Origin of the sequence: Enterococcus raffinosus (genome assembly GCF_018917525.1) — a bacterium.
GTDB lineage: Bacteria > Bacillota > Bacilli > Lactobacillales > Enterococcaceae > Enterococcus_A > Enterococcus_A raffinosus_A.
On the sequence record NZ_JAHLOS010000006.1, the window covers coordinates 115,344 to 156,382 of the forward strand.

Sequence of the window (41,039 nt, forward strand, 5' to 3'; positions counted from 1 at the left end):
TACAGCTTGGTGGACTGAAGATCACTCACCACGACTTCACTGGTTAGGTGTAGTGCCAGAAGAACAGCGAAAAGGCTTGGCTAAGGCGTTAACGATTCGTGTCACTCAGCTTCTTCATGACTATTATCCAGGACAGGATCTTTACTTGAATACTCAAACCTGGAGTCATCATGCAGTTAAACTATACAAAAAATTGAACTATGAAATATTTCAAAATCAAAACTACCAGAAAATATTGGATATCTTGAAAAAAGCAGATTAGTTTAAATACAAAAAGGGATTTGTTGCACAAGCACAACAAATCCCTTTATTTTATTCATCTTCTGCATCCGATTCTTGATTGAGCAAATACGTATTAACATAAAGCATTTGTTCTCGTCCCTCAGAGAGAGCCTTTTCTAAAAAGTTGGCATCAATGTATTCATCAGATAATCCTAATAAAACAGTCATAATCACTGGCAAATTCATCCCGGTAATCAGGTGGATATGCGGATGTGCCAGATAAGGAACAAATGCTTGATTTACCGATCCGCCGAGCAAATCAGTAAAGATGAGTGCTTCATCCTCAGCCGCCAAGTCATTTAGCACGGCGCCAATTTCTTCCTCAACTGGAACATTCTGCGTATAGGCATTAATGACAATAATCTCGGCTGTGTTTGGCATGATGAACCTTACCGTTTCCTCTAGTCCTTTTGCAAAATTTAAATGACTGGCAAAAATGATTTTTCTCATGACTCCTCCTTTTCTTCGCTAGTATTAGTAATATCTTTAACAGATTCGCGTTCGATCAATTCTCCATCAACACTGGTATACTGCCCGGCAAAAGTCTCAGAAATATTAGCGATCAACTTATTGATTGCGATCGAACCTTTTTCGATATGATCAATCCGAACAGTGGTCAGCGGCGGCTCAACTAATGAAGCAAAGATGATATCATCCATACCGACTACGGATAAATCGATTGCTTGTTCTTTTAAAAATTTGATCAGCTCGATTGCTAATAAGTCTTCTGAAACAACGACAGCTGTCAACGCTTTGAGTTCATTTAGATAATCCGTAAATTCCACATTTTGAGATCGCTCGATTTTACACAGCTCAGAAAGATTGTTTTCCAGCATTGCTTTTTTATAACCACCATACCGCTGCTCGTTAACACTAGGTTCATTTTCATCAAATCCTCGAGAAACAAAACCGATTTTTTTGTGTCCTTTTTCAATTAAGTACCTTGTTGCTGCTGCTTCTAATTCCGTATCTTCAGTATTTACAAACATAGTATTGGGATTTGATAAAGCCTTTCGCAAATCAGGCCCATCCAAGACTGTATCAATATAAACAACGGGAACCTCTAGCAATTCATCAATTTCTTTAAACATTCCAGAAGGTACCCCTACAATAACGAAACCAGCAAATTTCCAATTCGTTTGGATTTTGATTAAGTCTTCAGCAGTTTGAACATTATGAAACAGCACAAAGTAATCCTGACCTTTTGCCTCATATTCAACTCCAGCCAAAACTTCAGAAACGAAAGGATTCATAATGCTTTTACTATGGCGTTTAGAATAATAGATCAAGCCAATCAGCTTACTTGGGGCTTTAACTAATGAACGAGCATTTAAATTCGGTGTGTAGTTGTACTTTTTTATGATTGAATTTATCATAGAAAGCTTCTCTTTACTCACTCGGTGAGAACGGTTATTGATTACATTTGAAACAGTTGTAACCGAAACCCCTGCTTCTTCTGCGATTTGTTTTATTGTTACTTTCATCCCTTTTACCTTCCTAGTTTGCATCATTCGATCAAATAACACATTTCCGTTAACATCGCCCGAATAGCTGGATTTTCAAGCGTTTCTATATAACTTGAGAATTTTCTTGAATCAGAAAAAGCAGTTGGTAAGAAACGGAAAATTTCTTTTTTCGTATCATAACTCATCCTTGTATTTTGCAATCGCTTTATAATTTCAGCTTCTACCAAAACATTTTGGTTAGCTTCAGCGTTATGAATGATTATCTCGATTTCTCTATCTAACGGAACGATCTTTTTTGGATCATTTACAGTATAAGTCAACTGTCTGTTTTTTTCATCATATTCAAAAATTGTTTCTGCAATATCCTCGCCTACGTGTTCAAACATGGAATAGCGATTATTTTCACCAGGAAAAACATGAACAACCATTTTATTAGGTAAAGTCTCAGGATCTTCCATGTAATCTCCGCTTAAAGGAACGATTCCGCCTGCTTTAACAAAAACTGGAATGGAATTTATATCACGGCAAACTTTGATCTTTGTTCCACCTTGATATCTTAAGTCACTGAAGAAATCATACCATACCCCTTCAGGAAGCCAAACATCCTCTGTACTCATGTCAATATCAGCAATAGTCGGCGTAGTTATTGGTGCAACGAACATTTCACTGCCGAAAAGATATTGGTTTGGAAAATTATAAGCTTCTCTTTCATCTGGATATTGATAATACATGGGCTCGATCAAGGCCCGACCTGAAACACTGGTGTGATAATTTGCCGTATCAAGATAAGGGATTAACTTTCCACGCAACCGCATGAAATCGCTCATTGATCGCTCGATTTGTACCGGGAAATTCCAAGGCTCTTTGCCAACAAAAGGATTGTCATAGCTATGCAAACGATTGATGGGGCTAAACACTCCGAACTGAAGCCATCTTAGTGACAACTCTGCATCATAGGAACCTTTATAATGCCCTCCAATATCGTGGCTCCACCAAGTATAACCAATATTCGTAGCTGTTGCAGTAAAATACGGTTGGAAAGCTAAGGAATCCCAAGTAATTATCGAATCTCCTGAAAAGCCAAGGGGATAACGATGGGAACCTGGCCCGGCGTATCGTGAAAGCAGCAAACCATCATTATGATTTCTTTTACCATTATCTAGAAAATGATAATGATTCAACGCCCATAAGGGTTCGATTTTTGATTTATCACGACTAGCCCCCTGTTGCCAATCCACCCACCAGAAATCGACTCCCTGATCTTCGATTGGGTGATGGACATCTTTGAAATAGCTTTCTCTGAAGACTGGATTATCAAAATCAAAAATAGCTGGTTCTTCTGCATCTTGATCCAGCTTCATCCTTTCGGCTACAGCTGGATAGCTGTCCTCGAAAGCACGAATCCCTGCGGCTGGATGAACATTCAAGGTAACGTGTTTGCCTCTCTCATGAAGTTCTTTCAATAATTTTTCTGGGTCTGGAAACAAGTCTTTATTCCATGAATAACCAGTCCAGGCCGAACCAAAACGTACAGGGATATCAGTTTTGTGCCAGTCCATATCAATTACTGAAACACTGATTGGAATATCCTCCTTCTCAAAACGATCCATCAGTTGAAAATAACTTTCTTGGGTATATTTATAGTATCGGCTCCACCAGTTTCCTAACGCATATCTCGGAATCAAAGGAGTTTTTCCAGACAATCGATAGTAATCTTTTAACGCCTGACGATAATCACGCCCATAAGCAAAGTAATAGCTATCAACTGCCTGCTGATTACGAGGAATAAATTCATCCTCAAAGAGAACAAAAGAATCCGTATCATCAATATAACTGAATCCATCCTTGCTTTGAATCCCTGTTTCTAATGGAACAGCACCATCAATACCGTCTAATGTTTCAGTTGTTCCCAGTAAATTATTTTTATCTTTTTCACCAAAGTGCCATCTCGAAAAATAGGTGCCGTAATTATATTTTGCATCAATATACAAATTTGATGCCGTAAACTTTCCACCATCATAATAAAGATGAAAAGAATCCGTTTCGATTTCTATTAGATGGCCACCATTGTTTTCTTTAACTGTGTAGTCTACTTCACCAAGATCTCGATTTTGAACAAATTGAGTTGGACGATCTTCAAACTTTCCTGTTTTTGAATATTCTAGACGGCATAGTTTATTAGTAATTATCGTAAAACGATAGTCTGCCCCTTGAACAACGTTCATGCTTCATCCTCCTTAAGCACCAAATCCTTAATGATTTGTGTTACTCCATTATGATCATTTAATTTGTAAGATAGTTAGTCGCTTACTTAACAGACGACATTGAATTTTCTAATACTGCGATATGCCAGACGTTTTGCTTCATTTTAAAATCGTTTACTTGATCCCCAACTGCTAGTAAATTCCCCGTGAGAACACTTAATATTTTGCGATCTGCTTGATTGCTTCATAATTATAGATGCCTTGATTGGCACCTTCAAAAAGTATTTATTTGTTTGAACATCGAAAATTTTTCTAATCCCATAGCATTTAAAGTAAAGACGGTCTGAGCAATTGCTCCCTTAACTCCCTTGGTGGAAGCCTTTAGAATGGCACGGATATTTTATGGAGAAACCCAATCTTTTAAATTTGATAGCGCACCCTTTAGATCAATCCCGATTAATTCAATTACATTCATTTTTACGCTGGTTTCAAAATTCCGAAAAACGCTCCCAGCATTGAAACTGCAATCAGCAACACGATGATTTTTGTAGTTGTCCATTTTTTATTGCCAATCAATTTATAAACCATGATTGTTAACAAAACCGGCAGCAGTGCGGGCATAATCTTATCTAACACATCTGTCTGAAGTGGGAGTTTTACCGCACCTGTCTTAAAGGTCAAGCCTGTTTGAACTTTGACCGCTGTTGAGATTAAAGCACCTACGACAGTTAAGCCCATTACCGAAGCCGCTTCAGTAAAAATCGTCAGTTTTTCACCCAAGGTAGTCACCAGTTTTACTCCAGATGAGTATCCTAGATCCCAAAGTTTTAATTTTACAAAAGCAAAAATCAGATTGAATACTAACCAAATAACTGCACCGATAGGGTTGCCTTCCAGTGCCATATAGCCAGAGATCGACCCTAAAATAGTTGGAATCAAGATCCAGATCAAGGTATCTCCAATACCGGCAAAGGGACCCATTAAGGAAGTTTTTAATGATTGAACTGAATCAATGGATTTTCCGCCATCTCGTTCCTCGATGGCTAAGCTGGCACCTAAAATAATATTAGCCATCGCCGTTGTAGTATTAAAATATTTAAAATGATTATTTAAAGATTCGATGTATTCGAGATCATTTGGATAAATCTTTCGTAAAGCTTTGTTGAGTGAAAAAACGACAGCCGGTCCTTGCTGTGTTTCGTAATTGAAGTTGTTAACCCCCATAAACATATAACGCAGCGCGGCCTTGTGACGGTCTCTTTTTGTCAGAATCGATTCATTCGATTGGTTTCCTTTAATATTATTCATCATAGTCATCGCCTTCCATCTGGGTATTAAGCATTCCATTGGATACAGTTGTCGCTTTATTCAGTTCTATATTAAAAATGAAATATGCTGCACTAAAACCCAATAGACCGATTGCTAGAACAGGCAAATTCAAATACGCTGAAAAGACAAAACCTACAACTAAAAAGGTCAGATATTTTTTTGCCGGCATGTAATGAAGTAACAAAGCGACTCCGACCACAGGGAGCATCCCGCCGGCGATATTTAGTCCCTCCGTCATCCATTTTGGAATAACCTCTAAAATAAGTTCAACAGCATCTGTCCCGAAAAATACCATGAGTGTAGTTGGTATAATTTGTTTTAAAGCAAAACAGATAGGGCCAACACACAACCATAAGTTCATTTTTCTGAATTGTCCTGCGTTCGCAGCTTCTTTTGCTTTCATCGCAAAGACCGTGTTAACCATTTTCACTAACACATCCAATTGGATCGCCAGCATTCCTACTGGGAGGCCAACCGCTAATGCGGCACCTGTTCCAACACCAGCTCGCACTGCTACGAAAGTTCCGATAATTGTAGCTAATCCATAATCTGGAACCGATGATCCACCTAGTCCGGCGACTCCAAGATTCATCAATTGAAATGTCCCTGCTATGATCATCGCTGTTTGCATATCACCCATAATCAAACCTGCAAACAAACCAACAATCGCAGGAAAACCAGTCATCACAGCGATTCCTTGAACATCTAACGTCATAACAACCGCCAATAGTATAATCAAAATATTTTGTAATAAATCCGGCATTTTTAACTTCCTCTCTTTTCGTTTATATCCTTATAAAGAAGCGTTTTCAATTTCTTAATTAGAATTATATGGTTCATCTTGATCATCAGGTACGTATTTAATAAATACAGGAACTCCTAGACTTTTGAGTTTTTCAATATCTGTCTTTTCTTGGTCCGTTAATGAAATGAATTTTGAAATTTTTTCTTTTCCTTCAGCATCAAACATGATTCCTAAATCGACTCGCGGAATCTCAATTCCGGCTTCAATAAATTTAATTAAAATATCTGGTTCTCTAACAATCAGAAAAACTTTTTGGTTATCGTAATTTCCATTTTTAAAATTATGAATCGCCTTTTCTGTATCAATGATACTCATTCCAGTTCCAGTCGGTTTAGATAAGCGCATCGCAGCTTTTTGTACCTCGTCTTGGCTGACTAAATCATCAACAACCATATATCGCTTAGGTTGGATGTGTGCAAACCATTGATTAACAACAATTCCGTGAATCATCCTCTGATCAATTCGAGCAACAGCAATCGGCATAACAATTCCTCCTTAATTTTTAAGTTTAACGTTAAACTTGAATATGAACTTATTATAGAATATGAAAGCCCTTTTATCAAGAGGTTTTTTTATTTTTCTAAAATAAGCTTAAATCCGCTGATATATCAGTATTTACATCAAGAGGATTTAATGTTTTAAGCGAAAATATTCTTAAACAAATGGATTTATTCAAATTGTAAAATTCAAAATCTAAGTTTAACGTAAAACTTGGATTATTAGGAATTCTGAGCAAAAAAAATAATATCCATCAATCTTAATGACTGATGGATACTATTTTTATTCTGCGCTTAATGCGGCCATTGTGATGTAATTGTATGGCTGATTAAAGTGTGGCAAGAAGAAAATATCTAATAGTTTCAGCTTATCGATGGTTACTTGCTCTTCAATAGCAAGTGAGAACATATGGATCACACCTGAGATATCTTCTGTTGATGATAATTGTGCACCAACTACACGACGAGAGCTTTCTTCATAGACAATCCGTATTTTAACTTTTGCATTTTGTTTCATAAAACCTGGCCGCTGCAGATCTTCAAAGTCTGTATACTTCACAGCAATGCCATTTTTAGCCGCTGCTTCTACTGACAAGCCCGTTGAAACCATATGCAAGCCGAAAATCGAGATTCCATTTGAGCCCTGTACACCAGTCGATTCTAGCGCCACACCTCCAACATTGTACCCCGCCACAATACCTGAACGTACAGCGTTGGTTGCTAGTGCGATATAGGTCGTATCTTGTAGGGCATTGGAATAAATCGTTGCGCAATCACCTACAGCATAGACATTCGGATCGCTAGTTTGCTGGTGAAGGTCAACCAAATAAGCACCGTTTTTAAATAGTTCTAAATGGTCTTTACCCAGTTCGTTATTTGGTAAGAAGCCGATCGCATTGATCACTAGGTCAACACTATATTCACCTTTATCTGTTACGATTGATTCAACTTTTACTTCGCCTTTATATTCTTTAGCTAATTCCCCAAAGTGCAGGTCAATTCCGTGCTCGCTTAAAATCGTATCCATATCATCAGTAAACCATTTATCATAATAACTCGGTAATGAGCGCTCCATCGCATCAAAAAGTAATACATTTTTACCGCGACGCTTAGCTGCCTCAGCTATTTCTACACCGATATAGCCTGCCCCGATTACTGCAACATTTTGAATATTATCTGCGCTTAAAATTTCATCAACAGCTTTTCCGTCTTGGAAACGTTTTAAGAAATGTATATTTTCTAAATCACGTCCAGGAACTTTGGGAGAAATTGGTACGGAGCCGGTTGCCAAAATCAATTTATCGTAGTCTTCAACAAAGGTTTCACCAGATTTTGCTACGCAATGCACCTCTTTTTTATCATAGTCAATTCGATCGACAGTTGTTTCTATTGAGATTCGAGCGCCTTTACTTTCGAAATCTTCACGTTTTGTATAAAATAAGCCCTCATAAGAATCAATTTGACGTCCTACCCACAGTGCTGTTCCACAACCTAAATAGCTAAGATTGTTGTTTCGGTCAATCATTACTACTTCTTGATCTGGAAAATTATCCAAAAGTGTGTTTGCTGCTGCAATTCCAGCATGATTTGTACCTACAATTACTGTTTTTGTCATTCATTCTACCTCCTAATTTTTGAAAGCATTTACATTACAATTATGATTGTAACATACTTCACGAATGGCATTTAAAAAAATGCAAATAATTTAAAATAATTTTCAAAAAGGTATTAATATTGATTTGAACAGCTAAATCGTCTTTTTAACAACAGAAATACTTTCTTAGAGGAAATACGTTTTTACTCTTTCTATACTCTAAAGTAAGAAACAGGTACATCTATTAGATTTTTGGAATTGCGTTTTCTCTTTTAAAGCTTTAAACCAAGATTCATAGTAAAATGAGAGTGAAATCTTTTTATCTGAAAGAAATGAGGCGAAATAGATGGAGACTGGCTTGGAAAAGCACCACCTTGATTTACTGGACAGGTATGGTTTATTAGATCACCAATCTGTTTGTAGAGTTCAACAATTCGATTCAGGAGAAACCATTTTTGCTCAAGGTGTGGAGTATAAATATATTATGATCGTTGTTTCTGGAAAAGCAAAGGTGTGTACTAGTGCTCCTAGTGGAAAGGATTTGGTCTTAGCCTATTATCTTTCTAGCGGATTGATTGGTGATGTTGAACTGATGTCCGATACCACTTACGCGACCGCATCGGTTATCACTCTTTCAGCCTTTGAGTGTATTATTGTTCCCTTTCAAGACAATCAAGATTCGATGTTTAAAAATCTGACTTTTATGACTACACTAGCAAAAGGACTGTCAGAAAACCTGATCAGCAGTTCTTACAACTACACTTCGAATGCTCTTTATTCTGGAGAGCAGCGTCTTTGTACTTATATTTTACAAGGGGCCTATAAAAATTACTTCTTTGATAATTTGACTGATGTGGCCGCCACGATTGGGATTAGCTATCGTCATTTGCTTCGTCTGTTGAATAAACTATGTGATGACGCTATTTTAAAACGGGAAAAACGCAGATTTCAAATACTCGATAAAGAACAGCTTGTTCAGCGCTCATCAGAAGCGGAATATTTTACAAAGAATCACTGATAAAAAAAATAAGCCATTCGTCTCTCCTGTTATGAGTCGAATGGCTTATTCACTACTGTCTTTCAGTAATTTATTGCGAGCTATTCTTCAAAAAACATTGCTTATTCTTTATTTGCTAAATAATTAGTCAAATCATCTACATATCGTTTCTGTTGCTTAGTTAAATAGCTTTTCACAAAAGGCTTCATATAAATTTTTTTTGGAGAGACATCCTCAAGGAAATGAATTTTAGTCTTTGTCTTTGACAATGATTGAAACTCTCCAATCCATTTTCCGCTAATATTCTCATTATCCATTGTAAAAGCGTACAGTTTTAGTGGTTCATAGGCTGTTATCACAAATTTCGTTGGAAAGCCTTGATTCGTATATTCAATAAACACCTTTTTATCTTCTAAAACCTCAATTTTGCTAAGATCACTACGCCATTCTGCGTTCCTCAAGTCTGTTACAATATGCCAAATGGTTTCAATCGGTTCATTAAAGACAGCCTCAATTGTTGTTTTCACCATGATTATCCACCCCTCTCAGTTCATTTTAACTTTTTTGAAAGAAAAGAACCTCTCAATCTGTGTCCAAAATGACGAGCTTTTCTAAAAAGGAGTGGAAAAAAATTTTACCAGAACTCTTTAATGAACTGTTCTCTTCGCTCAGCATTTTTATGATAGTTCTCTGGATTTCTTTGATAGTAATCCTGATGTTCTGCTTCTGCCGGATAAAAGGTTGAGGCTTCCTCAATTTGAGTCACGATTGGTTGGTCAAAATGTCCGCTATTTTGAAGAGCAGTGCGACTCGCTTCAGCGACTTTCTTTTGCTGCTCATTAAAATAATAAATCACTGGGCGATAGCTACTTCCGCGATCTTCAAACTGACCAAAGGCATCGGTTGGATCGGTTTGCTGCCAATAGATCTCTACTAATTCTTCATAGGATATCAATTCAGGATCAAAAATAATTTCAACTGCCTCTGTATGTCCAGTTTTTCCGCTTTTTACTTCCAAATAGCTAGGATTTTCTGTTTCTCCGCCGGTATAACCTGAAATAACTGACTCAATACCTGGCAGACTATCAAAAGGTTTGACCATACACCAGAAACATCCACCTGCAAAAATTGCTCTTTCCATCTACATCACCTATTCTTTCTTATTCGTTGACGGGGACAACTGAGCCGCCCCATTTTTTCTCGATCCATTTTTGGACTTTGGGTTCATGTAATGCTTCTACGATTTTTTTGATTTCTTTTTTATTCTTATCATTGGTTCTCGTAGCTACAATATTGACATAGGGTGAGTCGTTTTGTTCGATCATTAATGAATCTTTGACTGGGTTCAAACCTTTTTCATAGGCGAAATTGGAGTTGATCGCTACTAGATCACCTTCGTTATTTTCATATGCTGACGTTAAAAGTGTTGGATCAACAGTATGTTCAAAGACCAAATTTTTGGGATTTTCAATAATATCATCGAAAGAAGCTTGATCAATCGCCACACCTGATTTAAGTTTTATCAACTTGTTTTTCGCAAAGATAGTTAAAATCCGCCCCCATTCAGAAGGCACATTCGAAACAATCACCTTTGCACCGTTCGGTATCTCACTGACCTTTTTTATATTATGTGAGTAAATCCCCATCGGCTCCAAGTGAATTCCGCCAATGTTCGAAAATTTATAGCCATTTTCTTTTTTCTGTAGATTAAAATACGGAACAGTTGAAAAATAATTAGCATCAATGTCGCCGTTTTCTAATGCTTTATTGGGTAGGACATAGTCATCGAACTTGACTATTTCTAAATCAATCCCCTCTTTTTTTAATTCTGGTTTGATATGTTCCAGAATTTCCGCATGGGGTGTTGGCGAAGCGCCAATCTTGATTTTATTTGTTGTTTTTGCTGAGCTTGAACCGCAAGCCGTTAAAAATATGATGCTTCCTAAAATCATTAAAACCAAACTAAACTTTTTCATATCGACACACTCCTATTAATTTTTGACAAATAAAAAAATATCCATCCCTTTATTTACCAGATTACTGATAAATAAAGGGACGAATATTTTCGCGTTACCACCCTTATTCGTATTATCCTCGCAGATAATACCTCAACGGTACAGACATACCCGGCGATATAACGGTCGCTTCCCGTACAGCTTGCGTGAACAAACTGAATGCTCAGAGCTCATCTTCATTGATTTTCCACGATCCCTCTTTTCACCAGCCGAGGGTCTCTTTTAAACGTTTCGCGATCAACTACTCTTCTCTTCAATGCGTGATTATTGATTGAAGTTATTCTAATATAAAAAATTTAGATTTGCAACAAAATAAGAAATTCTCCAGCATTTTTTGTTGGAGAATTTCTTTATGGTTACTTGATTAGTTGTGGTAAGCTTAAAAGTTCTTCTAGCTCATTGATTACTACATCTGCCTCTCGTTGATCCATTAAGAAAGCTTGTTTTAGAGCTACAGTATAAATACCTGCGGCTTTAGCTGAAGCAATTCCTAAAGTAGAATCCTCCACCGCCAAACAGTCGTGACAATTGAGCATTTTACGACTAATCGTATAGATTTCTGGATTTGGCTTACTCTCTTTCACTTCTTCACCACTGATCGTAAATGAAAAGTATTTCTCAAGCTGGCAATCGGATAACATTTGATTAATCTCTTTACGTGGCGAAGAAGAGGCTAAACCGATTGAGAACCCCTTCTCTGATAATTTTGCTAGCACTTGCGGTACTGAACTTCTCAAAGCTTTTTTGAAATCAATACCGTGATGCTTTTTATACTCAAGATATTCTTGATGAAGTTTTTCTCGTTTTGTCTCATTTTCAGAAACCAGTAACTCCCAGGTTTGTTTTTCAGAATTGCCAACATAGTCTTCAAATCTATTGGAACCTGGTTGAATTCCTTTCGCTTTAAAAAAGTCCATTCGTCGCTCAAAATAGTAAGGCTCACTATCGATCAATACTCCATCCATATCAAAAATAACTGCTTTATCCATACCTTCACCTTAATCCTTTACAATGTCATTTAATAAACGAAGCTCTAATAATGGCAATTCAATTGTGTATTCCTTTTCGACCTCTTGGAATGCTTGATGAATCAACTCCATATTGTGTCCTTCCTTTTGCACATACTCCTCTATATCCGCCTGCTCATCGACGCTTTCTTTGCGTAAAATTCGTTCGATCATGGAACAGCAATGCATATAAAGTAAAAATAGCTGATTGTTTGAAAACTCGATAGCCATCAACCGTTCTAATTCCTGTACAGCTTTTTGGACCAAACGCAGGACTTTAGTGGCGTCTAGGATCGTTAAGTTTTCGACGATTTTATTGATTGAGAAGTTGAAGATCAGCTGACTCTTGAAGGCTTCGCTGTCAATGTCTACCTGTTCGTGCAATAGTTCGGCGAATTCACCAACAGCCTCACCATTTATCAGCTGGTCCAGACCGATGTATGGTACCTGATTAATTTTAGGATTTTCCGTACCGACAATCATTAATACATCATACAACTGGAAAGGTGTTTCATACATTTTATTCTCTGATAATTTATGATAGTCATAGGGAAGAATGGTTAACTCCTTCGCAGAATCCCCTAAACATTTTAGTAGGATTTCTTGGATTTGTGTCGCGCTTCCGATACCAGTATAGCAGCAGGTGATAATCGCCTTTTTCTTATTTAGTTCAGGAATAATCAGCTGCTTCTGGATTCGATTCTCTACATTAATCGCTTCATAAACCTCAGTCACACTGTCGCCACTAATGATATGTTGTCCCACCTCCAGAACAAGTGGCGTACTGACGTTATCAATAATTACCAACGGGCTTTTGATATGGTTAGACAACCGTTCTCCTAGTTGATTAAAGGAGCCCATATCTACCAACAGAATCAGTCCCGAATCGGTCCGATAATCGTTGATATAACGGATAATCTGCGCCTCTACCTTATCAAGGGTGATATTAATCGGCATATCATAGGCTTGAAAGACATTTTTTCCCAGCATTCGATTAACCACGTTTGCTAAACTGCTAGCTGTTGAATAGCCATGAGCTAAGACAATACATTTCACATCATTTGGCAGGTCGCTGATCTGCAAACTATAAAAATAGAAGGTGACAAATACAATATCTTCTTCCAATATTTGCTGGTCCAATTGCTGCGACAAGTATGTTAGCAACTTCTTAGCATACCAAAAAGGGGTTTCCAAGAATGAATCCAAAAATTCCAGCAATTCATTTTTTTGCTCCTGCCATTCATAATGACTGCTTAAAATATCTGTATTATCTTTTAAATAAAGGTAACTGGCTAAGGAAACCACGCGATTGCCATCCTGCTCGAAGCCATAATTTTCATACATCATGTCCAGTGTTTGGCGAATATGGTAGGTCAGGACGGAATACAACGATTCTTCCTTCTCATAAGTACCTTGAAAAATGAATTCATCCATCATTTGAGTAACTCGTGCCACATTATTATCAATGAACTCTTGCGTCAGGCTCTCTTTTTGCTGGACTCTTTTAAAGTCACTTAATACCTCGTCAAAGAAATTCCGTAAAAGCTGTGTTTCCTTACTTTCTAAGTATGTTTGCTGTGCTGTATTCGGCAGGTACGTACGATCGGACATTTTCTTTTTTGGTTTGCTGAACTGTTCTTTAAATTTCAGATTATATTCTAATGGCAGATCCTTTAAGCGCACGGTGATTGTCTGATTTTTCTTCTGATGAACATAGGCGTTGCCACAAGCATATTTAATGATATTCTTGATTTTCCCAACATTTCCCTCCAGATCGCTATTCAATAAAAAGTCGATCATTTGATAGGATACCTGCAGCTCTTTTTCTAAAATGCTGCTCTCTGCGATGAAAAAGGAATCAATTAAACGCAGGCGTTCTGATTGTGGTCGATTTTGAAATTTAGGCAATGTCACAATTACCGGCAAACGTCTCAAAAAAGTAGGCAAAAAGGTTGAATAGACATTTTCAGTAGTAGCGAAGACTAAACGGACATTCGCCTTTCGCCGAATACTTGTATCACCCATCGGAGAAAACTCGCCAGTATCCATGAAGGTAAATAATTTTTCTTGCCCTTCTTCTGATAGACGATGGACCTCATCTAAGAAAAGAATTCCCCCATCGGCCTTTTCGATCAATCCGCTGTGCTCATGATCTGCACCTGTAAAAGCACCTTTGGTATGTCCAAACAAAGCCGAGGATAATAACTCAGGATTGTTATAATACTGCGCGCAGTTATAGGCGATAAATGGTGCTTTCGCATCAATTACCTGTTGTTCTTTGGCATATTCATAAATTTTTTCCGCTAAAAAAGTCTTTCCAGATCCGCTCACACCCATCAGTAAGATTGGTAAACCATGATGGGGATACAAAACGGCCGTTTTTATTTGGTCGATTGCTTCCTTCAAGCTTCCATTCGCACCAATAATTTTTTCTAGCGCGCTTCCTTTGTCCTGGGAAAATAGTTCCTCTAGTGAATCATATTCGACTTTAGAAATTTGGACAGACGCATCCTCTAAGGCTTTTCTATGTAAAAATAAAACTGGATAACTTTTGATTTTTACTAGTTCCCCGTCACGAAATGCTTGATTCAAATAGCTGCTAATGGTACTTCGATTTAATTGCAGAGACTCAGCGATTTGATAAGCCGAAAAACGTTCATCGGAGCCAGCCTTTAGATTCATGGTAAGTTCATATAAGTAATCGTCTAATTCCTTTTTCATTTTCATCACCTGCTTTAATCGATTTCTTGTACCTTTGCTTCTATTGTAAAGCATTTCTTTGATCATAAGGATTACTTTTTTTAATGCGAAAAAACCGAGACAAATATCTCAGTTTTTCCGCCAATTAGTTTGCGACTAATAAGAGAGCTTCCACATATAGCGACGTTTAGTAAGCGGATGTTCTCTGGCATAAGACAATTCTTCTGCATACACTCTGAATACCGCAGTAATCACGAATGGGTTGAAATAATCTAACACTTCTTTTTCAATGAAAGCGGACAAGCCATAATCTAACGCATCTACAACTTCTGTTTTCGCATCAAAACGATCTAAGAAAGCCAATGCACGAGAGTCAATCGCACGAGTCTTGCCATCGTTCATCAATAGGATGAATGGGACATCCTTGTCGACGATTTCAAACGGACCATGGAAAAATTCACCCGCATGGAAGGTTCCTGAATTGATCCATTGCATTTCCATCATCAAGCAAACAGAAGATGAGTAAGCAACTTCATGAGTGGCACCACTGCTCATGATATAAATGACTTTTTCGTCTTTGAAGCGTTGTGCGAATTGTTTTGCTGCCTTACGAGCAGATTCCGCACTTTCTTGTGCCAAATCATAGATTTTAGCAAAGCCGTCAATCATTTTGTCATAGTGTTCATAGCCTTCGACTTGGTTTAGAAGCTCTACTGCTAATAATAAGCAATAACCCGTTTTTTCAAGCTTTGTCGCATAGTTTTCAGCAAATCCATGATAAATGACGTAATCTGCATCTTTTGTTAACGGCGCGTCAATTATTCGTGTTAAACTAATAACTGTAGCACCTTTATCTTTGGCAATCGCATTGGCTTCTACTGTTTCTGGAGTTGCCCCTCCAAGTGAAGCCGAGATCACAACTGTGGTCTCATCGATCGAAGTAGGTGTCGCGTAGTTGAATTCGTTGGCTGTGTAGTGACTAATGCGTAATTGTTTCGCATTTTGGTCTAAAAAGTATTTTGCTGGATACAAATCTGCTTTTGATGCGCCACAGCCGACGAAAACAACGTGTTTTACCTCATGCTTGCCTACAATCTCTTTGATAATTTCTTTTGCTTCCATCGTTGAATTCATTTTCTGAATTCCTCCTCAGTTTTTTCTTTTTTTATTTAGAGAAACAAACGATTCGGTATTTCTACCTTCATCATTCAGTTCCAACTACCAGATTAAACAAAAATCCCTAAAGCGCTTAAAATTAAACCGCCGACAATACAGATCAAAAGCATGATACTTGTATTTACTTTCTTTTGCAGCAGCCAATACATGAACATCGTTAATGCAAACGGCAGCATTTGCGGCATGATACTATCTAAAACATCTTGCAGCACAAAGGTTTTACCAAATTTGATTGGTGTGGTGATCCCGATCATACTGGCAATCATCGCGCCAATAACCATTAGACCAATGATCGAGCAGACATACATCACACGATCCATCAATCCGCCTTCATATAACTTAGTCAAATACTTATTCCCCATATTATAGCCAAATTTCCCGCCATAATAAGTCACTAGAAAAGAAGGAACAAAGGAGATGACCATTGCTAAAATCGGACCTAAAATACTGCCCTGTTGCGCTAAATTAATTCCTAAACCAAAAGCTAAAACTCGAACGGTCCCTTGGAAAAAGGAGTCGCCGATTCCAGATAACGGCCCCATTAGTGACGTTTTTACTGAATTGATCGTATCTGGATTAAAGCCTTCTTGATCTTCATAGTATTGTTCTTCCATTGACGCTGTTAGCCCTAAAACAAATGCACTGGTTTGCGGTGTACAATTGTAATACAGCATATGCCGTTGATAGGCTTCCTTTTTCAACGCATCATCTTTTGGATCTTTATAGATCCGGTCTAAGGTTGGAGCTATTCCATAAAGAAATCCCATATTCATCGCACGCTCATAATTCCAAGAATCCTGAATTGCCCATGAGCGCCAGAAAAATTGCCAATATTTACGACGGTTTTGATCTTTTTCTTGTGCCATTTTTTTACCCTCCTTTTATAGATCATCCAATGCATCAGGCTCTTGATCCGGTCCGCTGCTGCCGCCTCCACCAGATTTGTTTGCCTCAATTTGATACATGACAAAGGCCACGATTCCAGCAAATAAAGCAACGCCAGTAATTCCTAAGCCTGAATAGGCAGTGATCAAAAAGCCTAAGACTAAGAATGGCATCATTTTTTTAGACAGCATCGTTTGCAGCAATAAAGCAAACCCGTAAGCTGGCAGTAACTTACTTGCTAAGTTCAATCCATCAGTGATCCATTCTGGAATCGCGTCAACGATTGATTTTACTAGGTCTGTTCCAAAGTAAATCGCTAGGAAGATCGGAACAAAATACATTAGTGAGTAAAGAATGGTTCCCCAGACAATGTGAATATGCTGGACTCGCTTAAACTTGCCTTCTTCAATTAGTGCATCGGCTCGGTGAGTCAAACTTGCTAAAACTGTTCGCATCAAAATCCCTAATAGTTGTCCTAAAATAGCGATTGGAATGGCAATTGTCAAAGCTGTCTCTGCATTTGAACCAGATAAAATTGCAAAAGCTGTTGCGATAACTGCACCTAATGTCATATCTGCAGGGACGGCTGCTCCGACCTGAACAACCCCTAAAGAGATCAATTCGATTGATGCCCCAACCAGTAATCCTTTCTCCAAATCCCCTAATGCTAAACCCACCAAAGTCCCAACAATCAAGGGACGTTCGAAGTTCAGTCGGCCCAGCAATCGGGAATCCAACATGACAAACACACCAATCAATCCTAAAACTATTGATTGAACCAACATTTAAAGCCCTCCTTTTAAATTAATTTATTTAAATCCTCTGATTTAGAGGTTGGTATCTGCTGCATATACTGCTTGACTCCCATCTCCTTCAACTTTTTCGCTTCCATCTGCTCTTCCTCATTCAAGAATATCGCACTACCAAATTGCTTGCCGTCATTGGTCTTTGGTATCCCGCCATAATTGATTTCTTTGATTTTCGGGTAAGCTTCGCAAAAAGCGAGTGTTTCTTTCGTGTTGCCAAAAATCAACATAATATTTTCCTTCAATGTTTCCACCTTCGCCATTTTAGAGAGAGCTTCCTCAACTGTGAAAATGTTTAACTTCACACCTGTGGGTTTCGCCAAGTTCAATGACATTTTTTTGAACTCGTCTGTCGCTGCTTCGTTATTGATCACGATGATGCGATTGATTCCTTGCGATTTGGTCCAAGAAAAAACCACCTGTCCGTGTAGCAGCCGATAATCAATTCGTACTAGCTTAATCATAAATCGTCACCTCCAGTATTTATTTTTGCTGTTAATAATTGTTTGCAGTCGATCATTCCTTGACGACTTTCCTCAAGAATCATGTTCATTTGTTCTGAAGTGATTTTCCCAGATTGTGTGGCAATTGAAATTACCAGTGGTAAATTCATCCCTGCAAACAAATGAACTTCTGGATGTTCTTGTTGGATCGCTAACAAATCATTATTCACACTCCCTCCAAAAATGTCCGTTAAAATATAAACATCCTCATACCCGATTTTTTCAAGTAGATGTTCTACCTGACGTTTAATTGGCTCATCTTCATCACGAAATGCGGACAAAGCAAAGATGTTGCCTTCATCTCCGATGATCATCGATGATGTTTGTTTTAATCCCTGTGAAAAATCTCCATGACTGGCTAAAATAATCTTGTTCATTCCCTATCCTCCTACTTATTCGTTCGTTGCGAATGTCGTTTCTTGTTGATGAATACTCAACCTTTTTACCAAATGGTCTTCTTCACGAACTGCGAGAAGTTGAACTGACATTCTTATAACTGTTCTCACTTTTATATAAGCAACTGGCGTGCCAATTTTTGTTACAGCCTATAAATGCTTCTATCACAAGGATCTCCAGCCTCTCCCAACACTTACGGAGGACTTTTAGAGATTGTGTGGAGAGAGTGTTGATGAACCTTCTTATGGAGAAATGATAAAGTAGTCTTCGAGAGAATTGTTTTTGAAGTTTCCCAACAATGCGAGAGGAGATGCCTTTCTACTATTATAATTGTTCCAAAAAGAAGACGATGAAATAAAAAAGCTCAGCGATTTATGATTCGCTGAGCTCCTCTTTTCTAGTTGTATGAGGCTTTCCACATATAGGTACGTTGGGTGTAATCTTTTTTTATTTGGTAAGCGAGTTCTCGCATGAAGACATTATTTAAAATCGGAGAAAAGATCAGGTGATTGAAATACTCTGAAACCTTTGAATCAATGTGACTTAATCCCAGCTCCTGTGAGTCTAATACGAAGACTTTCTTTCCGCCAAACTCTTGTAAAAAGCGAGCCGCCCGTTCATCGTTTGGTCGACTACCGCCTTCTCCTTTTAGAAGGAAAACAGAGGTTTCTTCATCAATCACTTCAAAAGGTCCATGGAAGAAATCACAGCTATTGACGGTTGGTGAATCAATTTGCAGCATTTCCATAATATTGCAAATCGAGAAAATGTAGGCTGCTCCATATGCGGCACCACTACCCATGACATGAATGGATTTAGAGTCGCGATTTTGAAGCGCCCATTTGATTGCTTTTGTCCGAATATCCTTGACCGCTTGTTTGTAAAGCGCGTCGATTTCTTCAAAACTCTTCATGGCAGTAGTCATGTGCTCGTAGCCCTCCACAACGTCCATCACTGTCATAGCTAGCTTCAACCCATAAGCAGCATTTGTCTTAGAAAAATCACTCTCATCCACCGCAACAGAATCATAATGAATCTTATAGTCACAAACCTCGGTTAATTCAGATTCATCAATATACAACGCAATTGTTGCTGCACCGAGCTTTTTCGCCACCTTGGCTGCTTCAATCGTTTCTGGAGTTCCCCGCATAGAGCAAACAACTGCCAAAGTTGTTTCATTAACAAAGGCTGGCGGTGCTTTGACAAATTCATTGCTGGTGACATTTTTCGAACGCAATTTCGTAGATTCCTGATCTAAGAAATAATGCCCTGGATAAAAACCGCCATAGCTTCCTCCTGCCGCTACCCAAATCACCTGCTGGATGCCTCCGATTGACTGCTTCCCTTCATGAATTGTTTGGATCATTTCTTTGATTTCCATACTACTTCTTCCTTTCATTATCAAAATACTTATCTGCCTATCGATAGAATGAGTTTAATACAAGTGAAGATACATGTCAATACGTGTATAGAACTAATTATAAAACTTGTCCTATAGTTGAACTATTATGATTTTTTGCTTATAATTGAGAAAAAGGCGGTGTAATAATGGTTCGAAAGATAATTGATGAACATAAACCACTCTACTTACAGATTAAAGAAGCGATCCTTCAACAGATTAAGGAAAAGGAGTTGGTCGCAGGAGATAAGCTCCTTTCTGAAGCACAATTCCAAAAGAGCTTTCATGTCAGTCGAATTACAGTACGAAAAGCGATTGATGAGTTGGTGGAGGAAGGTTATTTAACCCGCCTTCAAGGAAAAGGAACCTTTGTAAAAAATCAGAATCAGGAAATGCAGAAAAGCTTATCCTTGACTCAAGTTTGTCTTGATCAGGGAAAAAAGCTTACTTCAGAAGTACTTGCAGTGAAAGAAACGCTTGTCCCAGCGGATTTTACTACTCTTTTTAGCTCAGATAAAAGTATTATGGTTGAGCGTCTTCGTAAGGTCGATGGTGTGGCAATCATGCTGGAAAAAAATTATTTACCTACAGATTTTACATTTTTACATGAATGTGACCTTTCCGGATCGCTTTATGAAGCACTGGCAAAGCATGAAATAGAGCCAAAAGTTAAAGGAATGAACCAAGTGGGTATCAAACAATTAACGGATCAGCAAGCAGCGTTATTCAATGTTCAAAGCGGCCTATCAGTGATTCAGCATAAAGGAACCGTCTACGATACGAAAAATCAACTGGTGCTAGCTTCCGAGGAACTTGTTCGTGTGGATCTACCAGACCTGTTTAAGTATTATTTGTAACGCACATGATTCTTTGTCCAACAAAAATAGCGTGTCTGTTTCTGATCAGCAGAAGCAGACACGCTATTTTTGTTAAATTAGTTTTCGTTGCTGCCACTTTCTACTGAAGAAGTAGAGCATTCCGATACAAGCCGGAATAATCGGTGACAGTGCTTGTGCCTAGTAAATCCCTCTAACACCAAACTCCAGCAGTGTTCCTAAAAACCAACACAGCGGTAAACGAATGACCAATGCATCTAACAGTGCGTTAATCATGCCAAGATTGGCAAATCCAACCCCCACTGCAAAAGAGTCAAAGTTATACATCGTTGCATAAAACAAACTATTCCAACAGCAACAGATTCTCAAATATACAACGCCCGCCTTTAGTACCGCTTGATTTTCTGGATCAAATAAGCGAATCAGCGGTTCGGCAAATACTTGAATGAACAAAATAGCTATCAAAGAAACAAGAATGCTTGCGAAAAATCCAATCTGAACAATTTTTTTCGTTCGTTTTAAAAGCTTCGCACCCATATTTTGACCAACCATTGTCGTTACTGCTTGACCGATTGCCCAACACGGCATGCCAGCAAAGGTATTGATCTTCAAACCGATTCCCGCTGCTGCGGCAACGACTACTCCGTACTTATTGATCATGACTGCAATCAGTAAATACGAAATATTAACTATGGTCATTTGGATCGCTGTTGGCAAACTCACCTGTACAAGTTTTGACAAAATGGCTTTTTCAATCCTAAAACTTGATAGTTGAAATTCAAAAATAAAATTCTGTCTTCTTAAATAAAAAATCGCAATACCAAACGAAATGGCTTGCGAGACAATCGTCGCATAAGCCGCTCCAACAGTACCAAAACTAAATACACCTACCAATAAATAATCTAACAAGACATTTATTCCCGCTGCGATCATGACAAAATATAAAGGACTTCGTGAATCGCCGAAGCCTCGCAAAATCGAGCAGGTGGCATTATAACCGAACACAAAAATAGTTCCGATAAAAATCACCAGCATGTAATCACAGGCGTCTTGATAGACCTCCTTTGGAACATTCATCCAGGTTAGGATCTGCTTATAAAAGAAAATACCCGCACAGGTGATTAGGATAGCAACAACTGCTGTCATAGCGTAAATTGTTCCAATTGTCTTTTTTTGTCTAAGCTCATCCTTCGCACCTCGATATTGAGCAATTAGCACGGTGCCTCCCATCGTAATCCCCATGCAAATCGCATTGACAATAAAAACTAAGGAGGACGCATTACTAATTGCGGCTACGCCCGTACTTCCAACGATCCTTCCGACCACCAGCATATCGGCGATATTATAGAGTGATTGCAATAGATTAGCTAAAAAAAGTGGAATCGCAAAACGAATTAATTGTTTTGTGACACTGCCTGTTGTTAAATCATGAAAGTTACTCATGTTCTCATCCCTTTTCATTTTTTTACAAAAAATAAAAGAAGGTCACCGATGACATGCCCCTCTTTTACGCACATGAAATTGCAAAAAAAGGCCATTGACAAAAACACTGTCAATGGCCTTATAAAATCTTGCAGACATCTTGAATAAACCAGAAATTAGCTAATTTCTGATCACTCTAGCTGACTGATGAAGATTTATTTCGATTAGGCTCCGTACAATGTTTCATCGTATTCGATTGTGCGGAGCAAATTTCAATGCACACTTTATTGTAAATGATATAGAACATATCAATCGACTGCTTTCCTATTTGATACGTCTATTATATCTAGCAATAGAACCAAATTCAACATGGAGAAAAAAGATAGAGAAAAATTAATTTTCTTGTGTCAGTGCGTTTTCTACCGCCTTCGTAATTGTGACACTGCTTTGAGTCGCACCGCTGATTGCGTCAACGTCCAAGCTCTGTTTATTAATAATCTGATCAATAATTTTCTCGCCATTCTTTCCTAAACCAGTCATATGATCTTTGATTTCAATATCGGTAATCTTCCCGTTCTCAACCTGCACATTAACCTTTGCCGAAACTGGTTTGATTTGTGCTTCTCCCACATATTCTCCATCTGCTACTTGAGAAATCGGTACTTCATTGATTTTAACTTTCTTCAACGTACGCTTCGTCAAAAAATCAGCGCCTACTTTCACACAAACCACAAGTAAAATGACAACAACTAAAATAATCATTATTCGTCTTCCCATAACTCCATCAATCCCTTCTACTTTTTCAGCTACCCAATCTTCTCTAATTCTGACAAATCAATACAATCGACACTTCCCTCATCTACTGCTTGTTCAATTGCTTTTTCAATTTCCAATTTCTCTTGGAGAGGTTTCTTCTTGCTGCTTTTACTAATCATTTTTAAAATGATTCTTTCCGGCATATTTAGCTGCTGCTTGATTAACCGCCCTCTTAGATGGTAAAAGCTCGCCTGAGGAAACTCCTTGGAAACACCCTCACGAATTTCAGCTAATTTTTCCTGATCCTCGACAGCTGTCAAGCCAACAGAAATGATTGTCAAATGACTATTACCAGATAGTTTCTTTTTCAGTTCTTCTAATCCTATTACTTTTCCAGCATAGACACTGCCGAAATAATAAACTTCGTCAGCCTTTGCCAGCTCTTCTGAAGAAACCTGTTCCTGCTTAAAAATCTGATACCTGTTATTTTGCGCAAAGGTCTTCGCATATAATTCTGAACTTCCTTTTTTTGTTGCATAAATCACAATCGTGTTCATACTAGTTTCCTCCCTGTTTTTTTGCCGCTAATTCTTCCAGATTTTCAACACCTGAGTACAATTTCATTAAAAGGATGAAGAAACTCGTTAATTCTTCATCAGAATAACCTTCAAAAATCGAATGAAGGGCCTCGTCATGCAGCTTTGCGACTGACTGAAAATAGTTCTCGCCTTTTTCGGTCAGACATAAATCCGTTCTGCGTTTGTCTTTTTTATTTCGACCGATCGTAATTAGCTGTTTCTTTTCCAAGGCAATCGCCAGCTTTTTAATATTTTGTCTTGAACATCCCAAAAGCTCACCGCAGCTGGTCAAATCCAAGACTTTTTCTGGCACCTGTTTGATCATGATAAGCACCATGAACTGCTTCACTGTTATGACTGGATCTACTTTGTCAAAGGATGTTTGCAGGCGATTGCCCAAAATGAATAAACTAGCAAAAATCGCTCGCTGTTGATTATCACGCCCGTTTTTGTAGGCTTCTGTTAAACTTTCAATGTTCATGTGGACCACCTCGATAACTTCAAAAATAAGTAACTTGTTACCTATATTCTAACGAAAAAATATAATTGCTGCTATAGGTCTTAAGTCTCAACTTCTTCTTTGCTCTATTCGATCTTAGCACTCGAAAAATTTATATGCTCGAATGATTTTTTTATGACTTTTTATATCTTTTCACCGTCAAAAAATGTATAATAAACTCATATAAAACCGCTTTCTTTTTATTAGTTCGCTATTTGAAGGGTTTATAATAGGAGGCTTTTTAATGAAAAACTCGATCATGAACATCGATAAACGTCATAAAGATATTTTAGATATTCTGGAAAAGAAGGAACACATGACTACTTTGGAGTTAGCCGAAGCTTTGGATGTTTCCCTCAGTACAGTCAGACGTGACTTGCATTTACTAGAAGAAAAAAACGATATTATTCGCAAGTTTGGCTACTGCATGTTTAATTATGAGAATAAGCCTGATGACGATCATTCAGGACCCGTTCGCATCAAACAGGCACTCGCCAAAGAGGCTAGCAAGTTTGTTCATGATTGCGACACGATCTTCATTAATGCCAGCTCGACCGCGTTAAAAACGATTGATTTTTTGCATGTCGATCATTTAACAGTCATAACCAATAACTTAAAAATCAATTATTCCCCACACCATGCCAATTACAATTACGTCCTGACCGGCGGAGAAATGCGTTATCCCAAAGAAGCATTAGTTGGCGATGTCGCCATCAATACCCTATCTGTCATTAATGCAGATGTCTGTGTTGTCGGTTGCAGTGGCATAGATTTAGAAAATGGGGTAACAACGAAAACCATGAGTGAAGCAACAATTAACGAGATAATGATCAAGCGCGCCACCAGATGTAAAATTCTTGTGGCTGATCATCGCAAAGTTGGAGTAACCTCAAAGGTCAAAATGTGTGATATCTCCGCGTTTGATTATTTCATTACTGATCAATTTAGTTCCGAAGAAATGTTAGAAGAGATTCGAAAAATGGGTGTAACAGTCGTTCAAGTCAACTAAAGGAGTGTGAAGCTTTGGGAAAAACAAAACACGTGTTACTTTCGACAAATATTATTTTTATTTTTTTACTTGCTTATGGGTTAGCGATTACACTGGCCGCCTTTTTTCTTGCTAGTCCGAATGAACTGACTGCGGGAATGCTGCGGATCGTTCAATCCCCTAGTAATTTGATCACTGATTATGTTCATATTGCCGGTGTTGGTCCAGCATTTTTAAACAGCGGGCTGTTAACCTTAAGCAGTCTGTTCCTTTTACGGAAGCACAAACATCATTTTTGCTCCTTGACCGTTTCGGTCATTATGATGCTTTCCGGGTTTTCATTTTTCGGGAAAAACATCATCAATTCTGCACCGATCATTTTAGGATGCTTGCTATATCTGCGAATTCATCATTCTGGCAGACAGGATTTATTGGTCATGGGGCTCTTAAGCACTTGCCTTTCGCCGATTGTTAGCACGATTTATTGTGCGCCGGATCATTTTTTCATTTCAAATACGTTCATAGCCTTGGCAGCAGGGTTATTTATCGGCTACACGATTCTGCCGATCTTCGAATTTTTAAAGGTCCACACAAAAGAGTTAAACCTCTATAACATGGGCTTTTCCGCTGGCTTCATTGGGGTTCTTGGAAATTTGGCCACGAGGAATGTTTTAGCAATAAAAATCGTGCCTCACGCTCTTTCCTTTGACCACCACTACGCGTTACTTTCCTTTTTAGTTGCTCTATTTACTGTCCCGTTTCTTATCTTTTTATCCTTTTATAAAAGAAACATCACCCGAACGAAGCATTTGCTTTTGGATTTAAAGAAGATCGCCCGCTTTTCACTTTACGGCTATCTAGCTGTGATCTTTACTCTCATCTTAAAAGTTCCTTTAAGTGGGATTTTAGTCGGGGCAATTTTGACCTTCGCCGGCTTTAGTATGTATAATTTCAAATTTCGCTACTTCTTTTTCCCAGCATTTGGTGTGTTCCTAACTGGGCTATTCTTCTATCAAGATACCGCGACAACGAATAATATTGTGATTATGCTTTTTGCCAGCACACTTTCACCGATGACTCGTAAATATGGGTTGGTAACAGGCACGCTTTCTGGCGGAATCTTTTCCTTGATTACTCGAAATACGCACTATCTTACCGCTGGGATCAATTTATACAACTGCGGATTTGCTGGGGGGATTACTGTACTACTAATGGATTTCGTTCGCTTGCAATTTTATAAGCACAGCAAAATCAAAGCCTATTTTCAAACTTGGCATCTTCGAATTATCGAAATTGAGAAAAGGTTGATTGCCAGATTTCTAACATTTTCTCAAACCTTTCTTTTCAAAATTACAACGATGAAGGATGATCAATTGTAGCGTGAAATAGGCTTTTCATAAAGAACAAACCTGCCTTCGATTCATTTCGAAGGCAGGTCTGTTTCATTCTAGCTTATTAAATTCTTCAATAATGTTACTGCTCCGGAGTCCTCTAGCCAAATTAACGCTGATGAGATAGCACAAGCCGAAAATACAAAAGTTGAGTCCAACAACCGGCAATACAGGATAGTCAAACCTTAGCCCTAGCAAATAAATCTGAGAATAATTATATTGAAGCTTTGTAATTATGATTGAGACTGCGGTTGATATAGCGATTGAAACGAAGACAAATAAGGTGCTTTCAAAAGCAATCATTTTCTCTAACTCTTTAAAGGATAAGCCCAATGCTTTAAACAGATAAAGTTCTCGCTTTCGCGTTTCGATACGATACTTCAGACTATTGATTAGATTAATGATGACTAACAATAAAACAACAAGCGCTATCCCAAAAACATAGACGATTTCTTTCCGATAGATAGAATACAGCTGTTCCTTTTCAGCGATCAGACTTCTGGCAGTGACTTGCTGATTTATCACAGCCAAGCGGATAAGCTGTTCTTCAATCGACTCCTTCTGGACGTTAGTTAGCTCAGCATTTGCATTGACATTGATTGTTTCATAGGTGTACCTAGGGACGATTTTTTGATAAGCCTGATCACTCATTATTATTAATGGATATCCCTGTTCTATTAATGATACTTCTTGCATATAAGGATAATAGGCAATTGCAAGGATCTTCATTTTCTTTTGCGAATAGTCTGTCTGATTGTCAGTCATTTTCCAGTAATCTTCGCTTTTAGTTTCAAAGTTCGAGGCGTACCTCACTGTAAGAGTCTGACCTAGCTGATAACTCATCAGCTGTTCCCCGTTTTTAAAATAACCCACTGACCCTTTTGATGGGCCGGAAGTACTAGTTGTAGGAATGGCAAGAATCACTTCATTTTCACTCAGATTTTCAGGGTCAAAATTACCAGCCTTCAAATAATTCTTTAATTTCTTTAGAGCATTTGAATTATAGCCCTTTAATTTCGTATGATAAACTGCTTCTCCCTGAAGCTTACCGGTCAATGAAAAGCCATAATTTTTTAAAACGATCTCGTCTTTTTCCTTCAAAAATTGCTCATTGCGATCAACACCAGAATCAATAACTTTAACCGGCAAAGCGCTTTGCGTCTCTATTTCCTTTATCCCCTTAATCTTCTCAATCTTTGAAAAAACCTCCGGCTTGATACCTAGACGAGCATCCAGATCATCGTAAGTAGTCAGTAAATAGTCGCTATTGTAGAAACTCGTAGTTTTTCTAATTTGTTGATTTTCTTTTGCTAAAATCGCTTGGTAAAACAAGCTAATAAATAACGTTGAAGCCAAAATTAAGGACATAACAATAAAAAGAGAAGTTTTTACATCTCTAAAAATATATTTTAGCCCCAACTGCTGGTAGAAGGTTGATTTGTTAGAGGTGTCTGTTAATCGGAAGAAATGCAAATCTGATTCCCCACTGGTATCATTACCAAAGATGGTGTCGGTTACTGAACCAGCATTTATCGCATTCGCACCAAGATGGCCCACCATCAGAATTGTCAAAAAGAAACAAAGAAGGCAAATAGCAATCGGTAAAACTGGAATAATCAAATCAAATTGATCTGCCTTGCCCCAGAAATAAATGTCGATATTCTGATCCTTAGAAAGAAGCGTGACAAGATAAGAACAGCCGTAACCTGTGATGATCCCGATTGGCAAACAGACTAAAGTCAGGCCGCTGAGTTCCATAAGAATCATCTTTCTTATTTGCTTTTTGGTTAATCCTAACGCGCGTAAAATACCGAACTGATCTTTTCTTACCATTAAAGCGATTCGATGGATTCCAAAAATAACAATTGCACAAATAGCAATCATCAGTGCCCCCATTTGAACATCCAGCAACAGTAAATCTTCTGTATTTTCTTTCCAAACATTTTCTCTAATTTGCTTATCTCTTAGGTTTAATTGCTGTTTTATTTTCGTTAGTTTCTGCTTATTACCGCCTTCACCAAACGCGATTGAAGCCGTCAGATCCTTGTCATGATCGTTTTTCATGTCCAAGTCTGTATACAGGGTGACCACTGCAGCTCTTTTATGAAAAGCCTGATCGCTAATGATTCCAACCAGCTTAAATTTTTCCGTCACTACCTTATTTGTAGAATTATTATAGCTGACCGGTACAGCTACTTCCTGATCAAGAGTCGGATTGATCCCTAGATTCAACAATGCCCATTTTTCTGCAACGATTTCTTGAGGCATTTTCGGCATTCTTCCTTTTAGGAGTTTTGCTACCGCAAGTATCTCTTCGGAATTTGAGGCACGCAATATGCCTCTTTGTGAATCTTTTGTTTGAATATTTCCTAACTGCTTTCCAATGCCTAAGTGCTTGATTTCAGAATTTTGCTTGAGCAGATATATCTGTTCAGCATCCAAGCCGCTAATTTCGTAATCAATTGCCGTGTAGATAAACAAATTTTGTTTGGCGATCACGCGATGATTCGTGTGCAAGAGCGTCAATATACTGAAAATCAATGTGATTGATAGCAGTAGACTAAGGATAAGTGCGAAGGAGTTTTTTCGATAGTCTTTAACAAAACGGATTGTTAGCCCTAATAGCATATTTTTCGTTTCAATTTTATCCATCACGCACCTCCGATACTAAGATGCCATCTTCCATTCGAATGATTCGATCAGCCAATTGTGCAACTCCCTCATCATGGGTAATGATCACCATCGTTTGTTTAAATTTACTACTGGTAATTCTTAGTAATCCAAGCACATCCTGCCCGGTTTTAGAATCCAAATTCCCCGTCGGCTCATCTGCAAAAATAATCACTGGTTTGGTCGCTAATGCTCTGGCAATTGCGACACGTTGCTGCTGCCCTCCTGATAACTCATTTGGATGACTATTTACCTTATCCGTTAGCCGTAAAAGAGTAATCAGCTCAGAAATATACTCCTTATCAATCTTTTTTCCATCTAATAGAATCGGAACAACGATATTTTCCCACACAGTCAACATAGGAACCAAATTGTATTTCTGAAACACGAAACCGATATTCCTTCTGCGGAAAATCGTCAAGGCTTCATCATTCAACTTTTCGATATTCTTGCCATGAACCTTTACTTCCCCTTTTGTTGGTTGATCCAAGCCGCCAAGAATATGCAGCAACGTAGATTTTCCGCTGCCACTAGTTCCTACGATCGCTAAAAATTCCCCGCGATTGATTGTTAAGTCGATTCCTCTTAGTGCTAGTACTTTTGCATCGCCTTGACCATAGGTTTTTTCAACTCCGATTGTTTGTATGATTTCCATTTCTACTCACCTCCAAGAAAAAAGTTTGCATCGTATCTCTACAATCCAAACTATAGCAAGAAAATATCTCCAGGTTGTCTCTCAAAAGTATCAGTTTTGAGAGATTCTATTCTGCGGGAAGATAAATGGAAAAAGAGCTGCCTTGTCCCATTTCTGAAGTCAATTTAATATAACCGCTCTGAGCCTCAATTATTTGTCGCGCAAGATAAAGACCAACGCCGATACCTGGCTGATCCGCAACGTCTTCACTGCGGTAAAATCGCTGAAAAATTCTATTTTGTTCATTTTCAGAAATGCCGTTGCCTTCATCCTGAACACGGATCTTAGTAAACATAGGTGTGCTTTCAACCATCATTTGGATATTGCTGCCAGCGGGGCTATACTTAATCGCATTGTCTAAAATATTAGACAACGCCTCGCTCGTCCATTTCCGATCATAAAGAGCAGATTCCTCTGACTCCTCTATCGTTAGAGTGATTTCTTTTTCCAGCAGATTTGTTTGAAATTGTTTTTTCACTGAGACAAGTAATGGGGCTACCGGCTGGTTCTTGACAACTGGAGCGATCGTTCCAGTTTCAAGTCGAGACATTTTTACTAGTGCTTTAATCAAAAAATCTAATTTTTCTGATTGTTGAGAAATCAACTTAATCTCAGGGGATTCCTGTTGATCCTTTTCTGCTAATAATTGTGCGTACAATAGGATATTAGCAATAGGCGTCACACACTGATGTGAAATATCAGAGATTAATGTTTGGATCACCTGTTTTTGCTCTGTGAGACTCTCAGCAGTCACAAGGGTACTCGATAAATAGTTATATAGATCATTTTCCAATGATGATAGCTGCGACTCTTCATAATTGGTTAATTTCAAATTGCCGTTTGCTGCAGCGGCAACCATTTCCTGAAGGGAATCAATCACCCTTTTCTGCTTTCGCCTAAAGTAAATCAGACAAATGGTGCCACAGCAAACAACGCCAAACAAAAATACAACAACCATAATTCCCCAATCCATTCCGTCACCTCCAACTATAACCAATCCCGTAAACAGTTTTTATATATTTAGGATGACTTGGATCATCACCGATTTTTTTCCGCAGACGTTGAATAACCACCGTCAACGCGTGCTCATCCACAAATTCACTATCACCAGACCAAACCTTATCTATCAAATAACTGCGCTTCAATGTTGCTCCTTGATTATTCAATAACAAGTAAAGCAAACGCTGTTCCGTTTTGCTTAATTCAATTAAACTTTCAGAAACGTAAAACACCATCGCTTCAAAATCAAACACGAGATGATCAATGACAAACTTTCGTTGCGGAGTGATCTGTCTTAACTGAACAGCCACGCGAGCACGAAGGATCATCAAGCTAAATGGTTTCACCAGATAGTCATTCGCCCCTGCCTCCAGTCCAAGGATAATGTCCGATTCCAAATCATTTGCTGTGATAATGATGATTGGAACTTTGCTCGTTTGACGAATTTCTTTTAAAAATAACATCCCGTGACCATCAGGAAGATTTAAATCCAATAGCATCAAATCTATCGCGAAGTTATTTAAAATCTGCTTTGCTTCGCTAATTTTTTTGCACTGATAGAAAACCTTATCCTCTTGATCTAATGCCATTTTGATCCCATCATTTAAGTCAGTATCATCTTCTAAAATCAGTATTCTTTTCATTTCTGCCTCCTAACCGAGCGCTTACCTCTTCACTTAATATTATACGGGCAAGGCAGCAGATAAAGAAGTTCATTTTTTTTCGAAAAAATAATAAGAAATTTTTTATTAACTTTTAAAATACTATTTTTTAACCCATCAATCACTGTTAAAATAGAGGCTATACACTAAGAAAAGGAGACTACTATGCGAGGAACAGTTTCAACTGACCAACGTGTTTACCACTATGAATCACCTTTTTTAAAACAAGGAGAGCATGGGCTGACGCTTAGCCAATTGCGTGCTCAATTTATTAAAGAACTGCTGAATAATCCGCGAGCAAAATATGTGACAGAAAACTACGCCCTAGAAAAAGAGCAGCGTCGAATCAATGTCTGGAAAAAAGATGGAAAGACGCTTTCTGAGGATGAATTGTTGCGAATCGATACAATTATCCCGCGAATCTTTGAAACAAACTAAATCAAGATGAACAAAAAACACGCTCTCAACCAAGTGAGAACGTGTTTTTTTAACGATTAATTTTCCTTTTTCAAAAGCGCTAAAAATTGCTCGCCATAATTATCCAGCTTACTTTTGCCGACTCCTTTGATTTGTAAAAATTCTAGAGAAGTTTGTGGCTGCTTTTCTGCTAGCTCCATCAATGTTTTATCAGAGAAAATCACATATGGCGGTAGATTTTTTTCTTGCGCCAGTTGAGAACGCAAGCTTCGCATCTCTTCAAAAAGTGCGTCATCTGCAACTAATTGTTTCACAGGTGCCTGCTTACGATAAACCTCCTGTTTGCCTAGGAGAACCGAAATTCCCTGCTCGGAAACAGTTAACAGAGGGTATTGTCCTTCAGAAGGTACCAAGTAATGCTCAGCCGTCAAGTAGTCGATCAAACCGGCTACCTCTTTTTGCGAATACTCCTTCATCAAGCCATAAGTTGGCAGCTGTTCGAAGCGCCATTGTTTAATTTTTTGATCATTCGATCCGGTTAAAACTTTCGCAACGAGGGCTTTCCCAAATTTTTCTCCCATCCGCTTTACACAGGATAACACTTTTTGCGTATCGGTGGTGATATCCACCAGCTCTCTATCATCTAAACAGTTGCTGCATTTTCCGCAATCCGGCTGATCCTCACCAAAGTAGTTCAAAATATAACGCTGCAAGCACATTTGAGTGTGCCCATATTGATTCATTTCTCGCAATTTCGTATATTCATTTTGTTGATACGAGCTTTCTGACTGAGATTGTTCAATAAAAAATTTTTGAACCTGAAGATCCTGCGGCGCATATAATAAGACAGCCTCACTTGGCAGTCCATCACGACCAGCACGACCGGCTTCTTGATAATAAGATTCTAGATTTCCCGGAATCTGCACGTGAATCACAAAACGAACATTACTTTTATTGATCCCCATACCAAAAGCATTAGTGGCAATCATCACTTCAATGCGGTCAAATAAAAAATCCTCTTGATTCTGCATACGCTCGGCGTCATTCAAGCCACCATGATATTTACCGACAGAAAACTGCTGATGCTTCAATAAATGATACAAACGCTCCACCTCTTTGCGGGTAGAAGCATAGATAATACCTGATTGTCCCTGATTTAACTTTAAATACTCCGTCAGATACAGATCCTTTTGATCCTTGACCACTTGAAACGCCAGATTTTCTCGTGCAAAGCCCGTTTTGATCTCATTTTCTTTTGAAATATGTAATAGACTTGAAATATCATCTGCGACTTGTGGAGTTGCGGTCGCGGTCAACGCGATAACTGTCGGCTGCTGATCGAAATTCGCAATGGTTTCCGCTAATTTTAAATAGCTTGGGCGAAAATCATGTCCCCACTGAGAAATACAATGAGCTTCATCGACAGCTAAAAGTTCGATCGGTACATAACGCAACAACTCGCGAAAATCCGCTGATTCTAAGCGCTCTGGTGCAACATACAGCAATTTGATCTCGCCGCGCGCAGCCTTTCGTACGCGTTCATTCATCTCAAGATTCGACAATGTACTATTAATAAATGCAGCAGGAATGCCCACTTCATTCAAACTATCAACCTGATCTTTCATTAAGGAAATCAAAGGAGAGATGACTAAAGTTAAACCTTCCAGAACAAGTGCAGGTAATTGGTAACAAATCGACTTTCCCCCACCGGTCGGCATGATCCCTAAAACATTCTGCTTCTGCAAAACCTTTTGGATGATCTCCTCTTGCCCATTCCGAAATTGTGTATAACCAAATTTTTCTGATAATAGAGCTTTAATTCGTTCCATAAATGTGCCCTTTCTTGATTAAATTGGGCCTAAAAGACCAAAACGACATTTATTTGGTAAAAATTCTGAAGCTGTTACTTTCAACTACATTATTGAAATAGTACTACAGCTGGAATTAAACATCATTTAATCAGTATACTCAAATGACTATCACCTAGCAAGCCGCGATGAGAAGCTGTATAATCATAATCTATCGAAACATGATAAATAGCCCACTACTTTAGCGGGCAAAAAAAATTGATTCGAATTTTGATGAAGAATTCAAATTTTATGAGACCGCCTCATCCCAACGTTGGATTTTTTTGATGAGGCGGAAACTCAACTACTTACTCTCGTTTGCGCATACGATTCAGTAGCCGCTTACGTTTTTTCTTAGGTTTTGCTGGCGGAGATTCCTTGTTTGCGGACATGGCTGGTTCTTCCGCCTCTTCCTCGTATTTCGCCGTAATGATCAGCTTCGCTGGCGTTGCTTGATCATCTAACACAATATCCTCCACGGAGGCGTCAGTTGGTAGACAAGCCGTAATGATCATTACCGCCTGACTTTCACTGATATCCTCTGGTTCCACACCCAGTGGCAGCTGGATTGTTTTGATTAACCAGCCCGGTTTTGGCTGCTCTTCGGTAATTGTAAAATCCTCTGGAAAGCGTACTTCTCCTGTATTTTTTACAGACTTCGGCTGAGATTCTTCCTTCACAGGAGTTGATGCAACAACTGGCTGCGAGCCAACTGCTTCCAGCATGACGCTCATTGGATCATTGGCTGGTTGTTCGCTTTCTTCTGTATCATCAAAGATCGTGCTGACTTCTTTAACAATCATTTTTGCCCGCAAAACCTCCTTGAATAAAGCGACCCCGTCTTTTTCAAATAGGCCGATCTTGGTTAATTTGGTCAATGCTGTTTTGACTTGATCCGCGGTTTTTGTCGGGTCAAAGTGTTTAAATTTAAAATGATGGGATTTGCCAATGCCGTCAGCAAACTCCGCATCTAAAGTAATCGTTCTCATAAATGGGTTCCATCCTTTTCGGTTTTTAGTTTGTTTTTCTTATTTACTTGGAAACTGGTCATGATTCAACCATGCCTTCCAACGGTTGATTGATCGTTTGACTAAATAATTGCTCAGTTTCTTCAGCGACATAGGTTTGCGCTGGGAATAATTTTGCAGATAATAATTGCCACTCTTTTTTTCCAAAGTATTCGGTAAAATAAATATAATAGCGACGCATCGCGGCAGTCGAGCGAGTTTTTAAGAAAATATAATTCGCTAGCCCTCTCAGAACACTTTTAAATTCTGATTCACAGAGTTCTGCTCGGACTTGTAATGCAATCAACATTTCGATGGTGGCCGTGCCATCTTTTGTCTCATGATAATACTTGCGAATCCGTTTTTCGACTGTTTTCCGTGACAGCGTAAAAAGTTTTTTATTCGTGATGCCATATTCTTGCAAATAGTTTTCCCCTTTCATTTGGAATAATTCTTTGTTGAGATATCTACACCAACAACATACGCCTATTTCTACGGGATTTACACACCAAAAATTTGATTGCATCTAAAATATAAAAATTCTTATCGGATGAATCTGATAACAACGAGTCAACCGTGCCTATAAAATAATACCCGTAAGAAAAAATACCCATATCTTTTTCAAAAAATAAGAAAAAAGCCAATCATTTGATCAGCTTTTGACGAAAATATCCAAGTATCTCCCTCTGGAATCCTTATTGCGAAGGTATTTCTCTATTTATAAATAGTGTTAAACGAGCTATCTTTTGTTTGGAATAGTATCTGTTAATCTCTATTTAAAATATTTTTTCTTAACCCATTTATACTTGCAAAGTCTAAACTATCCTCCTAGTTCAACCAGTTTAATATATAGTCAAAATGCTTTTGGTCTGGTTCAATGATATCCTGATGAGCCATTTTAGGAAGAACTAAAAGTTCGATATTCTGCCTGTTCAATAAGTTCATTTTTAAATAATTTAGTGTTGTTTCGATATCTACTCGCACATCGTCACTCCCGTGAATAATAAGACATCTTTCTGTTTTCAATGGTAACTGCTGACAAGGTGAAGCAGCAAGCAATTCTTTCTCATCTACTTTTTCACCAAAGTATTCTGCGACTGCATTATCACCTAGTTGATATTCATAGGTGTAAACTAAATCTGTGACTGGTGCTAAGGCAATAACTTGCTGAGCTTCAGCAGCATTCAAAAGTGCCAACTGACCTCCGACCGAATGACCGATCAGAATCAGCTCAAAATCAGCATACCGTTCTTTGATTTGTTTTATGGCACTCTTCACATCGAATAAAGGAATCGGCCACGGATTATTCATACCGCGTCGATACTCAATATTACATACAGGATAGCCATGTAGAACAAAAAAGCTTTGCATTTCTTTAACCGTTTCTAAGCTCTTTTCTTGCCGCCAATAACCGCCATGGATCAGAGCAATGACTTGTTTTCTTGTGATTGTTTCGGGCTCTGCGATTTGTATAAAGCAATCATCCTCGATTTGATAGTGTACTTTTTCCATTTTATTCACCAACTTATTGATATTTTTGTCTGTTAAATAAATTGTAGCATGCCCAATGTGAAATCAGTGATTCAATCCATTCAAAAAGGTCTAGATTATAATCAAATCAATGCTTTGACAATAATCTAGACCAACAACAGTCTTTTAAGTGGGACTATTTTGCTCTTGATACAGCCAACAAGTAGCCGCGATCGAATTCACTTTATTTTGTAAAGCATCTGTTCTCGAGGTCATAATAAACGGTTCCTTGGTTCCCATAATAATCGAAGCCGTTTCAAACCCAGCATAAAAGTTTAGTGCTTTGCTTAAAGTATTCGCTTCTTGCAAAGATGAGCCCACTAGGATATCCGCTGCTCCAGCCACTGAGCTGTGAATCCCTTTGATTGAGGCTGCTTCTTTTGAGATTGCATTATCCAGTGAAAGTGGACCATCAATCATACAGTTTTTTATCTGGCCTCGATGATTCATTTGTACCAGAATTGCTCCTAAGGTTGTATCTGGCATTTTTTCATTCACAGTTTCTACTGCACTTAATAATGCAACCTTTGGACATGGATTACCGAATGCGTGTGCTGCGGAAACAGCACTTTCAATAATATCCTTCTTTACAGATAAGCTTTGCTCAATATTGATAGCACAATCGGTTAGGAACCTCAATGTATTCGATTGATCCTGAAAAACTGTTATTTGACTGATCCTTTTCGTTCTTTCAAAACCATATTCTTTATTAAGGACCGCACTCATAAAATCAGAAGTATGGAGCAGACCCTTCATGGGAATATCTGCTTGCTGTTCATTGACCATTTTTATCGCAGCTGCAGCCGCACACTTAGAATCAGGTTCATTAAGGATGTCAAAATTTGCAGAAGACAAACCGTGCTTATCAAATAATTCTTGAATGCGATCTGCTTTTCCGATTAAAATAAATTTAGCGAGGCCTTCTTTACTCGCTTTATCTGCCAGCAATACTTCTTCTTCCTCCGCCATAGCAATGACAATTCTTACTTGAGTGTTTTCACGTACCTGCGTACGTAATCCACTGAATGTGTTGATTTGCATCATTTCACCTGCCTTACGTGTATTCTTTAATTTCGATCTCTCCTAAATAGGCCGGAATGCATACAGAACTCAAGGCGTCCAATTCATCAATATCTGGTTTGACATAAATTGGTGCCATCCACCATACATGTTTCTTTACGAAATCAACAAAACGATCAGAATGGGCTAACCCTCCAGTGATACCGATTGCATCTGGCTGTACCCCCATCGCCCCAGCCGCCGCACCAACAGCCTTACTGACCTGAAAAGCCATTGCTTCAAATACTTCCTGAGCTTTGGTATCACCGTCCAAGATTCTTTTCTCAATTTCTTCACCGTTGTTTGTTCCTAAATGAGCCATTAAGCCACCACCGCCATTTAGCATATAGTCCAGCTCTTCTTCACTATATTTTTGCGATTGGATTAATTTCTTCCAATCTGCTGCAGGTAGTGTTCCGCTGCGATCCATTCCAAATGGTGCATCGCCATCTAAGCCATTTGTAATATCTATCACTTTTCCCTTTTTATGTGTGCCACAAGAGATTCCTGACCCCAGATGAGTAATAACAATATTGATTTCCTCATAAGTTTTCCCTAAATTAGCCGCTATGAATCTTCTAAAAGCTTTATGGCTTAGTGCCTGGAAGTAACTGTGGCGAGTAATTTCGGGAAGACCAGTGTACCGTGCAATTGGAATCATTTCGTCCACACAGGGCGGATCGGCAATTAATGCCTTCCTTCCGTTCTCCTTTGCAAAACTCAAAGCAATCGCACAACCTAAATTGCACACATGTTGACCATATTCTCCCGACTTGGCATCTGTCACCATTGATTCATTCACTTCGTAGACGCCTGATTCTAGGGGTTTCACTGATGGCCCACGAGAAATGAATAACTCGATACCATGAATCGAAAGTTTGTTTTCACTTAAAAACCCAAGAATACGTTCTTTTCGATAATCATATTGCTCCCAGATTTTTTTAAAGCCTTCAATCTCCTCGGAAGGATGACGAATCGACTCCTTCAAAATCATTTTATTCTCATCATAGATAGCGACTTTCGTAGAGGTTCCACCCAAATTCATTATCAATGCTTTCATTTCAAGCAGCCAACTTTCTTTAATTATTGAAATTTCGCAACTAAATCTCTAAATTCTGCTTCATTCAACGTTCTATGCAGTTCGATTCCCTTTGCTTTAACAGCCATCAGAAGATCCATTTTCTTGTCTTCATCAACTGTTAAATCATAACGTTCCAACCAGACACGCAAATTATCTTTTCCAGATTTTTTCCCTAAATCCAAGATTGGTTCACGATTTCCAACAAGATCCCAACGATATGGTAGCATTACTAACGGATCAGATTTGCGAGCATTTTCCCATAAGCTTGAAGGCATCCCCGTTTCCCAGCCAAAGATTTCATCACCGACTACCGGTGCCGTTGGATTGATTGGTTCACGAGCCAAACGCGCCACTGTATCAGACAAATCTTTCAATTTAGACAGATCCAATCCAGTATCCTGACCATATAAAGCTTCTAGTGATAATGCAACTTGCTCCAGTTGTGCTGATCCTGCTCTTTCACCAATTCCATTAACAGTGACATGGACTGCCGAAGCTCCTGCTGCTAGGCCAGCCAATGATGTTGCAGTTCCTAAGCCAAAATCGTCATGGAAATGACATTCGATTGGGGTTCCTGGGAAACGTTCAATTAATTGAGAAATTCTCAAACGGGCACCCTCTGGTGATAAAGCGCCGAAAGTATCCACTAAAGCCAGAGAATCCATATGTCCGCCACCATCAACAATTGCTTGAACCGTGTCCATCAAGAAATCCATACTTGCTCGTGAACCATCCGCAGGGAAGAATAGCACCTTCAAGCCTAATTCGTGGGCTTTTGCTGTTGCTTCGATCGCTGATTTAATCGCTTTTTCAGCCCCCCACTTGATTCCTTTAGCAAGCAGATGTTCGCTTCCTGGAATTTCCGCTACAACACCATCCACACCACATTCTTTAGCTAATTCCATATCTTTTACCATATTACGAACAAAACAATAGATATCCGCTTTTAGCCCTAAACTTGTGATTTCTTTAATCGCATCGGCATCTTCTTGCGTTACCGCAGGCGTTCCTGCTTCAATTCTGTGAACGCCTACTGCATCCAATTTTTTAGCAATTTCTACTTTTTCTTCCCTTGTTAACACAATACCCGGTTGTTGTTCCCCATCACGTAATGTTGTATCTAAAAACTGGATTTGATCGACAAATTTAAATTCACTCGTCACCTTTTCATCATAGTTTGAGGGACTTACCCACCATTTTCCTTCTTCTCTGAAACCCATTTTTTATTTCCTCCTTCGATTTAACATTATTTTATTCAGACAATTCAATTTCAGTTGAAACCTTGTTTTTTTGATATTTATAAAGCTGATACGGCAAAATGACTAAGAATGGAATTTCAAACAACGGAATATTGATTCGACCGATAATCCCATATGCTGTAGTAACAATCTGCGGAATACCTGCACGTCCAAAGTAAAAAGCTAAAACTGTCAAAATACCCACCAGTAAAAGACGGCGAGCATTGTAGCTCGAACCCTTCCAAACTTTATGAACGAGTAATTGATAGCGTTCGATCATTCCGTACAGATATCCGGCTCCTGTTGATAGAACTGCTAAGTAAGCAATCGCAGTATATAGCAATCGGACAGTAAAACCCGCTCCGATGATATGGTTCAAACTCCAAAGCGTTGGTAAATCTTCACCAGCAACATTTGGCATTCCCGCAGCGAAAATGATAATCATGGCGATTGTTGAAATAAAAACCATCAAGCTCCCAATAATTGCCGTTCCTAATGAATGCTTTCTAGTTTTTACTTGTCCCTTAGACGCCGGAATGACCGCATCGACAAATGCAACCATGATGTTGATATACAGAACGATTTGCATTAGGACATGCGATATCGGTGCGTTCATCGTACGATTGCTAACGTAGTTACTCATGCCTTCCCAAGATGCCGGAACGCCTCGTATCGCGATATAGCTAATCAACAGAATCAAGGCGATCGCGATAAAAGAAGCAGAACGTAGCACAATTTTTTGTCCTGCAAGAATCAACAAGACGACTATTCCAAATGTTAATAATCCCATTGCAACAGATGAAACATGGAAAAATTCCGAAAGCAGTCGTCCACCTGTAGCAAAGGTCAGTGCAGAAATCGTAATACACGCTAGGATCGCCGAAAATTCTTTAACATTCGCGAAAAAGAAGTTAAATTTTCCAAAAACGCGATCATAAAATGAACGAAAATCATACAGCTCAAATGTCCGACAGTATTCCAGCACAAGATAGCAAATGATACCAGCTATTGTTGTTGTGAAAAGCGGACCAATAAATACACCAAGCCATGATTGTCCTACGAAGAAACTAACAAGCTGCGCACCGCCTGAAAATCCCGGACCAATATAAATACCGAACCAGACGGAGGCCAATCCAAAAGAAACGAGCAAACTTTGAAGAGTGCTTTCTTTTTTTTCCATTTCGCTTCTCCTCGTAATATATTTTTTAGAGTGATAAATCACTCCAGTTTTATTCTCTTGTTCTTTGATAATTTAATAACACTTTAGTTGCTTGGTGCTTGTGTGATGTTCTAGAATTGACTCC

Annotated in this window: 40 protein-coding genes and 1 other annotated feature (1 of these 41 only partly in view); of the genes, 6 read left to right on the forward strand and 34 right to left on the reverse strand. The window is 38.6% G+C overall.

Going from position 1 to position 41,039, the window contains the following annotated elements; all coding sequences use genetic code 11:
* On the forward strand, positions 1 to 262 hold the end of the coding sequence (locus tag KQI58_RS06485; RefSeq protein ID WP_216407540.1) for a GNAT family N-acetyltransferase. Its footprint begins 278 nt before the window's first position; the window shows 262 of its 540 coding nt (coding positions 279-540); its start codon lies off the left edge, out of view; the stop codon is at positions 260 to 262.
* Positions 263 to 312: 50 nt separating this feature from the next.
* Here KQI58_RS06485 and KQI58_RS06490 read toward each other — a convergent pair whose 3' ends face one another.
* From KQI58_RS06490 to nox, 7 genes are all read right to left on the reverse strand, one after another.
* Positions 313 to 732: a PTS sugar transporter subunit IIA gene (locus KQI58_RS06490; RefSeq protein WP_216407542.1), complete on the reverse strand. Its 420-nt coding sequence runs from the start codon at positions 730 to 732 to the stop codon at positions 313 to 315.
* Positions 729 to 1,766 (reverse strand): LacI family DNA-binding transcriptional regulator, encoded by a 1,038-nt coding sequence (locus KQI58_RS06495; protein WP_216407544.1) that lies wholly within the window; start codon positions 1,764 to 1,766, stop codon positions 729 to 731. The genes KQI58_RS06490 and KQI58_RS06495 overlap by 4 nt, the downstream gene beginning before the upstream one ends.
* Before the next feature lie 23 nt (positions 1,767 to 1,789).
* Positions 1,790 to 3,973 (reverse strand): glycoside hydrolase family 31 protein, encoded by a 2,184-nt coding sequence (locus KQI58_RS06500; protein WP_216407546.1) that lies wholly within the window; start codon positions 3,971 to 3,973, stop codon positions 1,790 to 1,792.
* A gap of 456 nt (positions 3,974 to 4,429) precedes the next feature.
* Positions 4,430 to 5,263, reverse strand: coding sequence for a PTS system mannose/fructose/sorbose family transporter subunit IID (locus KQI58_RS06505; protein ID WP_437177496.1), 834 nt, complete (start codon positions 5,261 to 5,263; stop codon positions 4,430 to 4,432).
* The gene (locus tag KQI58_RS06510; protein WP_216407548.1) at positions 5,253 to 6,044 is read right to left on the reverse strand and encodes a PTS mannose/fructose/sorbose/N-acetylgalactosamine transporter subunit IIC; all 792 of its coding nucleotides are present in this window, start codon (positions 6,042 to 6,044) and stop codon (positions 5,253 to 5,255) included. The genes KQI58_RS06505 and KQI58_RS06510 overlap by 11 nt, the downstream gene beginning before the upstream one ends.
* 54 nt (positions 6,045 to 6,098) lie before the next feature.
* Complete coding sequence (locus KQI58_RS06515) at positions 6,099 to 6,569, reverse strand: PTS sugar transporter subunit IIB (protein WP_216407550.1); 471 nt, start codon at positions 6,567 to 6,569, stop codon at positions 6,099 to 6,101.
* Between the two features lie 297 nt (positions 6,570 to 6,866).
* Positions 6,867 to 8,198, reverse strand: coding sequence for a H2O-forming NADH oxidase (gene nox / locus KQI58_RS06520; RefSeq protein ID WP_216407552.1), 1,332 nt, complete (start codon positions 8,196 to 8,198; stop codon positions 6,867 to 6,869).
* A 325-nt stretch (positions 8,199 to 8,523) separates the two neighbouring features.
* Between nox and KQI58_RS06525 the strand changes: the two genes are divergently transcribed.
* Positions 8,524 to 9,195 (forward strand): Crp/Fnr family transcriptional regulator, encoded by a 672-nt coding sequence (locus KQI58_RS06525; RefSeq protein ID WP_216407554.1) that lies wholly within the window; start codon positions 8,524 to 8,526, stop codon positions 9,193 to 9,195.
* A 101-nt stretch (positions 9,196 to 9,296) separates the two neighbouring features.
* Here the strand turns inward: KQI58_RS06525 and KQI58_RS06530 are convergent, their stop codons facing one another.
* The 11 genes from KQI58_RS06530 to KQI58_RS06580 all read right to left on the reverse strand — a co-directional run bounded on the left by KQI58_RS06530 (position 9,297) and on the right by KQI58_RS06580 (position 20,043).
* A complete protein-coding gene (locus KQI58_RS06530; protein ID WP_216407555.1) occupies positions 9,297 to 9,704 on the reverse strand; it encodes an SRPBCC family protein in 408 nt (135 codons plus the stop codon).
* 104 nt (positions 9,705 to 9,808) lie between these two features.
* Positions 9,809 to 10,315, reverse strand: coding sequence for a peptide-methionine (S)-S-oxide reductase MsrA (gene msrA, locus KQI58_RS06535; protein WP_049219446.1), 507 nt, complete (start codon positions 10,313 to 10,315; stop codon positions 9,809 to 9,811).
* Positions 10,316 to 10,334: 19 nt separating this feature from the next.
* Complete coding sequence (locus tag KQI58_RS06540; RefSeq protein WP_216407557.1) at positions 10,335 to 11,150, reverse strand: MetQ/NlpA family ABC transporter substrate-binding protein; 816 nt, start codon at positions 11,148 to 11,150, stop codon at positions 10,335 to 10,337.
* 72 nt (positions 11,151 to 11,222) lie between these two features.
* Positions 11,223 to 11,455: a binding site (T-box leader), on the reverse strand.
* 90 nt (positions 11,456 to 11,545) lie between these two features.
* Positions 11,546 to 12,178 (reverse strand): HAD family hydrolase, encoded by a 633-nt coding sequence (locus KQI58_RS06545; RefSeq protein ID WP_216407559.1) that lies wholly within the window; start codon positions 12,176 to 12,178, stop codon positions 11,546 to 11,548.
* Positions 12,179 to 12,187: 9 nt separating this feature from the next.
* Positions 12,188 to 14,917: a sigma 54-interacting transcriptional regulator gene (locus KQI58_RS06550; RefSeq protein ID WP_216407561.1), complete on the reverse strand. Its 2,730-nt coding sequence runs from the start codon at positions 14,915 to 14,917 to the stop codon at positions 12,188 to 12,190.
* Between the two features lie 135 nt (positions 14,918 to 15,052).
* Positions 15,053 to 16,030 carry an SIS domain-containing protein gene (locus tag KQI58_RS06555; RefSeq protein WP_216407564.1) on the reverse strand — a complete coding sequence of 326 codons (978 nt, stop codon included), beginning with the start codon at positions 16,028 to 16,030 and terminating at the stop codon, positions 15,053 to 15,055.
* A gap of 92 nt (positions 16,031 to 16,122) precedes the next feature.
* Positions 16,123 to 16,938, reverse strand: coding sequence for a PTS system mannose/fructose/sorbose family transporter subunit IID (locus KQI58_RS06560; RefSeq protein ID WP_016180092.1), 816 nt, complete (start codon positions 16,936 to 16,938; stop codon positions 16,123 to 16,125).
* Positions 16,939 to 16,953: 15 nt separating this feature from the next.
* Positions 16,954 to 17,742: a PTS mannose/fructose/sorbose/N-acetylgalactosamine transporter subunit IIC gene (locus KQI58_RS06565; protein WP_118368124.1), complete on the reverse strand. Its 789-nt coding sequence runs from the start codon at positions 17,740 to 17,742 to the stop codon at positions 16,954 to 16,956.
* 14 nt (positions 17,743 to 17,756) lie between these two features.
* Positions 17,757 to 18,227, reverse strand: a complete 471-nt coding sequence (locus tag KQI58_RS06570; protein WP_016180090.1) for a PTS sugar transporter subunit IIB — start codon at positions 18,225 to 18,227, stop codon at positions 17,757 to 17,759.
* Positions 18,224 to 18,643, reverse strand: a complete 420-nt coding sequence (locus KQI58_RS06575) for a PTS sugar transporter subunit IIA (protein WP_016180089.1) — start codon at positions 18,641 to 18,643, stop codon at positions 18,224 to 18,226. The genes KQI58_RS06570 and KQI58_RS06575 overlap by 4 nt, the downstream gene beginning before the upstream one ends.
* 416 nt (positions 18,644 to 19,059) lie before the next feature.
* Positions 19,060 to 20,043: an SIS domain-containing protein gene (locus tag KQI58_RS06580; RefSeq protein ID WP_216407566.1), complete on the reverse strand. Its 984-nt coding sequence runs from the start codon at positions 20,041 to 20,043 to the stop codon at positions 19,060 to 19,062.
* A 167-nt stretch (positions 20,044 to 20,210) separates the two neighbouring features.
* Here KQI58_RS06580 and KQI58_RS06585 point away from each other — a divergent pair, with 167 nt between their 5' ends.
* Complete coding sequence (locus KQI58_RS06585) at positions 20,211 to 20,918, forward strand: GntR family transcriptional regulator (protein WP_127979164.1); 708 nt, start codon at positions 20,211 to 20,213, stop codon at positions 20,916 to 20,918.
* Between the two features lie 159 nt (positions 20,919 to 21,077).
* Here KQI58_RS06585 and KQI58_RS06590 read toward each other — a convergent pair whose 3' ends face one another.
* From KQI58_RS06590 to KQI58_RS06605, 4 genes are all read right to left on the reverse strand, one after another.
* Positions 21,078 to 22,340 carry an MATE family efflux transporter gene (locus KQI58_RS06590; protein WP_253295814.1) on the reverse strand — a complete coding sequence of 421 codons (1,263 nt, stop codon included), beginning with the start codon at positions 22,338 to 22,340 and terminating at the stop codon, positions 21,078 to 21,080.
* Positions 22,341 to 22,712: 372 nt separating this feature from the next.
* The gene (locus KQI58_RS06595; RefSeq protein WP_049221486.1) at positions 22,713 to 23,081 is read right to left on the reverse strand and encodes an FMN-binding protein; all 369 of its coding nucleotides are present in this window, start codon (positions 23,079 to 23,081) and stop codon (positions 22,713 to 22,715) included.
* A 44-nt stretch (positions 23,082 to 23,125) separates the two neighbouring features.
* Positions 23,126 to 23,632 carry a flavodoxin domain-containing protein gene (locus KQI58_RS06600; protein WP_216407568.1) on the reverse strand — a complete coding sequence of 169 codons (507 nt, stop codon included), beginning with the start codon at positions 23,630 to 23,632 and terminating at the stop codon, positions 23,126 to 23,128.
* 1 nt (position 23,633) lies between these two features.
* Positions 23,634 to 24,134, reverse strand: coding sequence for a MarR family winged helix-turn-helix transcriptional regulator (locus KQI58_RS06605; RefSeq protein WP_216407570.1), 501 nt, complete (start codon positions 24,132 to 24,134; stop codon positions 23,634 to 23,636).
* Between the two features lie 262 nt (positions 24,135 to 24,396).
* Between KQI58_RS06605 and KQI58_RS06610 the strand changes: the two genes are divergently transcribed.
* The gene (locus KQI58_RS06610) at positions 24,397 to 25,161 is read left to right on the forward strand and encodes a DeoR/GlpR family DNA-binding transcription regulator (RefSeq protein WP_216407572.1); all 765 of its coding nucleotides are present in this window, start codon (positions 24,397 to 24,399) and stop codon (positions 25,159 to 25,161) included.
* Between the two features lie 14 nt (positions 25,162 to 25,175).
* A complete protein-coding gene (locus KQI58_RS06615) occupies positions 25,176 to 26,519 on the forward strand; it encodes a DUF1576 domain-containing protein (RefSeq protein ID WP_216407573.1) in 1,344 nt (447 codons plus the stop codon).
* A gap of 63 nt (positions 26,520 to 26,582) precedes the next feature.
* On the opposite strand, the gene KQI58_RS06620 is transcribed toward KQI58_RS06615, so the two are convergent.
* The 4 genes from KQI58_RS06620 to KQI58_RS06635 all read right to left on the reverse strand — a co-directional run bounded on the left by KQI58_RS06620 (position 26,583) and on the right by KQI58_RS06635 (position 31,538).
* On the reverse strand, positions 26,583 to 29,183 hold the full coding sequence (locus tag KQI58_RS06620) for an ABC transporter permease (RefSeq protein WP_216407575.1): 2,601 nt from the start codon (positions 29,181 to 29,183) through the stop codon (positions 26,583 to 26,585).
* Positions 29,176 to 29,856 carry an ABC transporter ATP-binding protein gene (locus tag KQI58_RS06625; protein WP_216407577.1) on the reverse strand — a complete coding sequence of 227 codons (681 nt, stop codon included), beginning with the start codon at positions 29,854 to 29,856 and terminating at the stop codon, positions 29,176 to 29,178. The genes KQI58_RS06620 and KQI58_RS06625 overlap by 8 nt, the downstream gene beginning before the upstream one ends.
* A 106-nt stretch (positions 29,857 to 29,962) precedes the next feature.
* The gene (locus tag KQI58_RS06630) at positions 29,963 to 30,868 is read right to left on the reverse strand and encodes a sensor histidine kinase (protein WP_216407579.1); all 906 of its coding nucleotides are present in this window, start codon (positions 30,866 to 30,868) and stop codon (positions 29,963 to 29,965) included.
* Between the two features lie 4 nt (positions 30,869 to 30,872).
* A complete protein-coding gene (locus tag KQI58_RS06635; RefSeq protein ID WP_176674448.1) occupies positions 30,873 to 31,538 on the reverse strand; it encodes a response regulator transcription factor in 666 nt (221 codons plus the stop codon).
* A 183-nt stretch (positions 31,539 to 31,721) separates the two neighbouring features.
* On the opposite strand from KQI58_RS06635, the gene KQI58_RS06640 reads away from it, so the two are divergent.
* Positions 31,722 to 31,994, forward strand: coding sequence for a hypothetical protein (locus KQI58_RS06640; RefSeq protein WP_216407581.1), 273 nt, complete (start codon positions 31,722 to 31,724; stop codon positions 31,992 to 31,994).
* A 56-nt stretch (positions 31,995 to 32,050) separates the two neighbouring features.
* Here KQI58_RS06640 and recQ read toward each other — a convergent pair whose 3' ends face one another.
* The 8 genes from recQ to KQI58_RS06680 form a co-directional block, all read right to left on the reverse strand.
* The gene (gene recQ, locus KQI58_RS06645; RefSeq protein ID WP_216407582.1) at positions 32,051 to 33,802 is read right to left on the reverse strand and encodes a DNA helicase RecQ; all 1,752 of its coding nucleotides are present in this window, start codon (positions 33,800 to 33,802) and stop codon (positions 32,051 to 32,053) included.
* Between the two features lie 326 nt (positions 33,803 to 34,128).
* Positions 34,129 to 34,809: a hypothetical protein gene (locus KQI58_RS06650; protein ID WP_216407583.1), complete on the reverse strand. Its 681-nt coding sequence runs from the start codon at positions 34,807 to 34,809 to the stop codon at positions 34,129 to 34,131.
* A 58-nt stretch (positions 34,810 to 34,867) separates the two neighbouring features.
* The gene (locus KQI58_RS06655; RefSeq protein ID WP_216407601.1) at positions 34,868 to 35,251 is read right to left on the reverse strand and encodes a hypothetical protein; all 384 of its coding nucleotides are present in this window, start codon (positions 35,249 to 35,251) and stop codon (positions 34,868 to 34,870) included.
* A gap of 404 nt (positions 35,252 to 35,655) precedes the next feature.
* Positions 35,656 to 36,339, reverse strand: coding sequence for an alpha/beta hydrolase family protein (locus KQI58_RS06660; protein ID WP_216407585.1), 684 nt, complete (start codon positions 36,337 to 36,339; stop codon positions 35,656 to 35,658).
* A 144-nt stretch (positions 36,340 to 36,483) separates the two neighbouring features.
* Complete coding sequence (locus KQI58_RS06665; RefSeq protein ID WP_216407587.1) at positions 36,484 to 37,398, reverse strand: phosphate acyltransferase; 915 nt, start codon at positions 37,396 to 37,398, stop codon at positions 36,484 to 36,486.
* A 13-nt stretch (positions 37,399 to 37,411) separates the two neighbouring features.
* Positions 37,412 to 38,476, reverse strand: a complete 1,065-nt coding sequence (gene buk / locus KQI58_RS06670; protein ID WP_216407589.1) for a butyrate kinase — start codon at positions 38,474 to 38,476, stop codon at positions 37,412 to 37,414.
* Positions 38,477 to 38,499: 23 nt separating this feature from the next.
* Positions 38,500 to 39,717 carry a LeuA family protein gene (locus KQI58_RS06675; protein ID WP_216407591.1) on the reverse strand — a complete coding sequence of 406 codons (1,218 nt, stop codon included), beginning with the start codon at positions 39,715 to 39,717 and terminating at the stop codon, positions 38,500 to 38,502.
* 31 nt (positions 39,718 to 39,748) lie between these two features.
* Positions 39,749 to 40,915, reverse strand: a complete 1,167-nt coding sequence (locus tag KQI58_RS06680; RefSeq protein ID WP_216407593.1) for a hypothetical protein — start codon at positions 40,913 to 40,915, stop codon at positions 39,749 to 39,751.
* Positions 40,916 to 41,039: the final 124 nt, after the last annotated feature.

What these genes read in the sequence shown, in the direction of transcription:
- KQI58_RS06625 (WP_216407577.1), bottom strand. Translation starts at nt 29,856, where the DNA reads ATGGAAATCATACAAACAATCGGAGTTGAAAAAACCTATGGTCAAGGC.
- KQI58_RS06490 (WP_216407542.1), bottom strand. Translation starts at nt 732, where the DNA reads ATGAGAAAAATCATTTTTGCCAGTCATTTAAATTTTGCAAAAGGACTA.
- KQI58_RS06630 (WP_216407579.1), bottom strand. Translation starts at nt 30,868, where the DNA reads ATGGATTGGGGAATTATGGTTGTTGTATTTTTGTTTGGCGTTGTTTGC.
- KQI58_RS06530 (WP_216407555.1), bottom strand. Translation starts at nt 9,704, where the DNA reads ATGGTGAAAACAACAATTGAGGCTGTCTTTAATGAACCGATTGAAACC.
- KQI58_RS06505 (WP_437177496.1), bottom strand. Translation starts at nt 5,263, where the DNA reads ATGATGAATAATATTAAAGGAAACCAATCGAATGAATCGATTCTGACA.
- KQI58_RS06600 (WP_216407568.1), bottom strand. Translation starts at nt 23,632, where the DNA reads ATGAACACGATTGTGATTTATGCAACAAAAAAAGGAAGTTCAGAATTA.
- KQI58_RS06550 (WP_216407561.1), bottom strand. Translation starts at nt 14,917, where the DNA reads ATGAAAAAGGAATTAGACGATTACTTATATGAACTTACCATGAATCTA.
- msrA (WP_049219446.1), bottom strand. Translation starts at nt 10,315, where the DNA reads ATGGAAAGAGCAATTTTTGCAGGTGGATGTTTCTGGTGTATGGTCAAA.
- KQI58_RS06610 (WP_216407572.1), top strand. Translation starts at nt 24,397, where the DNA reads ATGAAAAACTCGATCATGAACATCGATAAACGTCATAAAGATATTTTA.
- KQI58_RS06510 (WP_216407548.1), bottom strand. Translation starts at nt 6,044, where the DNA reads ATGCCGGATTTATTACAAAATATTTTGATTATACTATTGGCGGTTGTT.
- KQI58_RS06680 (WP_216407593.1), bottom strand. Translation starts at nt 40,915, where the DNA reads ATGGAAAAAAAAGAAAGCACTCTTCAAAGTTTGCTCGTTTCTTTTGGA.
- KQI58_RS06565 (WP_118368124.1), bottom strand. Translation starts at nt 17,742, where the DNA reads ATGTTGGTTCAATCAATAGTTTTAGGATTGATTGGTGTGTTTGTCATG.
- KQI58_RS06595 (WP_049221486.1), bottom strand. Translation starts at nt 23,081, where the DNA reads ATGATTATTTTAGTTGTTGTCATTTTACTTGTGGTTTGTGTGAAAGTA.
- KQI58_RS06515 (WP_216407550.1), bottom strand. Translation starts at nt 6,569, where the DNA reads ATGCCGATTGCTGTTGCTCGAATTGATCAGAGGATGATTCACGGAATT.
- nox (WP_216407552.1), bottom strand. Translation starts at nt 8,198, where the DNA reads ATGACAAAAACAGTAATTGTAGGTACAAATCATGCTGGAATTGCAGCA.
- KQI58_RS06500 (WP_216407546.1), bottom strand. Translation starts at nt 3,973, where the DNA reads ATGAACGTTGTTCAAGGGGCAGACTATCGTTTTACGATAATTACTAAT.
- KQI58_RS06545 (WP_216407559.1), bottom strand. Translation starts at nt 12,178, where the DNA reads ATGGATAAAGCAGTTATTTTTGATATGGATGGAGTATTGATCGATAGT.
- KQI58_RS06580 (WP_216407566.1), bottom strand. Translation starts at nt 20,043, where the DNA reads ATGGAAATCAAAGAAATGATCCAAACAATTCATGAAGGGAAGCAGTCA.
- KQI58_RS06635 (WP_176674448.1), bottom strand. Translation starts at nt 31,538, where the DNA reads ATGAAAAGAATACTGATTTTAGAAGATGATACTGACTTAAATGATGGG.
- KQI58_RS06590 (WP_253295814.1), bottom strand. Translation starts at nt 22,340, where the DNA reads ATGAGTAACTTTCATGATTTAACAACAGGCAGTGTCACAAAACAATTA.
- KQI58_RS06660 (WP_216407585.1), bottom strand. Translation starts at nt 36,339, where the DNA reads ATGGAAAAAGTACACTATCAAATCGAGGATGATTGCTTTATACAAATC.
- KQI58_RS06605 (WP_216407570.1), bottom strand. Translation starts at nt 24,134, where the DNA reads ATGAACATTGAAAGTTTAACAGAAGCCTACAAAAACGGGCGTGATAAT.
- KQI58_RS06650 (WP_216407583.1), bottom strand. Translation starts at nt 34,809, where the DNA reads ATGAGAACGATTACTTTAGATGCGGAGTTTGCTGACGGCATTGGCAAA.
- recQ (WP_216407582.1), bottom strand. Translation starts at nt 33,802, where the DNA reads ATGGAACGAATTAAAGCTCTATTATCAGAAAAATTTGGTTATACACAA.
- KQI58_RS06675 (WP_216407591.1), bottom strand. Translation starts at nt 39,717, where the DNA reads ATGGGTTTCAGAGAAGAAGGAAAATGGTGGGTAAGTCCCTCAAACTAT.
- KQI58_RS06525 (WP_216407554.1), top strand. Translation starts at nt 8,524, where the DNA reads ATGGAGACTGGCTTGGAAAAGCACCACCTTGATTTACTGGACAGGTAT.
- KQI58_RS06640 (WP_216407581.1), top strand. Translation starts at nt 31,722, where the DNA reads ATGCGAGGAACAGTTTCAACTGACCAACGTGTTTACCACTATGAATCA.
- KQI58_RS06575 (WP_016180089.1), bottom strand. Translation starts at nt 18,643, where the DNA reads ATGAACAAGATTATTTTAGCCAGTCATGGAGATTTTTCACAGGGATTA.
- KQI58_RS06555 (WP_216407564.1), bottom strand. Translation starts at nt 16,030, where the DNA reads ATGAATTCAACGATGGAAGCAAAAGAAATTATCAAAGAGATTGTAGGC.
- KQI58_RS06560 (WP_016180092.1), bottom strand. Translation starts at nt 16,938, where the DNA reads ATGGCACAAGAAAAAGATCAAAACCGTCGTAAATATTGGCAATTTTTC.
- KQI58_RS06620 (WP_216407575.1), bottom strand. Translation starts at nt 29,183, where the DNA reads ATGGATAAAATTGAAACGAAAAATATGCTATTAGGGCTAACAATCCGT.
- buk (WP_216407589.1), bottom strand. Translation starts at nt 38,476, where the DNA reads ATGAAAGCATTGATAATGAATTTGGGTGGAACCTCTACGAAAGTCGCT.
- KQI58_RS06570 (WP_016180090.1), bottom strand. Translation starts at nt 18,227, where the DNA reads ATGATTAAGCTAGTACGAATTGATTATCGGCTGCTACACGGACAGGTG.
- KQI58_RS06495 (WP_216407544.1), bottom strand. Translation starts at nt 1,766, where the DNA reads ATGAAAGTAACAATAAAACAAATCGCAGAAGAAGCAGGGGTTTCGGTT.
- KQI58_RS06585 (WP_127979164.1), top strand. Translation starts at nt 20,211, where the DNA reads ATGGTTCGAAAGATAATTGATGAACATAAACCACTCTACTTACAGATT.
- KQI58_RS06665 (WP_216407587.1), bottom strand. Translation starts at nt 37,398, where the DNA reads ATGCAAATCAACACATTCAGTGGATTACGTACGCAGGTACGTGAAAAC.
- KQI58_RS06540 (WP_216407557.1), bottom strand. Translation starts at nt 11,150, where the DNA reads ATGAAAAAGTTTAGTTTGGTTTTAATGATTTTAGGAAGCATCATATTT.